The organism is Vibrio sp. DNB22_10_4, from assembly GCF_052879755.1.
Map to the genome: position 1 here is coordinate 57672 of NZ_JBNNXW010000011.1, position 56514 is coordinate 114185.

Sequence of the window (56514 nt, forward strand, 5' to 3'; positions counted from 1 at the left end):
ACGCACTGCAGTGGCGCAACCTGACTTTCTGACACATCCTTGATGCTGCTCGACATTGGCCCTAAAACACAGTAACAACCAAATACACCAGTAAAGGTTCCCACCAATGCCGCTGCAATGTTTTTACCGATTTCAGAAATCTCACCATCTAAGCCTTGCATGGTTAAAATGATCCCCATCACCGCCGCTAAGATGCCGAGCCCAGGCATTGCCTCAGCGGTAGCATGCAGCTTTTCAGACGGCTTGGTGTATTCGTCTTCAAGGTGCTCAATTTCTTCTTCTAAAAACGCTTCAAGTAGATGGTGTGACTGCTTACCGGTGATCACCTGCCTGAACGAATCGATAATAAAATTAGTGGTCAAGGTATCCTTAGTCACCATAGGATACTTAGCAAAAATCTTACTGGAGTCCGGATTCTCTACGTGGATATCAAGAGCCTTAATGTTTTGCACCCGCGCAATATTGATAAGCTCAAACATCAAAGAGAGTAGCTCTTGGTAGTAGTCTTTATTGTAAGGTGTGGCTCGGAAAGCCAACCCAAGTTGCTGCGTCATTAACTTGAGCGTGCCCGATGTTGTCGACATTAATAAGCTCGCAAAGGCAGCACCAAAAATAATAATGATTTCAGACCACTTAAAGATGAACTCAAATTTACCACCTAGGAAAATAAAGCCACCAAAAATGACGCTGAGTACGACGACAACACCTATCAACTTTTGCATGCGTCACTCTCCCTCATTCTGCTTTTCAGAATGTCCAACCCCCGATGCTTTAATCTATGCACCTTGGTTTCATTGACATCGAGTACCAATGCCACCTCTTTGGTGTTGAGACTTTTGACATACACCAGATACAGAATTCGTTTTTCCATTTCCGGCAAGGTCTCTAGCACCTCTCTGACTTCCTCAAACAGCAACTGTCGGTCTGTTTCCGGCACTGCCGTGACCACATTTTCCAGCTCAATATCATCAAATACATCCACCAGACTCATGGCCTTTTGAAAGTCACTGTCCTCGATACCGAGAAAGTGACAAACTTCAACGGTGGTAGGCTCTCGGTTAAGCTGCTGGACTAGCTTCTGCTGGGCAAACTTAATACGGTTGACGAGCTGACGCTTGTCACGCTCCATATAATCACGCCGCCGAAGTTCATCCACCAACTCACCTCGGATCCTCACTGCGACCGCGCGTCTAAAATCATCATTCGCAACGTGATCAAACTTTCTCAGCTCAATGACCAAGGTCATCATGGCGGTCTGGCGTAAGTCTTCAAACGTCCCTTCGTCGACGGCGTAACGGTATTGGTACAAGAGCCCATTAATAAGCTTTAAGTTTTTCTGCAACACCAACTTCTCAAGCTCTTGAATGCTTGATTCCTCTTCGGTTTGAGTGTGTTGATACTTAGGTTGCAGTAACATCATGCCACCTACTGAAACACAGCCTTAGTCACGAGCACATCGCCCACCTGCAAAGACGCTACCTCGGATAGGTCATCTTTGAGGTCGTCTTGTATCACATAGATAAACTCTTTATTGAAAAAGTACTCCCTGTCTTTAACGCTAAATTTCTTAATGATTCGATTTTTGATTCGACTGCGCTGCTCATTCAAGTAGATCTCATTGTTACTGGGCGTGAACAGTGACACATCCAGCAGCAATAAACTTTGGCGGTTACCCAGATTGATGGGTACCAGCACGTTATCCACCTGAACTTCAACCTGCTCTAAAGGTACATCCACCGGCTCCTCAGAGCCAAACCAACCGCTAATCACCTGCATTGAGAGCATGTTGCTTTGATAAAGTACAAAGCCAGCAAGGCATAGAGTGAGTGTGATTAGAAACGTCACGGCTATTTTTATCATCACTACACCCTCGCAATGTAGGCCGTGTACTCGGGCACATTGGGCGACTCTTCGCCAGAACCGTCCTCATAATCTTGCTCGGCAAAAGAAGGAAGGTATTGCTCGGGGCTTGCAGAGTGATGTTGCTGTGAGAGAGCCACTTCCACGTCAGATAGAGCACTATTTTGCGCTACCAACTCGTGACGAAGACGCTCTGAAGTCGCCATCAAAATTTCTCGTGTCGTAGCCGCTGACGCGCTCATTTGAACGGTCAACTTGTCACCTTCAATTCGGAGCACCATTTCCATACGACCAAGCTCTGGAGGATCAAAACGTATTCGTGCCACCTGAGTGTTCATATCAACCTGGAGCTGAACCTTATCCCTCACTGCTTGGTAGATTTGTCTTTGCGCTTCTATAGGCAGGCTTTTTTCAACCGCCAGATTGGTTGATGTGGCTCGGCTGCCCAGATTATCTATTGCTGAGGCGAAGCTCTCCGCTGATACACCTAAGGTGTTAGTCGATGAGTTAATAGCAGACTGATTATTCATTGGCTGCAACTGGCCAACCACGGCCTTCCAGCTTGCCTCATTAACCTTCAAACTGCTTGGTGTATGGCTTTGCATAGAGCTTGCGTACTGAGCCAGAACATTCACTTCTGCACGAAGCGAGTCAGTGGAAGGTGCGAACAAGGTTTCCCCTTGAAGTCGCTGAACTAACTTGGTTGCATTCGAGTTTGATGTTTGTTGACTCGATATCCCTTGGATCGGAAGAACTGTCTCACCACTGTTTTTCACAGCAGGAACATCAACTAAGCTACTGCTGTACGACAATGAACTGTCCAGCGCGAATGCCACATCCGAAGAAAGCTTAGTTCTTAATGGTGGGGATGTTTCACTCACCGCGGCTTTGTCGCCCTCATTAAGTACCTCGGAGGGGGCAGGTGCCCCGGTAAGCAATGCGCTCTCAATACCAATACTGGTGCCACTGTCATTACTCTCAATAAGGCCAGTAGTGCTCGGCATACTATCGGTTATATAAAAGGACGTCGCTGTCGCTTCACGAGCCAGATTCAAAGTCGTCACTTCAGGAGCGATGAGGTTAAGTTCTGGTAGTATATCGGGGTCGCTAGTGCCCAGTTCGTTACTCGAAGTTTCTTGTGTGATTAGAGATGACAGCTCAGCATCAGCCCCAGCATCGTCGAGAGAGTAAGAAAGTTGCTCTAACGTGTTATAGAGTGTCTGAAATGACTGTGCTAATGGCGTCATTTGCGTGCTACCGATCTCCTTCGCTGAGTGCCAATGATTGCTGTTCGCTAAGGAAGAATACATAAACGAAGAATCATGATAACCAGAGACGGATGTTTCAATGGCGCCAAGCACAGCAAAAAGAGTTCCTTGAGCGTGCGAATTAGTCTGTAATTGCATCATGACTCCCTAGCCCTAACTTGCGTTTGGGCATACGCTTTGTCGCGCGTTTTTAGACTGGCATTGTGTTCAATTTGTTGTTTTAGAGCACTTTGTTCTACATCTACCAACTGAGCACATTGCTGGTGGATTTGTTTCACTTTAACAACCGTCAGGTGATAGCGTTCGTCATGTTGGTCAATACTCGGTAGCACTCGCAGTAGAACTTGGTTCCACTTGGCGATCGACTCAAAGTCTTTTTGCTCCAACGCTTGTTGTAGCTTGCTCGCTAACCCTCGTAGTTGACTAGCTTTGAGCGTCATCGAGCCACTCCATGGCACCTTCCCACCCTTCTTTAAGGTCAGAAACAACCTTGATGAACTGATCAATAAGCTCTGGTTGCATCTCTTTTGAGGCTTCAAATACTGTGGCAATGCCGTGTTCGTAAAGTGCGTGAATGTTTTGAATGAGCGCCTCGCCACTAGTAAGGTCTAAGGATGCGTCCAGACCTACCAAAATATCGATGCACTTTTGCGAGGACTTGGCTTTGAGCTCCATGTCCTTGGTTTCAATCGCGTATTTCACACTCTCCAACTCTTGAATCAATCGCTCGTGAAGCATGCATATCAGCTCAAAACTGGATGACACCGACGCGTTGGCATTCACTTGAACATTGCTGTAGTTTTCTTGCTGTTGTTTGCCTAATAACATGAAGTGACTCCTTACACGGTAAATAATCCAGAGACGGACTGTAGCTCGCTGCTCAAGGCGTTGAGTTGAGTAAATTGAGAGAGATATCGGTTGTAATAAGTTTCGTACCTAGCATCGAGTGCAGAGAGTGCATCATTTATCCGGCTTTTTTCAGAGTTCAGTGTATCGATGCGGCGGCTTAAAGAGCCATTTGAAAAATCCAGGTAAGTTTCAAGCGTGGTATCAAACGCTTGAAATACACCATCATCTCCCGTAAACAGAGCTTCAAGATCTTGTGTTTTGGCCGCCTCTTCGAACTTGTCTCTATCGAGGCTAAGTTTGCCATCTCTATCCAGCTCTAAGCCCACTTCATATAGCCGAACGCCGCCATAATCCTCTCTGATCACCGAGGCCAATTGATTCTTGATGTTGCGAACGGTTGAATCAGAAGCCAGTACCCCTCTCGCATCACTCTCACCCCCAGATTGAGTCAAATTAGTAATTTCACTCACTGCACTGTTATAAGCATCAACAAACGATTGAAGCGAATCTAGCGTCGCCGAAAAGTCATCACTGACCTGAACGCTCGTAACGGTATCGCCAGATGCATTCGTTTTCTTTAAGGTGACATCAACGCCGGAAACCAAGTCTTCAAACGTATTGCTGGTATTGGTAAACAAGGCACCAGTTTCTCCACCAATGGAAATCTCGGCATCTTGCCCAGTTTGCACCACAGACGCAGCGGCTACATCCGTGGTTCCCCAACCACTCGTCGCATCAGTCGACAAAGTGAAATTATTTTCTTCACCATCAGAAGCAGCGCTAAACAGTACCTTCATCGCTCCTTGGGATTTAACGATAACGGCTTGCATTGAGTCTTCAAATTGGCCATTGAAGTAAGTCACAAATTCGGTATAGGTCACATCACCACTGGCATCACCGTCTGCATCCATAATATTGATAGATTGCGCGTCACCTGACTTGGTGTTAGTCACGGTAAAAGCGCCATCCGACGCCATCACATCAGAAGGATCGGTTGAGCTTACATCCACCATCATTTGATGGTTTTGAGCTAACTTGTGAACGAAGATATCGAGGTCTAGGTCTGTGACGCTCGAGTCGGTTGTCACTGACAAGTAATCTTCACTGCTGGTGGTGGTTGCCTTTTGCATCAAAGTGGCACCAAACTTAGTGAACTCGTAAGCTTGATCATCCAATTTTTGAAGCGCGGATTTGATTCGGTTGATGGCCGACGTTTGCGAGCTGATCGTCGACAATTTTTGGCTATATCTCAGCTCAAATGGCTGTACATCCAAAGTGGCGAAATTGGTCGCTAACTGCACGGCATCGACATTCATTGTCCCATCCTCAGTCACTCCGAAGGTACAGCTCTACCCTTCGGATCACTGTTTTAATTTACCCCAGCAAGCTCATGGCAAGCTGCGGCACCATTTTCGACGCACTCAACATAGAGGCGCCAGACTGCATTAACATCTGCTGTTTACTCATCATTCCAGACTCAGAGGCAAAGTCGGTATCCATAATTCGACCTTTCGCCGTTGAGACGTTTTCGGACATATTACCGAGGTTGGTGATGGTATGGTCTAGGCGATTGATATAAGCACCAAATTCAGAACGTGCGGTACCTAACGCTGATATCAACGATGTACTACCACTATTTAGCGCTGACATCGCTGTCGCAGCACTGGCATTCAATAACGCCCCCAACCCGGACACTTTAGTGTGCAGAGCTTCAACTTCCGATGCCACATCGACAGACAACTTCTCAGCGACCGTGGCACCAATCTGGAAGCTTATCGCAGCATCTTCAAAGCCAGAGCCGCTAGCGAGCAGCTTTTGACCACCAAAGTTGGTATTATCTAAGATATTGTTCATCTCCGATTTAAGTGCTTGAAACTCAGAGTTCAAGGCAGTGCGGTCTGCGGTTGTATTAGTCCCGTTAGCTGCCTGTGTGGCCAGGTCATTCATGCGATATGCGATGTTAGTCATCTCATCCATAGCGCCTTCTGCTGTCTGAAGCATTGAAATCGCATCTTGCGAGTTTCGCATCGCCACATTCATACCTCGGCTTTGCGTTTCAAGACGATTTGCGATCTGTAGACCTGCGGCATCATCTGCAGCTGAGTTGATTCTGAAACCTGTCGACAAGCGCTCTAGAGACTTAGTCAATGCGCTGTTCGTGGATTGCAACGTATTTTGGGTAACTAGACTGGCGTAGTTAGTATGAACTGAAATAGACATAGATTGCTCCTTAACCCAATAGACTCATTGCTAGTTGAGGTACCATTTTCGATGCACTCAGCATCGAAGCACCCGATTGCATCAACATTTGCTGCTTACTCATCATGCCCGACTCTGACGCAAAATCGGTGTCCATGATGCGGCCTTTAGCCGTAGAAACGTTTTCGGTCATATTGCCAAGGTTGGTAATCGTATGGTCTAAACGATTAATATAAGAACCAAACTCTGCTCTCGCTGAGCCTAAGGCATCGATTAACCCACCACTACTAAGTGCCGAGACAGCCGCCGTTGCAGCTGCAGCTGTGCCGACCGTACCCAAGCTTGTAATCGCACTATTAACTGCGGAGACCTTGGCACTCATATTGGCACTGAGTTTTTCAGAAACTGTAGAGCCTATCTGGAAGCGAATACCAGTAGCTGCTTCAAAAGCGCCACCACCGCTAGACAACAACTTTTGTCCACCGAAGTTGGTGTTGTTAACAATATTGCTCAGCTCTGATTTCAACGCCGAGAACTCTGCGCTGATGGCCGTTCTGTCGGCCGCTGTATTGGTGCCGTTGGCGGATTGAAGCGCCAAATCATTCATACGGTAGGCAATGTTGGTCATCTCATCCATTGCACCTTCCGCTGTTTGTAGCATCGAAATAGCATCCTGAGAGTTTCTCATCGCCACGTTCATGCCTCGACTCTGAGTTTCTAGGCGGTTGGCTATTTGCAGCCCTGCCGCATCATCTGATGCCGAGTTGATCCGAAACCCCGTAGATAGGCGCTCTAGAGATTTGGTTAACGCACTGTTCGTTGACTGCAGCGTATTCTGCGTCACTAAACTTGCGTAGTTAGTGTGTACTGAAATAGCCATTTTGGTTTCCCCATCCTGTTAGCCGTTCACCTCTCCATAACGACAGACCAAAATTTCCATTTCAGATTTTTCCAAAAAAATTTCATAACCAAGAATTTTTCAAGTATCAATTTTGAGAAATGATTGAAATTTATCCTAGTATCTATTTCACTGATAACCACAAAACCTTGACTATGGGTAACTTAATAAGAACATTATCCACACGACTCACGATCCCTATCGTGCTACTGATGATCTTGGCAATGGTTATTCTTCCTTTGCCTCCATTGCTTCTTGACGCGTTTTTTACGTTCAATATCATGCTGGCCATTGTGGTGCTGTTGGTAAGCAGTACCGTATCAAGGGTACTAGACTTCTCAGTTTTTCCCTCCCTGTTACTCATCGCTACGCTGCTAAGACTTACGCTCAATGTGGCGTCTACTCGAATCGTACTATTGGAAGGTCACAATGGTGGAGACGCAGCGGGGAAAGTCATTCAGTCTTTTGGTGAAGTGGTCATTGGTGGCAGCTATGTTGTAGGTATCGTGGTGTTTATCATCCTAATGATCATCAACTTTGTCGTTATCACTAAAGGTGGAGAACGTATTTCTGAGGTCTCTGCTCGCTTTACTCTCGATGCCCTACCTGGCAAACAAATGGCCATCGATGCCGATCTTAATGCGGGAGCATTGGATCAAGAATCTGCCAAACAACGTCGAAAAGAAGTGGGTGAAGAAGCTGAATTCTATGGCTCAATGGATGGTGCTAGTAAGTTTGTAAGAGGCGATGCCATCGCAGGATTGCTCATTCTGTTTATCAACTTAATAGGCGGTGTTCTCATTGGGATATTTGAACATGGGCTCAATGCGGAGCAAGCCTTCAAGACCTATGCCTTATTGACGATTGGTGACGGATTGGTCGCGCAAATTCCATCCCTACTACTTGCCACCTCTGCCGCTATCATTGTCACTCGCATCAATGATGCGGACAACGACATGGCCGAAACGGCTAAACGTCAACTGCTTGCCACGCCACAAAACCTCTATATGGCTGGTGGCGTCATGTTTGTTATCGGTAGCGTACCTAACATGCCTCACCTCGCGTTCTATACCTTTTCTGTATTACTCATTTTTGTTGGTTGGCGACAGTCGGTATTTCAGCCTAAAGAGCAACACCCGCAAGACAGTGATGTAGCCACACTACCGAGCCCTGGGCAAGAGCAAGTCATTGATTGGGGAATCATTCCGACCATTGATGTCATTGCGCTTAAGCTCGGGTTTAAACTGGTTCCTCTGGCCACCGCTAAAAAAGGAGGAAACTTACTAAAGAGTATTCGCGGCAGCCGAAAAACACTGAGTGAGCAAATAGGGTTTGTCATTCCAGAAGTCGTGATTAGTGACGATCTGTCTTTAAAGCCGTCTGAATACACCATTAGTATTGATGGCGACGAGATTGAACGCGGAGAGATCTACGCCGATAAAGTGATGGCCGTCGGCGGGCGAATCAACCACCCTGACATTGAAGGCATTGTTGGTGTCGATCCGGCCTATCAGTTGCCTGCGCTCTGGATTTCAACGACGGATAAAACCAAGGCGATTCATCTCGGGTTTCAAGTTATAGAAGTACACGATGTTATTGCGACCCATGTAAGTAAAGTATGCAGTGAACATCTTGATGCCATTTTTAATTACGACGACGTCAAAGCACTCAACCTGCGCCTCGCGTCTCATCATCCCGATCTCGCCGAAAACTTATCGAGTGTGATCTCCCCAAATTTACAGATGCAGGTCATTCGGCAGTTGCTGGCGCAGCAAGTACCCATTATTAACGTTCGTACTATCGCCAACACCATCATTGAGAGTATTGATACTATCAAAGACCCTATCTTACTCTCGTCAAACATCCGAGTGGCACTCAAACGCAGTATCATGAACTTAGTGGCACCCAACCAGAAAGCCATTAGTGCATTCATTATTGCTCCCGCCCTAGAAGCGGATATTAAAGGGGCTATTTCTTTGTCTCAACAAAACGACCCCGCTATTCCCCTCGACTCCATTCCGCTTGAGCCAGGAATATTGCAGAAATTTCAGAATCGAATGCCAACCATTGTTCAAACAATGCAAAGCCAAAATGTTCCTCCAGTGGTTGTCGTGCCTCCTACCACGCGACCAATGGTAGCTAAGCTTGCGAAAGCATTTGCCAAAGAGCTCATCGTTCTCAGCTACAACGAAATACCGAATGATTACGGCTTAAATATCTTGGGTGAAATCGAATAAAGGAAACGTTATGAATGACATGTACCAACACAACATCACATTGATTCGACATCGCTGGCCCGAGGTTGCAGAGCGAATTGAACAAGCCGATATCAGTGAGATGTCATTTGAAGTTGTCGAGGACAAAGCGGCAAGTTTAATCATTGATGGCATTCAATTATCGAGCACCATTGACCCAATTGAAGAAGCCTTTTTATTTCGGCAGCTTGTGGAAGGCAATCACTACATTATCTGGGGATTAGCGCTTGGTCACTTACCCGAACTGCTCACACAAGATGAAAGTGCGCAGACCATTGGTATCGTTTTGTTTAATTTTGAAGTGACCAAACTCGTATTACATCTAGTGCCCTTTCACTGGCTTAACGATCCTAGAGTTCAGCTTATCGCTATCTACGAAAGCGCACCTAACCTTAATCAAATGCTCGGTAATATCGCATTTCAAAATTCCGTCATCATTACAAGTGAAAGAATACTCGCCCAAAAAGACAAACCCTGGTTATCACGACGCATGGACGACCGCTTGTATACGATCCACTGCCGACTGTCTCACCACGAAAGAGACTCTGAGTATCAAGAGATTGAAAACCAGAACATAAAGTTACTGCGAAAACTGCGCCCGATTGAAGAGTATCTCGTCAAGCCTCTAAAAACCGCCATCATAGTTGGAGCTGGCCCATCGCTAGAGCATCACATTGAAGAGCTTAAATGGGCATACCAACAGCAGGAACGGCCAGAAATTATTGCCGCAGCTACGGCATGCACCTGTCTAAAACAACACGGCATCAAGCCAGACGCAGTGTTTGCCATCGATATTGATATTCCAGAGTCTTACATCAACTTTGATTTGGCCAAAGATACCCCACTCCTGTTCGCCTCTCGAATGCGGCCAGAAATTTTCACAAAATGGAAAGGCCCCAAGTACTTTTTCCACCTAAGTGACCCAACCTATGACCGGTTCGCCGAGGCCATTCCTTCATTTAGATTGTACGTATATGGGTCTGTTATTCATCCAACCATCTACTCGGCACTGGCTCGAGGCGCCAATAAGATCTTACTTCTTGGCTGCGATTTTGGTTTTCCAAACGAAATCATCCACTCAGGACTCAGCAACGATACTGACCCTGATAGAAAAATGGATATGTGGATAGAAAATGGGTTAGGTGATGAGATTCGAACTGAAAGTTCATATCGCATGTTTCTAACGGGTGTTGAAAGTCTAATTCAACAAAACCCTGAGATTGATTTTGTCAATTGGAGCAAAATTGGCGCCAAAATCATCGGTACTCGATATCTAGATTACGGGAATATTGAACATGAAATTAGACCATAACAAAACCTTTAGCAAAGCCAGCGAATGTTACTACTACGGCGACTGTTTGAGCGGTGACAGAATGCTCAGCCTCTGTCTTCTTGCTCTCAGCAATCTTGCAGAAGAGTCCCCAGAGGATGAAAGCGCTATTGTAGAGTTCATCAAAACCATACGAACTCAACGAAATAGTGAAAACTATGTTGGACTCGCTGATTCATTGACTCGAGTGCGCCATCAGTTCTTCAACATTTAAAAAGAGTAACGACCATTTTATTTTGGCACCGCAAAGATCACCGTTTCGCAATAGCCACAGGTGTAATGCCTCATGAAGATATCGTAGTCAGCCAACTGAGATAGATAATGATAGATTTGAACAAAGTCATCGGCTCGATGATAGGCGCTAATCGCCAAATTCGGTCTGTGCTTGTTAATGGTATTTACAGCGCCGTTTAGCACTTCCATCTCAAATCCCTCAACATCAAGCTTAATGTAGCTTGGAATAACGTCTGGGTTTTCGTGACAAAATATATCGAGTGTCGTCAGCTGGACTGTAGGTGCATCTTCTGGCGCATCTATCAAACTGGAGGACGAACCGTCAAACTCCATGTTTGCCCAACCAGGCTTGCTGCCTAAGGCGGCATTGATACATAGGTATCGATGATCTTGGTGAAAACCGGCTTGCAGCGATTGAAACTGCTCAGGGACAGGTTCAAACAGCACCGTTTTAGATTTGGGATAACGCTGTATGTACGCTTGGGAATTTTGTCCGTCAAACGCCCCCACATCAATAAAGTAGCGCTCCCCAGGCTGATTCAAAAAAGGTTCAAAGTACATTTCACTCGGCGGTGTAAACGTAAAATCAGCAATATGTCGACTGTCATAAGAGAGCTTAAACGCGATTAACTTATCAAACACCTGCTTTGATAATTCATCCGATAGACGCTCTCTTAACGCATCAAACGTCGCTTGGTGTTGACGATAGATCTCCGGAAACCCTTGCCAATATAGAATGCCAGACATGGGAATATCGGAGTGCTTCATAATGGCAAACACATCAAGTTGCTGTGCTGATTTCTGTTCTAAAATACGTTTAATTGTAATGGTATTGGCACAAGTGACCGCATTAATGACCATCGCTTGCTCTGGTAGTGCGTCACTTCTCAACACGGGCAGACCATGAAAGTGGGGGCTTGCATAAAAACCATCAACAACACCATCAATCGAAACTTGGTGGGCTTGATAATAGTCAATAAGCTCTTTCGCTTCTGGCGTAGTGCCATAAATAAACCGCGGGCTTTCTCCTTTTTCAAAGCGGTAAAGAAAATCGGTCGTGCTATTTATTTCGGACATGATGCTCCCTCATTTGAGTAACTTAAATGATGCAATCTCGAACCCACTTGTTCTGTGTCTTGATTCATCGCTTGTCTCAAACACGGCTTATCTATTTTACCGCTCGCCGTTTTAGGTAATTCGGTGACAAACCGATAGTGAAGTGGACGTTGGAAAGAAGCGAGACCATCACAAGCCAACTTTCTCAACTGTTGTTCCAACAATTTACTAGGATGCTCTGTCGCACAAACCGCCAGAACGGTTTCACCCAAGGTGCTATCTGGTAAGCCAATGACCGCTACCTCATTGATAGAATCATGTTGATTCAATACCTCCTCTATATCTTTAGGGTAAACATTACTTCCCCCGACTATGATCACATCCTTGATCCGCCCTACATAGGTGACAAAGCCTTGCTGATCCATCCACCCCAAATCACCGGTAAGAAAATAACCACCACTCCATGCGCTGCATGTTTGATCTAAAGCTCGGTAATACTCCACAAAAGCTAGTGGTGATTTCACGGCAATCTGACCAAGCTCTCCGCTAGGTACTGGACGCAAATTGTCGTCCAAAATATTCAGTTCCACATTTGAGCAAGCCGCCCCCACCGTAGCCATCTTTGATTCACTGGCTTGCAACGATAAATGCGTAGCAATCGCGACTTCTGTCGCCCCATAGATTTCACTGATTTCACAACCCAGCGACTGGTATATTTGGTGCTTGAAATGGGTATCCACCGGAGCAGATGAACACACCAAATGACGTAAACTGCTCAATTTGTTTAGAGCTGCTATCAAGTGATGTTTTAATACATAAAGATGAGAAGCAACGCTGATGACAAACGTCACCCGAAACTCGGATACCAATTCAATCCATTGTTTAGGGTTGAATCGACGCTGACAAACCAGCGTAGCTCCAAGAGTCAAAGCCACAAAACACAAACGTTGCCCCAAAGAATGGAAAAATGGCGATGCACACAATACAACATCAGACTCCGACAGCTGGTACAACGCTTGTGTCTGGTGAGCGCGAGCAAGTTTACAAGCCTGCGTAACCGCTATAGGCTTTGGCGCGCCAGTAGAGCCAGACGAAAGTGTGATTAGATATGGCGAAGACGGCGGTGATTTTGGCTGACATTTCGCTGCAGATAGCAAAGACAATTCTACAGGTACAGCGGAGCTCAACTGCCATACTTCACCGCTAAATGAAGCACTGTGGTCAAAACATGCATCATCAACAATCACCATCGAGACATCACAGTGAGTCATCATTTTTTCCAGCTGATGCAGCTTCAATTGAGGGTTACACGGAATGAACGTTCGGTTGCTGCGAGCACAAGCAACGGCAACAACAATATTACTTATCGGGCAATCACTAACGAGTGCCACATGACCCTTGATCGTATGTTTATCGAGTACTTGGGAAACGGCAGCAACTTGCTTCATTAACGCTGAATAGGTAAATGACAGCCCATCACTCACCACTGCCGTCTTATTCGGAAATCGCTGGCTTACGTGCTGTATCGCATCAAATAACGGCGTATCGCTGTTCATTTTTGTGTTCACTCCCCATTGGGTCGATGGCTTGAAAGCTCTGCGACTAAACCGGCTAAATTTGAAACCACTCGATACTCTTCTCGGGAGAATTTTGCTGCAGGAATGGAGCAATCAAACTCCAGCTCAATATCCATGATGAACTGCAGTGCCGAAAAAGAATCCAACTCTAAATCGCGAACAAAGTCTGAACTCGGTAAGATCTCTGAGCTAGCGGTGTAATCTTTAAGCCTGTCTACCATAAAATCCACTATCGGCGATGTCATTCCAGTACCTCCCAAGAAAGCCTATCCCCCAGCTCCAAGTCTACTTTTGCGCGGCGACCTATCACCTTCGGTTTATCACTGACAGGTAAGCCAAAACATGGCCGAACTGAACGAATATGTTGTTCTGTGATGACCTCTCCAGCCTTGATATCTCGGCTGATGTACAAGGAGCGTCGTCCATTGGCATTTTTCGCAGCACTAGGGCTAAGATCGTAAGTCACAATACCAAGGGCTAGCTGAGCCTTTTTAACCTCGTCAACTAACATGGAAAATTCGCTCACTGTAAGAGAGAAAAAGCTATCCACCGAATCAGTATCATCGTCGAGCTTAATGTGTTTTTCGAGCATCGAGGCATTGAGAGTAGCCGCCGCGATAGGAACACCTATACCTGTTGTGTGATCAGAGAGTCCGACTGGAACAGAGAATGTCTGTGCCATGTTTTGCATGGTTCTAAGATTGACTTCATTAGCAGGTGTTGGGTAAGCGGTTGTGCATTTAAGAAGTCCAATATCGTGACAACCGTATCGTTCTAACGTCGCAATCGCACGGCTAATGTCGGTTAAATTCGCTAATCCCGTTGATAAAATTACGGGTTTACCTGTTTTAGCTACGCGCTCCAAAATCTCTACATCAACAATTTCTGGCGCTGCGATTTTGTAAACCTTAACTGGGTATTTCTCAAGTTCATCAATGGATGTGGTATCAAAAACACTGCCAAACACTTCAATCCCAAGCTGCGCCGCATATTGAAAAATGTCATCGAGCCACTCCCACGGTGTATGTGCATGTTGATAAAGCTCATAGAGCGTTTTATGCTGTGCCCAAGCATTATCCTCGGCTATGACAAAATCCGGCTTATCGGACTTAAGCGTAATGGTATCTGGGGTGTACACTTGAATTTTCACCGCATCAGCACCTGCTTTCGCTGCGGCTTCGAGCATTTGTAACGCTCGCTCTAAGCTGCCTCCGTGATTACCAGACAACTCAGCAATAACAAAGCAAGGTTCTGATTCACCGATACGCCTGCTGCCAATATGAAATGTTTTATTTGCCATCTACACGCTCTCCACAAATGACTCGAGCATCTTGGCGTACCGCCTTCGCCGCGAACTCTAGCAGTTGAAGCCCTTCTCTCGCGCTATAAGCATCAAACACATAAGGACTTGAGGTGATTTGCCCGCTCTGCTTAAACTCTAAAGCGATATCAGCTAAATCACTGTAGAGATTGGCAAAGGCTTCAATAAAGCCACCGGGATGCCCTGGTTTAAAGCGCTCACGATTTTCACTGCCTCCCAGGTTGCCACGGTTATAGATGGAACAGACTGATTTCACATCAAAAACTTGTAGCGTTTCTGGCTGCTCTTGTACCCAACTTAACCGTCCCTTCGAGCCATAAATATCAACTTTCAGACCATTCTTGTGCCCTAATGCTGACTTGCTCATCCAGAACTTAGCTTTGAACCCTAAATCATAATCAACCCAAAGGTGCGCATCATCGACAATGCCTTCAAACTTGGAAAAGTTAGAGAAGTCGGCCTTCACACTGGTCGCACTGCCACCTGTGATAAAACGACAAAGGTGCTCAACATGCACGCCTAGATCAAGAAGCAATGTTGGTATGTCACCATCAATCAACCGCCAGCGCTGCGGCGATACATCACCATGATTCTGGATAAAAGCATCCGAGGGCATTTCTATGTTGACTTGCAGCACCTGACCGATTTGCCCGTCAAGTACTAAACGACGCATCTCACGAACCATGGGATAACCGGTGTAATTGAAGGTAACGTATAAAGCACCGCGACTATTCTCAAGGGTTTCGACTACCTGATCACAATCCACGACATTGGCACACATCGCCTTTTCACAAATGACAAACGCATCTCTTGCTAACAGGTAGTTGACCACATCCACATGGTCAGGCGTTGGCGTTAATACTACAAATGCATCAACGGTATCTATTTCTGCTTCAACCAAGCTATGCCAGTTTGGGTAGCAGCGCTGCTCGGATATATCCCAAGCTTGAGCCGTTTCGTGATTCAGCGATTCATTTCTTGAAAAACAACCAGCAGTGACTTTCCAGCGGTTATCTAGCTGGGAAGCCACCCAATGAGCATAACCCACCGCAGAGTTTATCCCTCCACCAATCAATGCCAGTTGCATTGGTGTATTCTGTTTTCGATTGAACACTAGACACCCTCCCTGTAGACAAAATTAAACTGCGCTTCCTCTGCCCCCGAAAAAGCGGTTTTTATGGCTTGGTAGTGATGTTTCTCTGGCTCGGCGAGGGCAAAACCAACATAACGATTGAGTAAATTGACGAAGTCGTTGTCCTTTTGAATGACAGCAATCCAAGGCACATTGGGAAACTCGCGGTCGCATGTCTTCAACTGCCACTGCAATGCCACAATTGAGTCTTGAAACTGAAGCTCGCCCCCACAGACAAACCAACCACCAATCAAATAGTCTTTTTCAGAAATCGACACCTTTTGATGCCAGATATACAAAAGCTTGCAACTATTTTTCTCTAGCAAGAATGAATGACGCTCACTGCCTAACCACCAGGCGGTATGAGCAAGTAAGTCGATGCGATGCTTACTGAGCATATTATTTTGGTTCTGCGCCAAGTTTCGACTGTCTAGGTAATGACGAATATCGCTGTCCTTCACAGCTCGCAGTCGATAACCATCTCCAAGGGAATGCCAGTTTTCCTCTTTGTTTGCTGACTTTGGGCTTGCAGACATAGGTATAGCAACCCCTTCTCCCAACATTACCTCGCTTATCCTTTTAGCACCGCGAAAGTCTATCTGGACGGGCGCGTTTTCAATACTCGAGACTAAACGGTGATAGTGTTTCCTAGCTGCCGCGATAAATAGCGGCAGAAACGCCACATCAACATCATCGCCTTGATTAAAATGAAGCGGATGCCCTAACTGCGTTAAATGTTCAAGGTTATTGTCTTGGTTACTCGCAATAGAAAAAGTTAGACTTGGAATTCGATGAGCCAGCATTTGTAATAGTGTTCCCCCGGCAGCACCGATATAGAAGTCGATGTTGGCAAGGTAAGACGTCAAGTCTACAGCGCCCTGTATGAACTCGATGTTCGGAGAACTGATATATCTCGCCATTAGCATCTCTGCATTGGTGGCAAAGGGACCGATAACCACTTGGAACTCAATATCAACGCTGTTGCTGTCCTCCAACAAAACATCCAAATACGGTTTCAGCAATAACAAATCGCCACCGCCGCCAAGGCTCATCATCACTTTAAAGCTAGGGTTTCCCTTCCTGTCAGGATCTACTTGTGGGCTCTGAGCAATACAAGCGTAAGTCGGCCCAAGTAGTTTTTGAGCGATTTCGCTAGAGTCGTAGTTGTCATAGGTAGTCTCTCCACACCATCGACTATCTATCAGCACATCACAGCGATGCTGACGAAGAATGTCATCAAAGACGGCAAGCTTGGCGCCAAGTTCAGTTATCGCTTGTTCTAGGTCTAGGTCAAACTCATAGTCATCCAACACTACCCAATCGATTGGACTTTGCTGGGTGTATTCAAAAAGGGCATCAATTAGCTGCTCGTTTGCGGATCGAGCTTTGTGCTGACAACAAACAAAACTAAAGGGCTCAACGAAAGGGCGATGCTTAGTCGACAACTCATCAAACAAAAATTCAACCGTGCAACCTTCCTCCTGAAGAGCCTGAGCAAGCAGTCGGCAACGCATAATATGACCTAATCCTTTGTAAGGCTTACCGCTGAGCACAAATACGATACGCATCAAGCAAACTCCTGCTGTTGTTGTAGCATGGCGTAAAGAAGCTCAGCTTGCTGCCAGTCTTCAAGCGTATCAATATCCTGCACCCTGACTCTCGGCAAGATGACGAGCCGGGAGTGGGCAGAAAACATGTTTTTCCCATCAAGGAACGCCTGACTCCGGCCCCAATAGAACTGTCCTGCATCATGCAGAGCTTCGGTTAGATCTTGAGAGCGGCTATCAAAACACTCTGGTTGAAACATTTGCACGCCCTGTTGCTCATCAACAAAAAAGCCCCGCTGGATCGGGTAGGCAAAGCGAGTTGCTGCGAACACATATTCGCATTCGCCACTTTTGAGCTTTTCATAACCATCGGCAATATCTTGAGAATGAATTAGCGGCGCTGTGGCATAAATACAGCACACCTCGGTTGGCATGGTTCCCTGCTCTGCCAAAAAGCAGATAGCATGCTGGATGACATCAAGCGTTGGAGTATAGTCACCACTCAAGTGTTCTGGGCGGATAAATGGCACCTCTGCACCACACTTAATGGCGATAGTTGCAATTTCCTCATCATCGGTGGAGACAATGATGCGATCAAAACAGCCGGACTGCTGAGCAGCTTTTATCGAATAGGCAATTAAGGGTTCGCCATGAAACAATCGAATATTTTTGCGGGGAATACGTTTACTTCCACCCCTAGCAGGAATAATTGCTAGCCTCATCCTTAACGCTCTCCTTTACTCTCAAATCCCTAAAAGCGACGTAGCAAAGCCAATGACCACCGGTGTGCTAAGCGCGATAAACAAACTCTGTTGGTGAAATACGTTGAAACGGACTGCGTTCAAATAGGCGCTGGGAAGCCTGATTGTCTAAATGAACCTCTGCCAGCATGGTTTTGTCTCCGTGCCGCGCGACTAAATGTTGCAAAGCAAGAGAGGCAATATGCATCCCCCAGTATGCTTGCCCAACAAAAATCGAAACAACATAGACCTCCTCGTTTCGAATGTGGGTGACGGTATCGAGTTCCAAGCGGACGACCCCCACCAATTGATGGAGCAACTTACTTTCAATCATCATCACATAGTGAGAATTACTGACTAACTGTTTACGCATCCAAACGCTGTGCTCAATAAAACTAGGGGCTCGTGTAGAGTGCGCATATCTTCGAGTCTCAGGTTGCAACTGCCACTGATACACCAATGTGATGTCACCTCTCGTCGCCCGCCTTAGATCGATATCACGAAAGTGGTGTTGGATATTCGCTGCTTTCTGGGTCTTCGCCAGCACCGTTCCCATCAGCAAGCCAAACCTGTTTTTAATGCCGTCACAACGTCGTCAATTTCGCGTTGCGTCATTGATGGAAACAAGGGCAAGCTCAGCGCTTCCTGGTAATACTGCTCTGCCTCAGGACAGTCCCCCGCCCTAAAGCCAAGTTTTTGATAGTAAGGCTGAAGATGAATTGGGATGTAATGAACTTGCACGCCAATGCCTGCACTGTGCAAATGCTCATACAGCGCTCTACGTGATACCGTTTTGCTCTTTACTCGAATGATATAGAGGTGCCATGAAGACTGACTCTCCTTGCTGTATTGTGGGAGCTGCAGCGGCAACCCCGACAACGCTTCGCGGTATTCGTTAGCGATAGCAATGCGCCTATCAATAAAAGCATCCAGCTTTGTAAGTTGCGATAACCCCAAAGCAGCATGGATATCTGACATTCGATAGTTCATGCCAAGCTCTAGCTGCTCGTAATACCAATCACCTTCTGTTTGGCAATGCAGTAGAGATGGGTCTTTGGTCACACCATGGCATCGTAGTCGACCAATGCGTGAGGCGATCTCATCGTCATTCGTCGTCAATACCCCGCCCTCGGCCGTCGTGATAATTTTTACTGGATGAAAGCTAAACACCGTAATGTCACTGTAACGACAGTTACCCACATTCCCACCCTCATAGGTTGCCCCAATCGCATGAGATGCATCTTCAACTAACTTAAATCTGTACTGTTTTGACAGCGCCCAAATCGCCTTCATATCACAGCTAGCACCGGCCATGTGAACGACTATCACGACCTTTGGAAGCCGTCCGCTTAGCTGTGCTTGCTTTAGTTTGGCTTGCAGTTTCTGTGGGCAAATATTGTAGGTTGCTGGATCAATATCAACGAAGTCGACGTTAGCACCGCAAAAACGGGCACAGTTAGCAGAGGCGACAAAGGAGATTGGCGTTGTCCACAACCAATCTCCTTTCGCTAAGTCTAAAGATAAGCAAGCAAGGTGAAGTGCAGACGTAGCGCTGTTAACGGCCACCGAATACTTCACCTTACAGTAATGACTTATCGCCGTTTCAAACATAGGGACTTGGCGCCCTTGAGTAATAGCCTCTGAGCGCAACACATCAATGACACTCTCTATATCCTGAGAGTCAATCGCATGCTTCCCATAAGGAATCATATATTGGCCTCGACTTGGAAATCACTGTCGACATGCTCCTGGATAAGCTGCCTCAAAGCCTCGACGCTTAACCACTGTTCGTTGGTGCCTGAGCTATAACGGAAGCCCTCTGGGGCATGTTTTGCATCATGATGTAATCGATACTGCTCTTCACTGTAACTAAACGAGACCGATGGCAAGATGGCATAGTACTGACCCAAGTCGATAGTGTGGTAAGAGTCAGTATCGGTAATCATCTCCTCATGCATTTTTTCACCCGGCCTAACGCCAATAAACTCCAATTCGCACTCAGGCGCGACGGCTTTAGCTACATCCAGAATTCGATAAGATGGGATCTTAGGTACAAATATTTCACCACCTAAATGATGCTCAAGTGCATACAGCACCATGTCAGCACCTTGTTGGAGAGTGATATTAAAGCGGGTCATTTCTTGATGAGTGATGGGAATAACGCCCTGATGTCGTTTCTCTAAGAAAAAAGGAATCACGCTGCCGTTCGACCCCATAACGTTGCCGTAGCGTACAACACTGAAGCGAATATCCTTGGAGCCTTTAATATTGTTTGCCGCAGTAAACAATTTGTCAGAAGCCAGTTTGGTTGCGCCATATAGGTTAATGGGTGCGCAGGCTTTGTCAGTTGAAAGTGCAACAACATCTCTGATACCTGTCGTCAGAGCGGCTTGAATGACGTTCTCAGCACCTTCTATATTGGTCTTTATACATTCCGTTGGATTGTACTCTGCTGTATCTACCTGTTTGATAGCCGCAGCATGAATCAATACATCGACGTCCTCACAGGCTTGTATCAATCTCGCTCGATCTCTTATATCGCCAATAAAAAAGCGCAACTGCGGATAATCCTGACTTGGATAGCTTTGTCTGAGATGAAATTGCTTTAGTTCATCGCGAGAATAAATGATGATCTTTTTAACCAGGCGATAGCGCTCAAGCAGGGTTTTAATAAGCTGCTTTCCTAAAGAACCTGTACCGCCTGTAATTAGGACTGTTTTGTTATTAAACATCGCGGATCCTCAGTCGTACTAAACTAAAGTTTTAGATAAGTTAGAAAATGACCCGGTCATTTCCACTCTATTTGGCTCATAGCGTCCAGAACGCGTTAAAACACTCGAACCAAGTTCTTCTCAACAATGACACCTTTCAGGGTTTTCCCCGACTGGGCATTGCGTATTGCAATAGTGTCACCCACCAAGCCATCTTCTAGTGCCACGCCATCAGTTTCTAAACTGAATGTGTTCGAATGGTAAATCAGGTTAACTGGCAGGCCTTTTTCAACATCATAATCAAGATAAAAGCGCTTCGCGGTGAGGACATCTCCTACCCGCACCGTGCGCCGAAGCTTACTGCCTATTAGATGTGTGGCGTCGAAAAATACGCTCTCCGCTTTCTTCAATGTCACCTTGGCAAAACGAATATCTTCTGGTTGCAAACGATATCCTTTTTTCATCGCTCTGCCTGCCGTGGCAACATGGATTGTTAAAGAAGAGGTTGATGTTGCAGAAAGCTTCCACCCGAGGGTTGGGCAGCGCACAAACCACTTTACGGTACCTAAGGTGATCTGCTTGTTTACTGAAATACGAGGCTCTATCGGGCAAGGTGCGACGTGTTTTAACGCTTTGGAAAACCGCATTTTTACCTCGAGTTCATGAGGGTGCGGATAGCGGCTATCCATCACTGTAGCGATCTTAGCGGTGATTCTTTGGGTCAGCTCTTGCTCTGTTGTCTCTGCATGGGCTGAGCCCAGGGATAAAACAGCCAACACACTTAACACCATTAAAAGCATACTTAGTCGATAGTTAGACATTGATCTTCAACTGCTGAGCCCCCATCGCCTCTTCCATGGCTTGATGTTGCATCACCATTAGGCTGCCTTGCCTGGCAAGCTTGTGCTTGCACATATGTACACGTCTTTCGATTTGACTATCCAAGTCCGCAACTCGGCGCTGCAAATCGCCTTTGAGACGCTGTTGAACCGCTTTAGCATATTGGCGATTAGTGCAACCTAAACGCTTAGCAAGAGAGAAGCGTTTGGTGTCGGCTTCGGCCATCTGGTAGGACAGTGACAGTATGGTGTCGTTAAGCGCTTCGAGGGAGTGATATTCCCCTTTTAGTATCGCCAGCCTCACCTCATCAAGACGCTCTGATAACTGCTTGGACAGGCGCAAAATCGCTTGGCCGTAGTGTAGGTAGCCAACAATAATTTTCTTATTTTCCATGGTCTAACCTCGCGATCACTTTGGCTAACTCATCCATATCAAATACCAATTCTCCAGAGACAATTTGCGCTTTGATTTGCTCTACTTTCGCCGCGTCAATATCCTCCATCCCCTCAAACAGTGTCTTACCACTTTCTAGCAATGCCACCTCATGCTGTGACAAATTAACTTGCTTAACTCGAGTCTTATGGTCTTGCTCCGTTTTCTTCTGCTGCACCGCATCGATTTGAGTGTTCGGCACGATGTACTTAATATTGTCGACCTTGATGTTGCTCATAACCCATACCCATCTCTGTTGGCCTCTACTAGGCTATAACGGCAACAAATCAGACCCATTTCAGTTTTTTCTCAATAGCTTGATGACATTGTCACGGCTTGGTCCTTGAAAACTATCGTGAATAGAGCGCAGTGACTTTTGAGGACTTTCTGCCACCTGCTGTTTGAAACTGCCAATGTCTCTTAACTCCGGATGAGAGCAAAACGCAATCAATTGATTGGCTCTCTCTTTCTTGAACTTAAGCACTTTTGAAAGCGCCAAATACATTTTGTTTACCCGCTCCAACACTCGCTCGATTTGCGCCAACGCACCGGACTCATTGACCATCAATTGGGTGATGTTCTCTACGACAGGTTGCAGCGTATTCACTGCAACAGCGATCGGTGCACCTTCGGCATAACGCCCGCCCTGACCGGAGACAAAAACCTGGCCATCCCACTTGCGCCAATCGCTGTCAGTCATGCCAATCACTAGCTCTTGGTTTTGATTCAATCGCAGTTGCAGCTTGGCAAACGCAAACATCATTTTGAACTGCTCTAGGAGTACCTCGCGATCTTCGGTACGTTCGAAGGCCAGCGCGACCAAACGATGGTTGATGTAGAGTGATACCACTTCATCTCGATAGCGCTCTCTATCCATATCAAGACCTGGCACAGTAAACTCAATCAGTGGCGCATCAACCTGCACTGGCGCAAACGTCGAATCCAACACATGGCGGCCAAACAACTGCTTGTTATTCCACGACATGACGTTTTTTTTAATCACATCAATTTGGTTGGCCTGCGAGGGTGTATATTGCGGCAGCTCAGCTAAACGCTTGAGTTTGAGTAGCTCACTAGCCGACTTTCGAAGTGCCTCTCCTGCCAGGATTAGCTGGCTATAGCCTTTGTGCGACTCCGACACTTCGGCAATCAGCTTTGGGCGCTCATGTAGGTTGAGGTGAACCATTTGCTGACCAAGCACCACCGAGCGATTTGGTCGATTTTCTAGTTTTTCTGGTCGACGAATACGCCCTGCCGTTGCTGAGCTTACCTCTGATTTGCGCAATCCTATGCCGGTTAACTTCATAGCCTTTCCTTAGCTTTGTCTTAGATTTTTCTCAAAAACCATTAGATAAAAGCCCACTAAGTGAGCCTTGGTTCATTCGCAAAGTTGAGTTTGATTTCCCCTTCAGCCTGCAGCTCTTTGACAATATCAATGATGGCTTTACGAGCTTGCTCAACCTGACTCACAGGCACCGCACCGATACGCACTAGGTTCTCTTTTAGCTCGGTGGAGACTCGCTGTGGCATGGAGTTAATGATGTAAAGACGACATTCCTTGTTAGTGCCTTTCAAGGCAAAAGCCCACTGCTCTAAACTCACTCTCTCGTTTATGACGTTGATGGTTTCAAGATCTTGGTTAAACAGGGTAAAGAAATCGAACATGGCTTCTTCCACCAGCTCGGCGGTCTGCTTGTCTTTATCGTGAAGATACTCAAACAGCTCATTTTTATTGCCTGAATAACGGTTAATGAGATTGGCGACGACTTTCGAGCCTTGAAGGCTGGATGACCCACCGCTGTGATAGTTAATTTTGCAACGGTCGATTAAGTCTTTAAGGGTTTCCATCAGTCCAGAGGTCAACACCTGTGTTTTGGATATCTGCAAGATCAATTCATGGCACTCTTTCTCAGCGTATTCGTCCATCACTCGGCCGCTGTACTCTAGCGGCAAGTGGGCAATCAAAAGCGCTTGTAAATTGATGTGCTCTTTTCGTAGGTCGTTGACGAGTAGCTCCGGTGGTATCCAAGCCAGTTTCTCTGCATGTGAGCGAATTTCATCACCGTAGATTTCAGAGACCAAATCACGCGCCAAATTCCCATTGAGGGTTTTCTCAAGCACATTGGTGATGTAGTTTCGTGTCCCGCCTAAAATGCCAGAGTGCTTACGAAAATCATCAAAGAAGCCATTCAAAGAGACCATGGCATCGGCCGCTTTGATGTCTTGCATTTTACTCATGGAATGGGTGATCTGTTTGATCTCCTCGTGAGTGAATCCCTTGAGCACTTCGGCGCCAATATCTTCGCCCATGCTCAGCACGAGCATCGCGACGCCATCCACTGATTGATAGGTTTGCTTGTCATCCATGTTGGCTCACCTTATTCATTAAACGTTTAATAGAAGATTGTCCTAGGCTTGGATCCAGGTGCGTAAAATTTCCGCCACTCGGTTTGGATCCTCTTTGGCAATTAACTTCAAATGTTGGATTTGTACTTCTAAAGGACTGTCGGCAGAAGGCAGATTGTCATCCAGCGCCCTTATCCCTGTGGCATCAATACCGAGCGCTTCCAATTTGGACTGCATCGCCGCTTCTGCATCACGCTCTTCTTTGGTAATGAGGGTGTCGTAGTCCATGCTTTCCGCGTCTTGCTCTTCACGTTCAGCCGACTTGGTGAGGTATTGCGCCAGAGGTTTCAGTACCACCATGATCATCAAGCCGCTGAGCATCACGCCCAGCAAATATTTAAGGGGCTGCATGATGTTCATATTCTCAAACCAGGGCACTTGCGCTTGCTCTGGTATAGCGGCAACCACAAAAGGAAAATGAGTGATATGAATGTTATCGCCCCGCTGGGCATCAAAGCCGATGGCTGAGCGCACGACGTTCTCAATATTTCCGAGCTCTTCCGGTGTCCAAGTTTGGCTTGGGTTAGCCATATCATTGACCACCACCGACACAGAAAGCTTATTGAGTACCCCTTGTTGGTGCTGGACATGGCGAATCTTGCCGCTCACAGCGTAGTCGCGGGAGGTTTCACTTCGATTGACCGTTGAATTAGGGTCAGGTTGTTCTTCCGCGTCAGTAACCGGCGGGGTATTACTTAACGCGCCCGGAATCCCCAGCGCCATAGAGGACTCGTTGACGTCATTAAGTAAGGTTTCTTTGCGCACAACTGGGTCGGCATAGATTTCTTCGGTTTCTTCTATTTTGGAAAAGTCGATGTCGCTGGCAATCTGTACCCGGAAGTTGCTAACGCCAAGAATAGGGGTGAGCATATCGGTCGCTTGAGCGACTAAGGTGCGCTCGACATTACGTTTATAGTCGGTTTGTTTACCCGATGTGACAGTAATATCGCCAACGGTGGCATCGTTGGAGAGTAAACGGCCGTGTTGATCAACCACTCGTACGTGTTCAGATTTAAGACCAATCACCGCGCCAGACACCAAATTGATGACGGACTCCACTTGTGTCGGCTTCAAGTCCATCCCATTGATGATATGCACAATGACCGAAGCTCTGGGCTGCTCTGCTTCTTCACGCATAAACAAGCTTTCTTTGGGGATTGCCAAATGTACTCGAGCCAAACTTACCGCGCTCATGGTGGTAATACTGCGCGCTAACTCCCCTTCAAGGGCATGTCGATAACGAGCATTTTCCATGAACTGGCTTTCGCCAAGCCCCTTGCTGCTATCTAAAGAATCAAAGCCACTTGGCAGTTGCTCCTTCAAGCCTTTCGATGCCAACACCATACGAATTTTAGCGACATCACGCTCTGGTACCAGGATTTGCCCATCATCTTGACTTAGTTGATAACGTATCGCTTCTTCATCCAGCATTTGTAAGATTTGGCTAGAGTCATAGTTGGATGACTTGCTGTAGAGCGGGCGAAACCGCTCAGTTGACGTCCACAGCATAATAACGATGATGGCGGCAGTAATTGTCGCAAAAATAGTGATGATGATGACGTTACGCTGCGAGCTCTGCCAAAAGCTCGATAGCCAGCCCGATGCTTTGCCAAGGCGCTCTTTCGCTGCCCCTAAATTGTTAGCAAGCGCGGGCTTGTTCTCCACCTCTGTTGCCATATGCAGTCCCTAGCCTAAATGGGCATTTTGATGATGCTTTCGAAATTCGACACCATCTTGTTGCGCACCTGCATCAGTGCATTAAATGACAAGCCCGCTTTTTGCGACGCAATGGTCGCACCCAATAAGTCATCGCTGTGTCCAAGCTCTACGGCGGTCACTCGCTCTGATGCGTGTTGCTGGTAGGTGTTCACGGTATCCAGTACCCCTTTCAGCGCTTTACCAAAATGCAGGCTATTGTCTATCGCCGAGCTCTCTGTAACCTTTGCCACCGACGTCGAGCTTGGGACATTGACGTTAGGCGTAGAGAGCGGATTGGCTGCAATCGTTGAATGCTGAGCCATCTTTTCCAGCATCTCTTGCTGAAACGCTATCACATTGATTTTGTCCATCTAGTCTCCAACTTCCTTGTGAGGCAACGGTATCAAACTGTCGCGTGTCTATTTTCGTACCAAGCGAATTTCCACTCGGCGATTTTTATCACGCCCCTCTGGGGTCGCATTATCGTATTTAGGGTAGCGATCGCCGTGACCACGGATCTCTATCATCGATTTGGAAACGCCATTTTCAACGAACCACTCAGCAACATCTGACCCCCTCTGTTTTGAGATCTGTAAATTGGCCACTGAGTCCCCTGAGTTGTCGGTGTAACCATCAATAAGTACTCTGACGATTTTGTTATCACGCTTAATGAGAGCGCTGATGTCATTGATGATCTGCTTTTGGGTCGCGGTAAGCTGAGTCGAACCACGAGCAAACAACAACTCAACTTGGCGAGCGTGCTGAAAATTCACTGGCGGCAAGGCAAAACGACACTGATTAAACTCACTCAATGCTCGATTAAAATGTGTGGTCGGGAAATAGACATCAAAGTCCATCGCATTAACGTTAAACCATGCACCGCCAGCCATGTCGGCCAGAAGCAAGTCAGCACCATCTCGCGTCACCAGCCGTGTTCCACGCTGACGTACATTCTCTATGGTGGTGGTCGAATAAGATTTGGCGATCCCCCACACAGGTTCCGTGGTGTTAAAAGACGTCGATTTCGGCAGAGCACGCACGCCGCGTTTCTCAACTCCGACTTCCAACGGCTGGGATGCGACCAAAGAAAACTGCACTCGAAATCCCGTATGGGGATCGCTTGCCGCCAGTATGCAACGGTCAACACCGGACTCGAACTGCCACTGCACCGCATCAAAAGGCACAATGTACTTTTGAGCAAGACCCATACTTGGCCAAATCAACAGGCCAATCATGGTGAGGTGAGTAAACAAAGCCAGACGTTTCATCGCTTCCCCTAAGTCAAATCAAATGCTAAATCAGATCAAACAGTGAGATACCTGAGACTCGCGCAAAGGTTTTTTGCGTTGCTTCAAGAGCAATCATGCCTTGATTCAACTCTGTCGATGCTCCGGCATAGTCCAGCTCTTCCAAACTGGTGGTCACCGTTTCAGCAAAAAACACCATATCGATGCTGGTCTCTTTCTGCCTATCTAATGAATTGTACTGACTACCAATATCCGTCAAAGATTGCAGCAAGGTCTGGTGCACCTGTTGATTACTGTTCAACGCCGTATCGAGCGCAGTTTCAAATCCAGCGGTGGCTGAATCAAGCTCAGCAATCGCCGCATCGAGATCAGTAAAAATGGCATTGCTTCCTATCACATCGGCAATAGTAAAGTTGCTGTTCACATATAGATCATCACCCACTTTGGTTTGGCGATAATCTCCGTTGGCGTTGAAGACATAGCTGACCGTATCAATCGCCGGGTTGAAAATGTCGGTACCAGAGAACAAATAACTGCCATCGTTCTTTTGATTGAGCGTGGTTAGCATCTCCGCCTTAAGAGAATTCAGCTCCAATACAATCCCCGCTCGACTCTCCGTATCTAACGTGCCGTTTTTACCCTGCAACAATAGCTCGTTAACTTGCTGAGACAGCTCTTCAAGCGTGTTGATGTTGGTTTCATAACGGGTCAACTGCGACTGAACATTCTCAATGTTGCGTTGATACTGCTGGTTATCAGAGATGTTCTTTTTCAATCCCTCAAGGCGCACTGCAGCAATGGGATCATCAGAAAGGTGATTAAGCTTTTTGCCAGTAGACATCTGCTCAAACACTCGATTGAGGCGAATATTATTATCCATTAATGCGCGCTGCATGATGGAGTTAAACTGTGAGTCGGTCACACGCATAAACGCTCTCCCTAGAAGGCTTGCAATAAGGTTTGAAACATTTGATTCGCCGTACTTATCACCTTCATATTGGCTTCGTACGCATTGAGATAGAGCAGCATGTTGGCGGCCTCTTCATCGGAGTTAACCGCACTAACGCTGTCTCTTATCACTTGGGCATCATCTAAACTGATTTGCGCGGCCGCCGATTCACTTTCAGCTTGGCGGGTAAATATACCAATGTCGCCCAAAAGCCCTGAGTACGCGCTATACAGTGTTTTCCCTGTGACAGAGCCAATGCTTAGACTCTTTTGCGACAACATGGAAAGCTCGGTAAGCTTGCTGCCATCTCCGGGCGCATTTGGGTTTGCGGCAAAGGCAAGCTTCTCCGGTGTCAGGTTGGGATTGATAGCAATTGAGGATGCTTCACTACCTGGGGTGACAATAAATAGATCGCTATCAGGGCTATTGAGCTGAGTTCCATCGAGTACATAACCACCATCAAGCACGGTGTTGACCTCTGTGCTTAGCGCACTCGCCATATCGTCCAATAGCGCTTTTATGGGTTCATATTGTTCGGTTTTTAGTGCGGCAATCGCGCCCATCTCGCCGCCTAAAGAGGCATCGACCGGGGTAAGCATCGACTGAAATTGAATATTAAGATCGGTGCTGTAGGGATCGCCGCTACTCAAATCACGTTCCAGCGTCGCAGAGTAACCGTTAATGACCATTGGCTGTCCATTGGGTGTAGACACCTCAACGCCACCAGACTCTAAATAGATAACCTGAATGTCCACCGACTTAGCTAACTCATTAAGATGTTTATCCATCGAATCTTGAAGCCCTGACACACTCTTTCCGAGCAGCGCATCTTCTTGCAGCTGGGTATTGAGTTTGGCGATGCTTTCTAGTTGACTGTTCACATTGGTGACCAAGGCACCATAGCGCTCACTTTGTGCCGCTTGCTGCTGATTTAACTGTGTAGAGACAGCGTTAAACTGCTGCGCCAGCGCACTGGCGTTCGTCAATACTTGCTGGCGAAACGCCAAACTCTCCGGGGACACGCTGGCTTCATCAATGGCGGCGAAAAAGTTGTTTAGCCCAGAGGTCAAACTTAAGCCTTCGGCGCCAAGCATGTTTTCCAGGTTCGATAAACCCTCAAAGTAGGTTTGACTGTACTGGGCAAGCTCATTCGATTCGCGCAGGCGATTAATACTCGACTGCTCAGCAATTCGAATCACACTGCCCACTTCAACCCCGCCACCAAGGTTAATACCATTGACGAAGTTTCCAGACGACGTGGCATTAAAACTAACGATCTGCCGACTATAACCAGGCGTGTTCACGTTCGCGGTATTCTGTGCCGTGGTGTTGAGTGCGACTCGATTGGCAAGCACACCCGAAAGTCCAATGTTGACCATGCCCATTAGCGCAGTCCTCCAAGATTAGTGACCGTATGTAGCGCAGCGCTATGATGTGCATCTGCTCGCGCTTGTTCGTTGCTTGTATTCAAGAGGGAGCGCGCTTGATTGGCGCCATCAGTGGGCACTCGTGATGCCAGCTGCTGATAAATCATTTCCGCGAGACCAAATTGAGACTGGCGACTGATAGTTTGTGCAAGCTGCGCATCTAGCATGCCTTGAAACAGGTTTGACGATTTGGTGGAAAGTGGGTTGTCTTCATTACTCAAGGCTTCACTGGCAGCACGCATGCGCTTAAGCATAGACTGGATAAACAGCGCTTCGAACTGCTGCGCCGCTGCCATCAAACCCTGTTGACTGTTGTCGTATTTAAGTGAGGTCAGAGATTGCTGATCGAGATAAAACGATTTATCCGACACCGAAGAACTAGGCTCTTGAGAGGTGCCAGTTATTGCCTGGTTGGTTTTTTCTGCTGGCTTGGCTTCAATCTGCTTGACGATGTCGACAAACGCCTCGTTGTTATTTTTAAGCAGTTCGATGGGTTGCAACAAAGGTCGCGCCGCATTGGAAGACACCTTCACATCATGATTTGCAAAAGCATCCAGCACCGAGCTTTTATGGATAATCGCGAGGGCATTAGAATCAATCATATCACCACCAATTCCCCGTTAATCGCACCAACTTCGTCCAGCGCCTGTAAGATCTGCATTAACGCTTCTGGCGTCGCGCCAATGTTGTTAATCGCATCGACGATCTCTTGCAAATTGGTGCCTGGTGGCCAAACCATGGTGGTGCCATCATCTTCATCTACGGCAATTTGAGTGTTTTGCACAATAGCGGTTTCGCCTGCGGTATTAAACGCCCCACCAGGTTGCGAGACTGACTCAGATTCCAAAACCGTTACGGTAATACCGCCTTGGCTTACTGCCGCTTCACTGACCGTAACACGCTGGCTTATCACCACAGTACCGGTGCGTGAGTTGAACACCACTTTCGGTGACTTACGACCTTCTTCTATTTCCAGCTCTTGGATCATGGCAACAAACATCACCCTATCTTCACTGTCGATGGGCGCGGATATTTCCACCTGGCCTTTATTGAGCGCTTTAGCCACCTGACCACCAAAGGTTTGGTTAATGGCCTTAGAGATGTTCAGCGCAGTCTCATAATTTGGGTGTCTCAGTTGCAAACGAATCGTTGGGTCACGATCGACTCCCGTAGAAATAGCGCGCTCCAACGTCGCACCATTGGGTATACGTCCAACTGTTGGCGTATTGCGAGTCACGCTGGTGCCATTTTCGCCCGTCGCATTGAAGCCACCAACGACCAGACTGCCCTGAGCCACGGCATAAACCTCCCCATCAATACCTCGAAGGGGAGTCAAAAGCAGTGTTCCGCCGCGTAGACTTTTGGCATCACCTAATGAAGATACGGTCACAGAGACCAACTGACCCGGCCCCATATGCGGCTCAATAACAGCAGTAACGCTCACTGCCGCGACGTTTTTCAGTTTCGGGTTGGTTGAATCATCGAGCTGTACCCCGAATTGCTTGATCATATTCACCACTGATTGCTGGGTGAATTTAACTTGAGATTTGTCCCCAGAGCCATCCAGCCCTACAACTAAGCCATAGCCAATGAGCTGGTTTTGTCTGTCTCCATACACATCAGCCACTTCTGAAATCGGGCGCGCAGCGAGCGTTTCCATGGTCATCAGAAGCAGTGCTAGTATTCCCAACCAGCGGACGACTCTCGCCAAAAGGCAAGACATGGAACGTGAAGATAGCCTATCTGTCATATTCATTAGAATGGCATCCATGGTGAGGTAAAGAACTGAGTCAACCAACCTGCGGTATTACTGTCGGCAAACGCACCGCGCCCAGCATAAGTAATACGAGCATCGGCAATGCGCTGTGACGACAAGGTATTGTCTGCTTGGATATCATCCACTCGAACGTTACCTGTCAGTCGGATGTATTCATCCCCTTGATTGAGCTTGAGCCACTTTTCACCGCGCACTCTCAGCACCCCATTTGGCAGCACATCGTACACTGTTACTGTAATAGAACCGGTCAGGCGGTTACCTTGAGTCGATGCGGCTGCGCCATCAAAGTCACGGGAAGCTTCCAGTGATGCTGCGCCTTCAGCGTAAGTCGTTGAGCCTAAGGTTGGAGCGGCAACAGCAACATTGGACTCTTTGCCAAACTGAGTGGAGGCACTTTTATCCGACTCGGTCTTCTCGTCTAACACCACTGTCAAAATGTCTCCAATTCGGTAAGCTCTACGATCTTGAAACAGCGTCATCGCGGTTTTTCCCGTATATAAACTGCCTTTACTGACACGGGTCACCTGATAATCCAGATCTGGCGGAGCGTAAGCCTCATCATCAGGAGATGGAGGGATAAACTCTTGCTGACGACCCGCGCAGCCTGATAGGTTGATCACCAACAGCGCCACCACCGCCAGAAAATAAATGGCGCCGATTGCATGTCGCTTCTCTATCACGCCGGATGTCTTGGGCGCTTGCTCGTCTTGCTTAGCCATACATCCCCCTACCTCGATACTGCCGCTCTGCTCAATGCTGCTGGTCTATGTGTTAAGACTGCTGTGCGATGTATTGCAGCATTTCATCTGCCGCACTGACCATCTTGGCGCTCATTTCGTAAGCACGCTGTGTTGCAATCATGTCGACCATCTCCTCGACAACTTGCACATTGGATCCCTCTAACGCCCCCTGCTTGAGCTGACCTGAGCCCTCTGTCCCCGCCACCAGTTCTACTGCTTCGCCAGAGCCCTCAGTTTCAGCAAACAAATTACCGCCCTGCGCAGCAAGACCGGCGGGATTCATAAACTTCACTATGGTAATTTGCCCAAGTGCTTCTGGATTTACCTGACCCGGAATGGTTGCTGTCGCCACGCCATCAGCGGTAATGCTGACTAAGGTCGCTTCTGGCGGCACGACAATTTCTGGGATTAACGGGTAGCCTTGAGTGTTGACTAGCTGGCCGTCTGAGTTAGTGTGAAATTGACCATTTCGGGTATAGAGCAGCTCACCATCTGAGTTTTCAATTTGGAAGAAACCATCACCCAAAATAGCGATATCGAATTGTTGGTTGGTGTTTTGAACATTGCCTTGGGTAAAGACTTTTTCAGTACCGACCACACGAACACCATTACCCAGTTGTATCCCTGTTGGGTGTTCATTGAGCTCAGTGGTTTCAGTGCCCGCTTGTTTGTCGACGCTATAAAACAAGTCTTCAAACACCACGCGGTCACGTTTAAACCCTACCGTGTTGATGTTGGCAAGGTTGTTGGAAATCGCGGTCATCTTGGCATCTTGTGCCGCCATCCCAGTTTTTGATATCCATAATGCGCTGTGCATAACAGCCTTCCTTAAGCTTTAAGTAGCTTGTTTCCAATTTGAGCAATTTCGTCCGCCGACGCCATCACTTCAATTTGCATCTCATACTGGCGAGTGAGTGACATAATGCTCACCAACTCTTCCAAGCTGGAGACGTTACTGGCCTCCAAATATCCCGATCGAACCTGAACGGTAAAATCCTCACCGAGCTCGTCACCGCTTTTTGCCACAAAGTGGCCACTGGCGTGCATGGTCATTTGCTCATATTCTGGCTTCACCAATTTCAATGCGCCCACTTCCAGCGATGCTTCACCGCCAATTGGCGTAACAGAGACCAATCCGTTGCTGCTGATAGACACAAATTCAAAATCTGGCAGCACCATAGGCCCTTCGGTTGACATCACACGTCGCCCTCCGAGATAAAGCTGCCCTTGACCATCGAGGCGAAAGTTCCCCGCCCTGCTATAGAGCTCCGCCGGTTCATTCTCCAAACCTTCAAGGGTAAAAAAGCCGTCACCATTTATAGACACATCAAGCGGCCTGTCAGTGCGAATATCTTCCCCTTGGCTAAAGTTGTTCACGGCAGAATTGGTGCGTGAGGTTACCGAGGTTAAAAAGCCAGAACCATCAAGACGCATAGGTGTAGAGTGCTCCATCAAAGCTTTAAAGCCTATGGTGTCGGCGTGAGAAAGATTATTGGCACGCACGTGCTGAGCGAGCATAGTTCGCTCAGCACCTTTCGCGGCGCTAAACAGTATGGGGTTCATAATTTTACACCACGTTGAATAGTGCTTGAGTCAACTGATCTGACGTCGAGATAGACTTGGTGTTGGCTTGATAGTTGCGCTGGGCTGTCATCAATGCCACCAGCTCAGAGGTGAGATCCACATTTGACCCCTCCAGTGCCCCTGAGGTTAAATCGCCAAATACGCCACTACCGGCCGTACCGAGAACCGGAGTTCCGGAACTAAAGCTTTGCAGCCAAGCGGTATCACTGGTTTTAATCAAGTTTTGAGGCGAGGCAAAGTTCGCTAGCACAACCTGACCCTGAAGCTGAGATTGACCATTGGTGTAAGTCGCATAAATCTTGCCATCGTTTTCCATACGAACGCTGGCATAGTCGCCAGAGGTATAGCCATTCGGGCTGTTCTTAGATACCACAAAGTCACTGCCGTATTGGGTGATATTGGCAAGACTGACGTTGATATTGAGGTTGTTAGCAACAGGGGCAAGAGTGACCGGAATGTTATATCCACCGTCGGCAGTCAGTGTATTACTACCGGCGGCTAAATCTAACGTGCCATCACTACCAAAAACCACGGTTTCAACGTCTGCTGCATCTGCTACGCCACTACCATCGAGATCGGCTTGCACCCCGTCGACATAAACATAGAGATTCCATTCATTAGTATTGGCCGTTTTGACAAAATACTGGCTCACTGTGTGAGGGTTACCTAATGAATCAAATACAGGAGTTGTGTAAGAATGGTTGTAGCTATTGGAATCGGTTGGGTCAAACGTACCGCTGGTAGGCACACTCTCTCTTGCATCGAGATTAGCCACAAAATCAATGCTATCTGTCGCTTTAGCTTGCAATGACGCGGTACTAATTTGCACCGTGCCGACAGAGCCCAACATTAAATTGTTGTTAGCATCGACCGAATACCCTTTGAGCGCAGCACCATTGTTGGCCATGATCTGCCCATCCGCATTCATGTTAAAAATCCCTGAACGGGTATAAAGGGTTTGTCCTTTGTTGTCTTCGAGCACAAAAAAGCCATTGCCGCTTAAAGCCATATCTAAGGAACGACCTGTCCCCGTTACTGTGCCACTTTTCTCGAAGTTTTGTGAAACACCCACCACTTCAACACCGCCCGCTTCGCTACCACTGTACACAGAGGCAAACTCGGTGCGTGACTCTTTAAAGCCTGTGGTTGATACATTAGCAATGTTGTTTGAGATGGTATTGAGCTCTGAGTTAGAAGCGTTTAACCCACTCAATGCAATACTAAAACTCATAATGTCATCCTCTTCATTCCATAAAGAGGCTATCTCCTGGCTCTAAGTCCATAGGAGTACGACAGCCGTCATCTTACCTAATCGAGCGCGAAAAAAAGGTGCGCAAAAACGTTAACTAAACAGCGAAAATTACCAGTAGCCGCGCGGCAGTTCATCAATTCTGCGCAAACGCCGCTACTTCATAAAAGGCTACTTTGCCGATACCTTGCACCTGCAACTGACTGGCGCCATCAAGTGCCGGCGTGGTCACTTGTTCTACCACACCGTGCTGGAAAATCGTTGGTGAATAATTTTGACCGCTGTCTACACTCACTCGCATTTGATAGCGGCCATTAAGCTGATGCTGGTCGGCATCGATGGTAAAGCCCACCTTACCCGCCGACTTTGAACCAAGCGGTATCACGGTCACATTGCCAGTACTATCTAACAGCTCAATCGTCACAGTGTTCGACGGTGCTAACAGCTCAATGTAACCTTGATTGCTGCTGCCAGGGCTCATCTCTAGCTGATCACTGCGCACAGTGACATTTTTATCCACCAAGTTTGCTGTGCTGAGCACCTGTAAGTTGTCCAACATCGCCGTGTTGGACTGCATCAATTGCACCAAATTCTCGGTGCTCTCAACCTGTGAGAACTGCGCCAACTGAGCAACATACTCAGTCCCATCCGTTGGGTTGAGGGGATCTTGATTCTCAATTTGCGCCACCATTAAGGTGATGAACTCGTTTTTTAACGCCTCACCACTGTTTGGATTAACTTGCGGTGCGGCGCTTGATGCGGACACAACGCTGTTGACCTGAGCTGCCCCTGATATCGTAGCCATGTTTTGCCTACCTACTTAATTTGCTGGTTGCTATTAGAACAGCGATCAGTTACGCCACAATCCAAGCAAGGATTGCTGCATCGACTTGGCATTGCCTAGCACTTCCACGCTCGCCTCAAAGCTACGCGTTGCGGACATCATATCTGCCATTTCATTGACCACATTAATCCCTGAGTAATACACATACCCTTGGTCATTCGACAGAGGATTGTCTGGCTCGAATCGCTCCTCGGTGACCGAGGGTACTTCAATCACATCAGCGACCCGAATTGGCACAATACCTTGGTGACTGCCCTGAAGGCGCCCCTGATGAAGCGACTGAGTCGCATCAAATTGGTTGTAGATGGATGAGAAGATAGGCTTTAGCGGTTTGTAGACCTTAGCGGGATCGCCCGACACCGAGTCTGCATTCGCCAAGTTACTGGAGATGGTATTAAGCCGAACGGTCTGAGCCGTCATTGCTGACCCAGCCGTCTCATATATTCCGAAAAAAGACATAGTATCCCTACTCTAGTTAGCCAATTTCACTCATTGTTGACGTTGTTATGTATTTTTCTCTGGCTGTAGGTGCAAAACATGACACCCACTTGGATTATTTCCACACTCTTTGGTGTTTCGCAAATTGTTGTTTTGTAAATTGGTGCTTTATAAATTAGTTCCTAATGAAACATCCCGCCGTGTAATTCTGTCGATTTGAATGACAGCCCAATCGCTACTGGCCTTTAATCGCGGTCTTCAAACCATTAATTTTCGATTGTAAAAACGCGAGGCTCTGATGATAGTCCATTACGTTTTTCGCAAACCGTGCTTGCTCTGCCTCTAACTCGACAGTGTTACCATCACGAGTCCGTTGAACCGGTATTCGATACAGCATTTGGCTATCAATTTGCCAGGTTTTTCCAGTACCTATGCCAGACATGATGGCATCAAACGAGACATCAACGGCCTTATAATTTGGGGTATCAACGTTGGCGATGTTCGAGCTCAGTACAGAGGCTCTGTCTAACCTAAACTGCACCATTTGGGGATGTATCCCCAGCGCCTGATCCAAATCAATCATGTTCATTCCTCACAGTACCAATGCCCCTTGATGTCTCCACTTTAAGCCTCGCTGCCGTCAGATAAATCGCTAGAGCAATCACTCCGAACTTAAATTATATAAATTTGAAATGGAAACCCTTTAACCTATAGTTAATGTTAATTGTCGTGTCAAACTTGAGAACCAACCCAAAAACATAAAAGGAAAACTTGACATGGATAGAATTTTATATACCGAATTTGGAAATCCAAACGTCAAAATGCGCAAGTTTTTACTCAAACATACCAACCATTTTTCTAATGAAGTGATTGACTTATTCAAGTTCAACTTCGCTGGAAAAAACACCAAAGTGACGTTTGCTGAAGCAAGCCATTATCCTGAAGAATCGGTGAAGGCGGTGCTCAACATCGAAGAGTTTGGCAATATTTTTTTCTATATCGAGCCGCAAAACTTAGACCTGTTACTGCACAAGCACCTCAATAGCGATGAACAAACAAAAATAACCGCCCAATCTATTGCGGACTTAACACAGACTCACAATCGCTTGTTCCAAAAGTTTTCCATGGCACTTGCCAACATCATGACGGCTGACGCCAAACACTACCTACTCGACAACACTGAACACGAGCCGTCCAACGTTGGGGTCAACATTGTTTTTCGTGTCGATCATCAAGAGATAGCGATCACCATCATGATCGACGATCGCTATGTGAAGAAGCTACGGGAAATGCTCGGCAACAATGAAACCTTCGATAGAGACGAGATCCTCAACACCCTACGCTACCAACCTGTTGAGCTAGGTTGTGTGCTGTTAACGGGTCAGTGCACCTTGCACGAGCTGTCAAAATTGGCACCGGGTGATGTACTGCCTTTAACGCTATGTAAAAACCTCACCATCAAGGTCAACGGACATCCGACCTTTTTTGGCAAACTGCAAACCATAGACTCAGAGCTGGGAGTGAAGATCGATGGCTGAAAACAAACCAACGCGAGACCTCGACGTCTCCATCGAAGACATGAACCTACAAGATGAACTGCCTGATCTCGACGATTTAGATTTGGATCTTGACGATCTCGAAGACGAAGAACTGCATACCAGCGAGAGTTCGCCGGCAAGCAGTGTGAACCTGCTAAAAAGTATTCCGGTCGATATCACCGTTGAGGTTGCTCGTAAGACTCTGATCTTGGATGAGCTGCTCAACCTCAAATCAGGCAGTGTTGTTATGCTAGAGAAACACGAAGGCGATCCTGTGGATATTAAAATTAACGGCACCTCTTTTGGCACCGGTGAGATCGTGTCTAAAAATGGCCAGTATGGTGTCAGGCTGCTTAGCATTATTAAAAAGCCAAGTCAGTAGGTAAGCGCTCATGACACGATCAATGCGAATCGCACTAAGGTTGGTTGGTTGTTCAATGCTTCTAATGCCCTACCTCGCGAACGCCGAAGGGCTGACCATTTTAACCGAGACTCAAGGTGACGATGGCACAGAATACAGCGTGAAACTGCAAATTCTGATCCTGATGACTCTGCTAAGTTTCGTGCCTGCGTTTGTCATCATGTGTACCAGCTTCACTCGCATCGTGATTGTGCTTGCCATTCTTCGTCAAGCTCTGGGCTTGCAGCAAACCCCGCCCAATCAAGTGCTGGTCGGCATTGCGCTCATTTTTACCCTGCTCATCATGCGCCCGGTATGGACAAAAATCTACGACGACGCCTACGTGCCCTATAGCAATGGCGAAGCTACCTTGATTCAAGCACTCAAAACCGCCGAGAAGCCGCTGCGGCGCTATATGCTCGACCAAACTCAGCGCAAAGCGCTAGAGCAAGTCACCAAGATCGCTGGTGAAACCAAAATCGCTGACGAGGAAGCCATCCCTTTTCTTATTCTTTTGCCTGCCTATTTGCTCAGCGAACTCAAAGTGGCCTTTCAGATAGGCTTTATGTTGTTTTTGCCATTTCTAGTCATCGACCTTGTCGTTGCTTCGGTATTGATGTCGATGGGGATGATGATGCTATCGCCGTTAATCGTCTCACTGCCCTTCAAGCTGCTGGTATTTGTGATTGTAGATGGCTGGGGATTGCTCATGGGAAGCCTTGCAAACAGCTTTTGGGTGAGCACATGAGTCCGGAGCAAGCCGTTACTTTAGTCGGTCACGCCATTAGTGTTATTTTGCTTATGGTATCGGTGTTAATTTTACCCAGCCTCGTGGTCGGTCTCGTAGTGGCTATCTTTCAAGCTGTTACTCAAGTCAACGAGCAAACCCTAAGCTTTTTACCCCGTTTGCTGGTTACCTTATTGACCATTATTTTGGCTGGGCATTGGTTGGTACAGGAGATCACCGACTTATTTATGTTCATCTTTACTGCCATTCCTACTGAGGTAGGGTGATGCCATGGTCATCACGTTTACCGAAATCACGCAATGGCTTGGGTTGATTTGGTGGCCATTTGTGCGCTTAACGGGTCTGTTTGTGATTGCACCCTTTTTCGGCGACAAAGCGATACCGATGCGAGTGAAAATTTTGTTCGCATTTGTATTCTCATTGCTACTCGCTCCCATGATCGACACGGTTCCCCCTTTCAACCCATTCTCCATTGACGCGATTATCTTCACGCTTTACCAATTGATCTTTGGGTTTCTCATCGGCTTTGCGGTGATGATTTTCTTCACCATCTTCTCAATAGCTGGGCAAGCGATATCCATGCAAATGGGGCTGGCAATGGCGATTATGAACGACCCAGCCAATGGGGTAAGCATCGCGATTATCGGTCGAATTATGTTTATCACTGCGATGCTGCTATTTCTATCCATCGATGGTCATCTTATTGTGTTGCTGCAACTTAAAAACAGCTTCACCCACTGGCCACTCGACTCTCTGTTTCCCTTTACCAGCATCGACTATGTTCTCAAAATGGTGTCGTGGATGTTCGCAACCGGGCTGCTAGTGGCCGCCCCAGCGATTGTTGTCATGCTACTCAGTAACATCACCTTTGGATTAATGAATAAGGCAGCACCAGCGCTTAACGTCTTCGCCCTTGGCTTTCCGATGACTATGTTACTGGGGCTCTTTGCCATGATGGCGTCGCTGACTGGGATTGGTGATCATTACTTTGAATTGGCACTGGAGCTTAATCGACACCTCAATTACATCTTGAGGCTTCCGAATGGCTGATAATCAGGACAGCGGTGACAAAAGTGAACTGCCCAGCCAGCACAAGTTGGCTAAGGCACGTCGGGAAGGTCAGATCCCCAGAGCTAAAGACTTTGTCTCCTCACTCACGCTAGTTGTCGTTGTCGCCTATTACGTATTGAACATAGATAGACTTGGGCAAACTTTGATTGAGCTGTTTTTGATTTGCTATGAATTCGATATCAGTATCATTGGCCAGTTTCATCTGCTTATTGAGCTAGTCGGCAAAGCACTGTTTGCGATGATCATGCTGTTCTTTCCTCTGTTGATCTACCAGCTCATTAGCGCAATTTTAGGCTCAACACTATTGGGAGGCTGGGTGTACAGTCCGACTCTGCTGGCACCGAAGCTTGAGCGCATCAGCCCGCTCAAAGGACTGAAACGCATCTTCTCGACCCAGTCTGTGGTCGAGCTGATAAAAAATACGGTAAAGGTGTCGCTGTTTTTCGCCATCCTCTATTGGGTCATCAATCAGTACATGGCTGTGATTACCGGCCTTGTTAGCGCGCCGTTTGATAATGTGCTCGCGACTGTAAGCTCAATTACTGTCGAGTATTTGGGCTATTTACTGCTACTGATTTTACTGTTTGGACTGATTGATTTTCCCTATCAACGCCATGAGTTCACCAAGCAAATGAAAATGACTAAGCAAGAGGTAAAAGATGAGCACAAAGAGCAAGAAGGGCGACCCGAGGTAAAAGCGCGTATTCGGCAGATCCAAACACAGAATGCCAAACGAGGTGCCAACGAGCGAGTGCCGAACGCCAGTGTCGTACTGACTAACCCAACCCACTATAGCGTGGCACTTGTCTACGACCTCTCCCAAGCCGAAGCACCCTTTGTCGTTGCGAAAGGAAAAAACGATGTAGCAGTATACATACGTGAACTCGCGGCAAAGCATCAAGTTGAAGTCGTGCAAAGCCCAGAACTGACCCGAGCTATCTATCACACCACGCAAATCGATCAAATGGTGCCCAATCAACTGTTCGTTGCCGTGGCGCACATTCTTACCTACGTCAATCAGCTAAAAGCATGGCGCCAAGGGCAAAGAAGCAAGCCCAATGGCTTGCCTCCTTTCGATATCCCAAAAACTTGGAGTGATACTACATCGCCGCCTGAGTGACCCGCTCCAATCTGACTGCCGATACCTTAAACTCGGGTATTTTGGCGTGAGGATCGGTTGCCGTATTAGTGAGTTTATTAGCCGCCGATTCAGCAAAATGGAAGGGAACAAACACCACGCCTTGTTGCATACGTTTGGTCACAAACGCTGGTGCAGAGATCTCCCCACGGCGCGATACTAGCTTAACTGGCTCACCATTCGCGACACCCATCTCTTCTGCATCTTCAACGCTAATCATGATGCGGGGCCCGGCAAGGTTATCCAACCCTTTGGTTTTTCGCGTCATGGTTCCGGTATGGAACTGTTCAAGTAAGCGACCTGTAGTAAGTATCATTGGAAACTCTTTGTCCGGCAGTTCAGCCGCATATTCAAATGGGATTGCCGCCATAGCACCTTTACCACGAATAAACTGGTCTTGGTGCATAATGCGAGTACCAAATGGCTTAACGTTATTACACGGCCACTGCAATCCATTTTTACCCACCGACTGCCAGCGAATACCGTGGTATTGCGGCGTCACATCAGCGATCTCTTCAGTGATGTCCTGAACCGACTCATATTGCCAATCGCTACCCATCGCATTAGCGATAGATTGGATAATTTGCCAATCTTCACGCGCCTCGCCCGGGGCTTGTACAGCCGGTACCAAACGTTGTACTCGTCGTTCGGTATTGGTGAAGTGCCCCGCTTTTTCGGCAAAGGAATAGGAAGGCAATACGACATCGGCTAGCTGCGCGGTCTCGGTGAGGAAGATATCTTGCACTATCAAGAAGTCCAAAGATTTTAAACCATGCACCGCGTGTGCTTGATCTGGGTCGCTCAGTACTGGGTTCTCACCCATCACGTACAAGGCTTTGATGTCGCCATCACAGGCTCCATCGATGATCTCTGTCAGCGTCTTACCGCGCTCGGTTGGCAGGTTGTCACTGTTCCATACTTTGGCAAACTTCGCTTGCACCTCTGGATCGGTGACTTTTTGATAGCCTGGGAAATCGGTTGGCAGCGCCCCCATATCACAAGAGCCTTGTACGTTTGATTGACCACGAAGCGGGTTAATACCGCCCCCTTCAACGCCAACATTGCCACAGAGCATTTGCAAGTTAGCAATGGAACGTACATTGTCATGACCCGTTGTGTGCTGAGTGATGCCCATCGAATAAAACACAGATGTTACTTTAGCAGTACCGATAAGTTCGGCAACACGCTCAATATCAAACGCGGCCACACCGGTAATGAGCGCCGCATTTTCTGGGCTGTAGTCTGGTTTTCGGATTTCAGTGACAAACGATTCATACCCCTCGGTGCGTTCATCGATAAACGCTTGATCGTGCCAGCCATTTTTGTCGATAACATGCATGATGGCATTGAGTAGCATCACATCTGTTCCGGGGCGATGGCGTACATAGAGCTCTGCGTGGTCAGCCATATCAATGCGTTTCGGATCCGCGACAAGAAGGCGAGCACCACCAGCAATCGCCTGTTTGATGTGTGACGCAATGATTGGGTGCGCTGCACTGGTATCAGAGCCGATGATAAAAATGACGTCAGAGTGCGCAATACTTGGAATATCATTGGTCATTGCACCACTACCAAATGAGGCTTCAAGGCCGGTCACCGTCGATGAGTGACAAAGCCTTGCACAGTGGTCAATGTTGTTGGTACCCAGCTCTCGTCTAAACAGTTTTTGAAACGCGTAGTTATCTTCGTTGGTGGTTTTAGCTGATGAGAACCCGGCTAGACTGTCACTGCCATACATCGACTTAATCTTGGTCAGTTTGTCCGCCACGTAACTAATGGTTTCATCCCAAGACGCTGGCACAAGCTCACCAGCTTTTCTGATCAGAGGCGTGGTTAATCTTTCATCGCTATGAATGAAATCAAAACCAAATCGACCTTTCACGCATAGCATACCTTGATTGACCGGCGACGTAGGGTCACCTTTCACATAGCGAATTTTGTTGTTAGCCGCATCAACATACATTTCAACGCGGCAACCCACGCCGCAATAGGTACAGATGGTTTTGACTGGCGTCAGCATTTCTACACGGCTGTGAGATTTGTCTCGTTTATCCACCAGCGCCCCTGTTGGACATACCTGAACACAAGCACCGCATTGAACGCAGTTGCTGTCCCCCATTGTGGCGCCATCTGGGAAGGCGGGTCTATGTGCGGATTCAGAGAAGTTTAAAATGCCATGTACTGATTCAGTCTGACAAGCATGCACACACGAACCACAACTAATACAGCGGTTAGCATCGAACACAATAAACTCACTGGATTTGTCCACCGGGAACATCTTGCGATCTTCGGTATCAATTTCTCGATAATCCACCTGATATTCACTGGCATAATCGCGTAAATCACATTGAGTGTTCGCCTGACAGCCACATTCTAAGCAGCGAGCAGCTTCTGCGATTGCGTCCGCATCGGTCATTCCCAGTTCCACTTCTTGATAACTGGTTTGGCACAGTTCAACATCGAGGTGAGTCGCTTTGGCTCTCGACTTGGCGCGCTCTTGCAAATACTCCGCTTGGCGAACTTCGGTTAATCGCTCAGCTTTTCGGCTATTAAACGGCGCAGGTTCCGGTTTAAAATGCCCTTCGAGAATGTAGCGCTCAATGGCGTCGGCGGCTTTTTTACCATCGGCAATGGCTTCAATGGCCGTCGCAGGGCCGCGCCTAAAATCACCGATGCTATAGACGTTGTAGCCATGGTGCATGGAATCACCATCGGCGGATGCCGTTCCCCAATCGGTCAACGGGAGAGATTGGCGGGCAGTTTTTAGGAACTCCACATCCGGCTTTTGTGATAAAGCAGAAATAACGGTATCAAACTCAAGAGTCTGGGTTTCACCAGTAGACACTGGGCGACGGCGCCCTGAACTATCAGGTTCGCCCAACGCCATAACTTCCAGCTCAATGGCCTTAACTCTACCCTTTTCATCAGCCACGTTGCTCTTGGGGTTGGTTAGGAACTTGAACTTCACGCCTTCAAGTTCAGCCGCTTCAATTTCATGCAGCTCGGCAGGCATTTCATTGCGAGTACGACGATAAATAATCGTGGTGTCTGCCCCCTCACGGATAGCGGTACGCGCACAGTCTATCGCAGTATTGCCGCCACCAATCACCGCCACTTTACGACCCATGGTAAAGTGCTTGTCGGTCATATGATCTTTAAGATAATCAACACCAAGAATACAGCCATCCAAATCTGAGCCTGGATAAGGCATGTTCACCGCTTTGGTTGCGCCAACAGCAAGGCAAACCGCTTCATAATTGGCGGTCAGATCATCAAGAGTGACGTCTTTGCCAAGCACAGTGTTGGTTCGAATTTGCATCCCACCTCGACACATCAGCTCAATTTCTTTGTCTAGGATATCTTTAGGCAGACGGTATTCTGGGATCCCGTAACGCAGCCAACCGCCCGCTTGCGGCATAGATTCAAACACATCGACAGCGAAACCTTGGTAACTGAGATAGTAACCACAAGCTAGACCACCAGGGCCAGCACCAACGATGGCGACTCGATGGCCGTTGTAAGGCAGCTTTGGTGGCTCGAACTGTTCCGCAAGGGATAAGTCAATATCGGCAGCGTGGCGCTTAAGCTGACGAATGGCCAGCGGCTCATCGACTAAGCTTCGGCGACATTCGTGCTCACAAAACGCAGGGCAAACTCGACCTATGGAGATGGGCATAGGCAGTGTGTCTTTGATGACTTTCACTGCTTGATGATGATCGGCCTCGGCGATGTGATAGAGGTAAGTTTGAATATCAACATTCGCAGGACAAGCGACTTTGCATGGCGCTTCACAATCGGCATTGTGGTCCGCGAATATTTTATTGAGCGCTTGACGGCGCAATGTGTTGAGTTGGGTGGATTCGGTAACGATGGTCATCCCATCTTGCACTTGGGTTTCACAAGCTTTGACCACCCCTTGGCCGACAACTTCGACCACACACATGTCGCACGATTGTTTCTCTGCATGCTTGCTGATTGAGCACAGTGACGGAACATCCACTTTGATATCTTTGGCCACATCAAGAATGCTCTTGCTGTCACGCAGTAGGTAAGACTGACCATTGATAATTACATTCATAGAGCTATCTCTTTTTAGACAGATGGTTATTAGCCCACTGTGAATGCCGAGTGGCATCAAGACGGATCGCACCCAAAATCAACACCAATAAGTTTGCCACTATCCATCTAGTGGGCAAATCGATAAAGATGTGGCAGGTACAGCAAATCGTCAGCAACCAAGCTGATTGTGATCGTCGTCACAGTGGTAGAACAAATCTAAAATGAGAATTTTTTTCGCTCTCAGGGGGTCCACCGCAAAGGGGGATTTACAAATAGGAGCATAACTGCCTTTAGTATAACCACACACTTTTAAAGGTCAAAATAAACCCAACAAATGTGTGACAATAACACTTAATCAGCATCCGCTGATGGCGTAAAATGGTAAAAGTAGTCCTCCTGTAATTGGTACTTTAAGCACGTCAGCAAGAACTACTCCAAGAGGAATCAATCAATGAAAATGCTTAAAGATATCGCCATCAGCTCTGTTATCACCACTATCGTTATGTTGGTCTTAAACGCATCTTGGGACTGGGTATTTATTGCTAGCCTAGAAGTAGCGGTACTGGCTTCGGTCATACTGGCGGGAATGCTAAAAGGAGCGATTTCTTTGGAGAAAGTGATGGCGGCCTATTTCCTGACGCACAAAACGATGCCAAAGCTCAAACGCGGCGTGTCTTCATACATTATTTTGGTTGGCTCTAAGTTTGTGGCCATGGGCGTGATTGCGATGCTATTTGGTCAGCATGTTGCATTTACTGGTGCGTTGGGTGGAATTGTGGCGTTTTTTGCGATTATTTTTGCTGTGTTGGGTGTTGAAGGGGTTATTGGTAAGGTAATAGCGCGCCGTGAAGTTGTTGCGGTTTAAAGTAGACGATCTTTTGCTCCTCCCCTTAATAAGGGGAGGCTGGGAGGGGTGCTCTTATATCTTTAACACTCTAAAATTAAAGATAAAAAACCAAGAGCCCCCCCCTCTAACTCCCCCGGCTACGCGCCCCGTTATTAAGGGGGAGAACTACTGGCTCGTTCCTAACGTCACATCGCCTGCTTTTGAGAAGCGATGCACAGCGAGCCTGTTGCTCCTCCCCTTGATAAGGGGAGGCTGGGAGGGGGGCTTTTATCTTTAAATCTCTAAAATTAAAGAAAAAACAAGAGCACCCCCTCTAACTCCCCCTTATCAAGGGGGAGAACCAAGACTAGCTCCTACGTCGCATCGCCTGCTCACTGCGATCTTGTACAAACCGGGCACATCGTTTACAAAATTGCTTTCGCCAAAACGCAAAAAGCCTCGCTAAATAGCGAGGCTTTTCTAAAAATGGTCGGTGAAGAGGGATTTGATGCGACTGGGCTTCCAGCCCCCGACCCGCATGCGCATTCCTAACATCTCGTCTTTCTAGAGTACAGAATGCAAAAAACCCCGCTTATTAGCGGGGCTTTTTAAAAGTGGTCGGTGAAGAGGGATTCGAACCCCCGACCCTCTGGTCCCAAACCAGATGCGCTACCAAGCTGCGCTATTCACCGAGATTGCTGAGTGGCTTATTGCCTGTCAACGGATGCGTATATTACTGATAATTCTGAGGCGTGCAAGGCTTTTATGGCATCTTTTTACTAAAACCGAGTTGTTTGGTCAGCAACTAGCCAGAAGCACGAAAAATGTGACCAAATACACACACTAACATACAGGTCATTAACAGTCTGGGTACAATTGATCCAGATCAGTGTTCATTTTTGCACCAAACGTTAACGTAACTCTGTCTTCACTACTTTTTGGAGGAAACATGGACTTTTGGCTTGATCTCCTATTTGGTAATGCAGTGGGCTTGTCTTCGATGATTGTCATCTTTGGGGCGTTTGGTCTGATGCTGTTTTACGGTGCTTTCTTCATATATAAAGTAATGAATGACAAATCTCCTCACTAGAATCGCTTAGCGTCTATGTAAATAGATAACTGCTATGCACCGGAGTGGATCGCCTGTTCACTCCGGTTTTTTATGCTCTCACTTTTGTGCTGACTTCGTATATACTGCCATTAAATTGGCTTATTTCGAGATGCAGTTATGTCTCAAGACGATGACCTAGACCTATTTCAACAAATGATGGGCGATGTAAAGCCTATCCAGCACGACACCGTCGAACTGAAAAAGTCCCACCAGGTTTCTGACGCGCAAATAGCAAAGCGCCAAGCCGCACTTTGGCTATCTGAGCAAGACCCTGAATATCTCTCCATCGACTATGCACCTATGGTCAAGCCTGACGACATTATCGAGTTCAAGCGTGATGGTGTGCAGGAGGGGGTGTATCGCAAGCTCAGACTAGGCAAGTACCCACTTCAAGCTAAACTCGACTTACACAGGCGAACACTGAAAGAAGCTCGTGATGAGGTGATTAAGTTCTTGCAGCAATGTATGCGCATGGATATTCGCACCGTGATTATTGTCCATGGCCGCGGGGAGCGTTCAAACCCGCCCGCTCTTATGAAAAGCTACTTGGCAAATTGGTTAACGCAAATCAAAGATGTCCAGTGTGTTCATAGCGCCCAACGCTTTCATGGTGGTAGTGGTGCAGTGTATGTCATGCTTCGAAAGAGCCAAGAAAAGAAGCTTGAGAATCGCGAACGCCATCAAAAACGCACGAGTTAAGTGACTTAACGCTGGGTTGGGTATAAAATACGCGACCTTTAAAACAGACCAACATAGAGTGATAGCCTCACATGTCGAACCCTGCTGACGGAAAACGTCTCAACAAATACATCAGTGAAACGGGCTTTTGCTCGCGTCGTGAAGCGGATAGGCTCATTGAGCAGCAACGTGTAACGATCAATGGCAAGGTGCCGGAAATGGGCACAAAAGTGCTACCTGGCGATAATGTTGAGATTGATGGTAAACCTGTTCGTAGCAAGGAAAAGCCAATCTACATCGCGCTAAACAAGCCGACGGGTATCACCTGTACTACCGAGCGTGATGTACCTGGAAACATTGTCGACTTTGTTGGTCACCATAAACGTATCTTCCCTATTGGTCGTTTGGATAAACCTTCCGATGGTCTTATCTTCTTAACCAATGACGGCGACATCGTGAATAAGATCCTTCGTGCTGGCAACAACCACGAAAAAGAATACGTCGTTCGCGTCGATAAGCCGATCACCAAAGACTTCATCAAAAAGATGGGCGCAGGTGTGGCAATCCTTGATACCGTCACTTTGCCGTGTAAAGTTGAGCAAGAGACTAAGTTTGCGTTTCGTATTACCCTGACACAAGGCCTCAACCGTCAGATCCGTCGTATGTGTGAAGCGCTAGGTTATGACGTTCTAAAGCTGCGCCGCGTGCGCATTATGAATATCTCTATTGATGGTATTCCTAACGGCAAATGGCGTTACCTAAGCGATGAAGAAGTGGCAGAAATTCTGCGCATGTGTGAAGGCTCTGTAACTACAGAGGAAGCTTCACGCAAAGATGCTAAGGGGCGTCGTATCACTAAGGCTACCGATGCTAAGTTGCACGACGCACGTCGAGAAGCTGAATTTGAGAAGAACCAGCGTGACGGCAGAAACCCGCGCTCGGCTAGTCGTAATAACCGTGACAACATGAAAACGTATTCTGGTCACGGTGCCGATGAATACCGCCGCGGCCCAAGCAAGCGTCGTCACTCTGATTCCGATAACCAACGCAATGAAGGTGGCCGCGGTGACAAACCTAGCCAGCGCAAACCGAGTCATTCTGGTAATAAATCTCGCCCAGCCAAACCTGCAGCTAAAAGGCCAGTTAACCCGAAATCCGGTCAGTCCGATTCGGGTCAAAGAAAGCCTCGTGTCGGTGGGACTTTGTCGCTGAAGAAGTGATACTGCAGTTTGGCAACAAACTATGCCTCACATAAATTCACAAATTTCGCTCGAGTTAGTGCCGCCAAGTCGGTGGGTGCTAACTCAATTTCTAACCCGCGTTTTCCTGCACTTACACACATCACTTCTAGGCTCTCTGCGGAGCTGTGAATAAACGTCGGCAATGCTTTCTTTTGGCCTAAAGGGCTAATACCACCAAGTACATAACCTGTTGTTTTCTGTGCAATGTCTTTATCTGCCATGTCGGCCTTTTTACCACCAGCGGCTTTCGCTGCCAACTTCAAATTGAGCTTTTCTGCCACAGGAATAACGGCAACGGCTAAATTCTTCGGTTCACCGTTGATAGCAAACAGTAAGGTTTTAAATACAGTGGCGGGATCTTGCCCTAGTGCTTCTACCGCTTCCAAACCATAACTCTCATGGCGAGGATCGTGATCGTATTGATGAACGGTGTGAGTGATTTTCTTCTTTTTTGCTAGGTTGATTGCCGGGGTCATTGCTTACTCCAAAACTCGCAGACCAAAAAAACGGCGCCTTTCGGCACCGTTCTATTTATTGAATAAAAACCAGTTAAAGTCTAGTTTTTATAAACAATTTCGCCTTTTGGCTGATACTTGTTCACATCAATTGGGCTGTTCGCTTCTAGGTACTCTTTTAGTACTTCTGCATCAACAAAGCCTGTGTTGACGTGACCTGCGTGACCTGTCAGTTTTGGATAGCCATCGCCACCTGCCGCGTTAAAGCTTGGTACGGTAAAGCGGTAAGTCGCTTTAGGATCCAGCGCTTTGCCATTAATAACAACGTTAGAAACCGACTCTTTACCCACTGTCATTTCAATGCCAGCAAACTGAGCGTAAGCACCTGAGTCGACTGGTTTTGTCGCAACAACATTTAGGTAATCAAGAACTTCTGCACCTGACATATCTGTATAAGTGATGATGTTGCCAAATGGCTGAACGATCAGTACATCTTTATAAGTGACATCGCCTTCAGCGATAGAATCACGAACACCACCAGAGTTCATCACAGCAAAATCCGCTTTTGCGCGTTCCATGTGTGCAGTACCAATCAAACGACCTAGGTTAGTTTGGCTAAAGCGAACGACATTACGGTCACCTTCAAGCTTGCCGTTTGTGTCAGCAATTTTAGCCCCTAGCTGCTCTTGGCCTTTTTCTTGGAATGGTGATAGGAAAGCGAGTAGCTCTGCATCTTGCTTGATTTCATCTTCAACCAATACGCGCTGCTTCTTACCATCAACTTTGACTTTTTTCTTCAAGTTCACAGGAATAAGATCGTAGCTCACCATGTTCAGCTCGCCGTTTTTGAACTCATAGTCCGCACGGCCGACGTATTTACCCCACTCGTACGCTTGAACAATCCAAGTACCGTTTTGAATATCAGGCTTACATTCATCGCTCGGCTTGAAGTTCTTCTTAACGACATTTGGCCCTTCCATACATACAGGCTCTTGTGAGTGACCACCCACAATCATGTCTAATTCGCCTTCATTCAAGTAACGTGCTAGTGCTACGTCACCTGGTGCGTTAACACCGCGTTGACCATTTTCATAGTGACCCATGTGAGTAACGGCGAAAATAAGATCAGGTTTTTCTGTCTCTTTTAGTTCAGCGATAAGCTTTTTCGCTTCTACTTTTGGATCGCGGAATTCAATGCCACCGATGTACTCAGGGTTACCAATTTTTGCCGTATCTTCTGTCGTTAGACCGATAACCGCGATCTTGATGCCTTGCTTATCAAACATGTGGTAAGCATCAAACAGGCGCTCGCCGGTTTCTTTGTCGTAGATGTTGGCAGACAACATTGGGAAGTTTGCCCACTCTTTCTGTTTAAACAGAACCTCAAGTGGGTTATCAAATTCGTGGTTACCTAGCGCCATCGCATCGTAACCAATCATGCTCATGCCTTTGAAGTCTGGCTCAGCGTCTTGAAGATCAGACTCTGGTACACCTGTGTTGATGTCACCACCAGAAAGTAGCAATACGCTACCGCCCTCTGCTTCCACGTCTGAACGAATTTGGTCGATCAGCGTCTTACGCGCTGCCATGCCATATTCGCCATATTTGTTTTGCCAGAAGCGACCGTGATGGTCATTGGTATGCAGGATGGTTAGCTTATACGTTTCATCAGCATTCCATTCTTGCTCGGGTTGAGTTGCGCATCCTGCTAGTGACGCGATGATAGCCGCACTGAGTACGGACTTAAACATAAGGCTTTTTTTCATTGTCATACCTTTTGAACTTTGGGGATCCACTGCCTAGAGCATATTGAAATAGCTCACTTTTCGCCGATAAGCATTTTAAAATGCCAAGAAAAACATCGACAAAATTTGCGTTAGTTTAAAGTAAGCTATCAAACATAACATTCTGATTTCACTTTTATGTAATCTATATCACAAGTTGATATAAACTCGTTGGCATAATAGTCAGTAATATATGTTGCTGCTCGGAAACTGTACTGGATAGAGACGCTACAGAGCGAGCTATTCAACCAGTTAAGATCAATTTTTCTGCGAAGAAACGATTGCCCAACAGGATTAGTTAACATGAAAAAGCCAGCTTGATAACAAGCTGGCTTTCTGTTTTCTATTGAATCGCTAGCGACTATTTGATGTCGATATGTTCGAATCCTTTAATCAAATCATCCAGCGCTTTCATTTGAGCTAAGAACGGCTCTAGTTTGTCGAGTGGCAAAGCCGATGGGCCGTCACAACGTGCTTTGTCTGGGTCTGGATGCGCCTCGATAAATAGACCAGCAATGCCCGTCGCAAGGCCTGCTTTCGCAAGTTCAACCGTCTGCTCACGTCGACCGCCAGAAGCCGCGCCAGATGGATCACGCATTTGCAGTGAGTGCGTCACATCAAAAATGATTGGACTACCATTTGAGGCTTTTTTCATTACACCAAAACCAAGCATATCAACCACCAGGTTGTCGTAACCGTGGCAAGAGCCGCGCTCACAAAGGATGATATTTTCATTACCACACTCAGCAAACTTATCCACGATGTTACCAACTTGACCTGGGCTCATGAACTGAGGTTTCTTCACGTTGATCACAGCACCTGTCTTAGCCATCGCTTCCACAAGATCCGTTTGACGAGCTAGGAATGCTGGTAACTGAATCACATCCACTACGTCTGCGACAGGTTGAGCTTGCGCTTCTGTATGAACGTCAGTGATGATTTTCACGCCAAAGGTGTCTTTCAGCTCTTGGAAGATTTTCATTCCTTCTTCAAGACCTGGACCACGATAAGAGTGCACAGAGCTGCGGTTTGCTTTATCAAATGAAGCTTTGAATACGTAAGGAATACCCAGCTTCTCTGTTACCTTCACATAGTACTCACAGATCTGCATCGCAAGATCACGTGATTCCAATACGTTCATACCCGCGAATAGCGTGAAAGGCTTGTCATTCGCAACTGGGATATCGCCTACGTGTACGGTTTTCATTTCCATGTTGTTATTCTCTGAGTTTAGTGAAGGGTCACAGGGGTGCGGCTAATCGCAGTCACCTGTGTTTTCAGTAATTCGATTGCAGGGTCATCTGGGCATTGGTCAATAAAGTATTGAAAGTCACTTGCCGCAATTTGATGACAATCTAGCTGTTGATAAATATAGCCGCGATCGCGAATTTCGTATGGATCGTCCGGTACAAACGTCAGAGCCAAATCGGTACATTGTAGAGCTAATGTGTATTTCTCTTCACGTAGCAGCGCACTTTTCAGTAGTGCTAACCAGCGACCAATCACGGTTGGATTATCAACTGTGTCAAGGTGCTTAGCTTCGAGCTTGGCAAGTGGTCCTTCATGACCGATAAGCCATGCCTGTAAACGTTTTTTGCTAACGTACTCACCATCGTAGGGGTTGATGTAAACTGGCGCTTCATTCGGCCAACACACTTTCACCAAAAACTGAGTCGGGAAAGTGACCGCTTCCATGGGTAAGCCAAGCTTACTGCCAAGGTAGAGCAAAATAGAACCAAGGCTCACTGGCACACCTTTACGGCGCTCTAATACCTTGTCTATGAAGGCATTGTCCGATGAGAAATACTCATCGTCATCACCTTTAAATTGCCATTCAGCATAAAACAGGCGAAGCAGCGCATCTAAACGCTGCTTATCATCAACTTCGTGAAACAGTTGCTGCTCAGCCTCTTTGGCTAAGCGCGCGAGTTCAAGTTCAGCCCAATGCTGCTGCGTCTCAGGATCCACTGCTTTGTTTAAGATCAGTGCACCTTCTGCTAACTCTATCGCATCAAAATCTTCGTCAAACAGTTCAATCATGGTTTACCCCATTAGGAATGGCGTTTTTAACATGGCAATCTTCGCTGCCATCAATAGCCACCCTAGCGCACCAAAAAAGGCGCATGTTCTTAATAAATTGTTCTTTGCCAGCTTTAACGTGAAAAAGGCCAATGCAAAATAGGCCATAATGCAGGTCACTTTCTCTGTCATCCACGGCGCTGCATCAGTAAAAGGGACAAAGCCGGTGTAAGCAATAAGGCCAAAACCAGAAAGCAATAAAAGAGAGTCGTTGATGTGTGGGAAGCGTTTTAGGAACGGTAAATTCACTTTTGGAGAATTCATCATCATCAGTCCGTATCGAACCGACAATAAGGCCACTGAAATCGCAATCGTCAACAAGTGAAAATGCTTTAATCCTTCATACATATGAGCGTCTCTCTTACTTTCTTTTGGTTGTTATGGGTGCCACTTTCCGAGTGTCACTCTATCATTGTTGGCGTAGTCTTTCTCTGTAGTAACTTCGGTAAAACCATGGAGCTCCATGATGCGTCTTACCGCGTCTCCCTGCTCAAAGCCGTGTTCGAACAGAAGCCAGCCACCATCAAGCAAATAACTTGGCGCAGCCGCTGTAATCGTTTCTATATCGGCCAGACCGTTGTTTTCTGCAACTAATGCCGACGATGGTTCAAAACGCACATCCCCTTGAGAAAGGTGGGGGTCGTTTTCATCGATATAAGGTGGGTTGGAGACAATAATCGCAAACTTGTGACCCTGGTCAATCGGAGCAAACCAACTGCCTTGAGCAAAGCGAACATTACCAATATTCAGTTTGTCGGCGTTACTTTTGGCAAGCTCAACCGCCTCATGCTGAAAATCTACCCCCTGAAGCTGACGTTTTGGAAGCTCCGATGCCAAAGCAAGCGCAATTGCGCCAGTGCCCGTGCCCAAATCAAGCAAATCACCATCGATAAGCATCGCTTTATCTAGGGCAAGCTCAACCAAACGCTCGGTATCGGGTCTTGGAATCAGCGTGCTAGGTGCAACATTGAGTGGCAATGACCAAAACTCTCGCTCGCCAAGAATATACGCGACTGGCTCACCTGCGGTGCGTCTTGCCATTAGCGCATCTAACTGAGTCGCCTGCTCTGGGGTTAGCTCTTTTTCTGGCCAAGTAAGCAAGTAGCTTCGCGGCTTTTCAAGGGCGTGACAGAGCAATACTGCCGCATCTAGACTTGGCGAGTCGCTACCTGACTCAGAAAGAACAAGCGATGCTCGTTTGAGCACCGCTTCTATAGACATATCTAGCGACATGAATTAGTGGTTCTCTGCAAGCGCAGCCAGCTGATCCGCTTGGTGTTCTTGAAGTACTGGATCGATAAGGCTTGCCATATCACCTTCCATTACTTCATTCAAACGGTACAGTGTTAGGTTGATGCGGTGATCAGACACACGGCCTTGTGGGTAGTTGTAAGTACGGATACGGTCACTACGGTCACCCGAACCTAGTAGGTTACGACGAGCATCAGAAACCTCTGCCGCACGGCGAGCTTCTTCAGCTTGAACGATACGTGCTGCTAGTACAGCCATCGCTTTCGCTTTGTTCTTATGCTGTGAACGCTCATCCTGACACTCTACCACTGTACCTGTTGGTAAGTGGGTAATACGAATAGCAGAGTCAGTGGTGTTAACGTGCTGACCACCAGCGCCCGATGCACGGAAGGTATCAATCTTAAGATCCGCTGCTTTGATTTCTGGCAGATCCGCTTCTGGGATCTCAGGCATTACCGCAACAGTACATGCTGACGTGTGAACACGACCTTGCGATTCTGTTTCTGGAACACGCTGTACACGGTGACCACCAGATTCAAACTTCATTGTGCCGTAAACAGCGTCACCAGACACTTTAGCGATCATCTCTTTATAACCGCCCTGCTCTGACTCATTGCAGCTCATCACCTCAATACGCCAACCTTTTTTCTCTGCAAACTTAGAGTACATACGGAATAGGTTGCCCGCGAAGATACCCGCTTCATCACCACCCGCGCCAGCACGGATTTCTAGGAAACAGTTGCGTTCATCGTTTGGATCTTTTGGAAGAAGAAGAATTTGCAGCTCGTCCGCTAGCGTTTCGATCGATGCTTTTGCTTCTTTGATCTCTTCTTGAGCCATTTCACGCATTTCTGCATCGTCTTCTTTTGCCATCTCTTCAGCCGCTTCAAGATCGTCTTGCGCTTGCTGGTAGGCTTGGAAACACTTGGTCACTTCTTCAAGCTGAGAGTACTCTTTCGATAGAGCACGGAACTTGTCTTGATCACCGATAACACCAGGGTCACCAAGTAAATGTTGAACTTCTTCATAGCGTTCAACCAGAGTTTCCAATTTTACTAGAATGGAGGCTTTCATAATTGCGTCTTTTCTCGGGGTGAGGCTTATTTCGTTTGGTCTAAACCCAAACTCTGTCGGATAACTGCCAGTTTTGCAGGTTCACCCTGCTCAGCAGCATCTTGCAGCGCTTTGGTCGGCGCGTGAATAAGCTTGTTTGTTAATTTATTACTGAGCTCTAACAGCACTTTTTCTGGGTCTCCCCCTGCTGCTAATGCTTGTAAGCTTTTTGAAAGTATATCTTGTCTAGTGTCATTCGCTTGTTTGCGATACTGCCTAATACTATCCACTGCCTGCAATGAGCGCATCCAAGACATAAACTGCGCGCTCTCTTCGCTGACAATCGCTTCAGCTTGAATGGCTTCTACCTTACGCTGCTCGATATTGTTATCGACAATAGACTGTAGGTCATCAACGGTGTAAAGGTAAGCATCATTTAGCTCGCCGACTTGTGACTCAATGTCACGCGGTACA

At 47.2% G+C, this 56514-nt stretch carries 60 protein-coding genes and 1 tRNA gene (2 of these 61 running past the window's edge); 13 read left to right on the forward strand and 48 right to left on the reverse strand.

The window, feature by feature from the left end:
* The 9 genes in view from motA to lafA (ACVA6Q_RS19580) are tightly spaced (at most 58 nt apart) and all read right to left on the reverse strand, a layout consistent with a single transcriptional unit that may run on beyond the window.
* Nucleotides 1–722 carry the 5' portion of a flagellar motor stator protein MotA gene (gene motA / locus ACVA6Q_RS19540; RefSeq protein ID WP_446648625.1) on the reverse strand. Its footprint begins 145 nt before the window's first position, so 722 of the gene's 867 nt are visible here — the first part of the coding sequence; its start codon is at nucleotides 720–722; its stop codon lies off the left edge, out of view.
* Nucleotides 710–1420: a sigma-70 family RNA polymerase sigma factor gene (locus tag ACVA6Q_RS19545; protein ID WP_446648626.1), complete on the reverse strand. Its 711-nt coding sequence runs from the start codon at nucleotides 1418–1420 to the stop codon at nucleotides 710–712. Before ACVA6Q_RS19545 ends, motA begins: the two co-directional genes overlap by 13 nt.
* A gap of 5 nt (nucleotides 1421–1425) precedes the next feature.
* A complete protein-coding gene (locus tag ACVA6Q_RS19550) occupies nucleotides 1426–1860 on the reverse strand; it encodes a flagellar biosynthesis sigma factor (protein ID WP_446648627.1) in 435 nt (144 codons plus the stop codon).
* Nucleotides 1861–1862: 2 nt separating this feature from the next.
* Nucleotides 1863–3266: a flagellar hook-length control protein FliK gene (locus ACVA6Q_RS19555; protein WP_446648628.1), complete on the reverse strand. Its 1404-nt coding sequence runs from the start codon at nucleotides 3264–3266 to the stop codon at nucleotides 1863–1865.
* Nucleotides 3266–3568 (reverse strand): hypothetical protein, encoded by a 303-nt coding sequence (locus ACVA6Q_RS19560; protein ID WP_446648629.1) that lies wholly within the window; start codon nucleotides 3566–3568, stop codon nucleotides 3266–3268. Before ACVA6Q_RS19560 ends, ACVA6Q_RS19555 begins: the two co-directional genes overlap by 1 nt.
* A complete protein-coding gene (locus ACVA6Q_RS19565; RefSeq protein ID WP_446648630.1) occupies nucleotides 3552–3956 on the reverse strand; it encodes a flagellar export chaperone FliS in 405 nt (134 codons plus the stop codon). The genes ACVA6Q_RS19560 and ACVA6Q_RS19565 overlap by 17 nt, the downstream gene beginning before the upstream one ends.
* An 11-nt stretch (nucleotides 3957–3967) precedes the next feature.
* Nucleotides 3968–5293: a flagellar filament capping protein FliD gene (gene fliD / locus ACVA6Q_RS19570; protein WP_446648631.1), complete on the reverse strand. Its 1326-nt coding sequence runs from the start codon at nucleotides 5291–5293 to the stop codon at nucleotides 3968–3970.
* A 58-nt stretch (nucleotides 5294–5351) separates the two neighbouring features.
* On the reverse strand, nucleotides 5352–6197 hold the full coding sequence (gene lafA / locus ACVA6Q_RS19575; protein WP_112462293.1) for a lateral flagellin LafA: 846 nt from the start codon (nucleotides 6195–6197) through the stop codon (nucleotides 5352–5354).
* A 10-nt stretch (nucleotides 6198–6207) separates the two neighbouring features.
* Nucleotides 6208–7056, reverse strand: coding sequence for a lateral flagellin LafA (lafA, locus tag ACVA6Q_RS19580; RefSeq protein WP_446648632.1), 849 nt, complete (start codon nucleotides 7054–7056; stop codon nucleotides 6208–6210).
* Nucleotides 7057–7229: 173 nt separating this feature from the next.
* Here lafA (ACVA6Q_RS19580) and ACVA6Q_RS19585 point away from each other — a divergent pair, with 173 nt between their 5' ends.
* Genes ACVA6Q_RS19585 through ACVA6Q_RS19595 form a run of 3 tightly spaced genes read left to right on the forward strand, consistent with a single transcriptional unit; the run spans nucleotide 7230 to nucleotide 10873 of the window.
* Complete coding sequence (locus tag ACVA6Q_RS19585; protein WP_446648671.1) at nucleotides 7230–9311, forward strand: flagellar biosynthesis protein FlhA; 2082 nt, start codon at nucleotides 7230–7232, stop codon at nucleotides 9309–9311.
* Between the two features lie 10 nt (nucleotides 9312–9321).
* Entirely contained in the window at nucleotides 9322–10641 is a 1320-nt protein-coding gene (locus ACVA6Q_RS19590; RefSeq protein ID WP_446648633.1) for a motility associated factor glycosyltransferase family protein, read from the forward strand.
* Nucleotides 10625–10873, forward strand: a complete 249-nt coding sequence (locus tag ACVA6Q_RS19595; RefSeq protein ID WP_446648634.1) for a hypothetical protein — start codon at nucleotides 10625–10627, stop codon at nucleotides 10871–10873. Before ACVA6Q_RS19590 ends, ACVA6Q_RS19595 begins: the two co-directional genes overlap by 17 nt.
* Before the next feature lie 17 nt (nucleotides 10874–10890).
* Here the strand turns inward: ACVA6Q_RS19595 and ACVA6Q_RS19600 are convergent, their stop codons facing one another.
* The 29 genes from ACVA6Q_RS19600 to ACVA6Q_RS19740 form a co-directional block, all read right to left on the reverse strand.
* Nucleotides 10891–11970 carry an FkbM family methyltransferase gene (locus ACVA6Q_RS19600; protein WP_446648635.1) on the reverse strand — a complete coding sequence of 360 codons (1080 nt, stop codon included), beginning with the start codon at nucleotides 11968–11970 and terminating at the stop codon, nucleotides 10891–10893.
* On the reverse strand, nucleotides 11958–13505 hold the full coding sequence (locus ACVA6Q_RS19605; protein ID WP_446648636.1) for a class I adenylate-forming enzyme family protein: 1548 nt from the start codon (nucleotides 13503–13505) through the stop codon (nucleotides 11958–11960). Before ACVA6Q_RS19605 ends, ACVA6Q_RS19600 begins: the two co-directional genes overlap by 13 nt.
* Before the next feature lie 8 nt (nucleotides 13506–13513).
* On the reverse strand, nucleotides 13514–13771 hold the full coding sequence (locus ACVA6Q_RS19610; protein WP_446648637.1) for an acyl carrier protein: 258 nt from the start codon (nucleotides 13769–13771) through the stop codon (nucleotides 13514–13516).
* Nucleotides 13768–14826, reverse strand: a complete 1059-nt coding sequence (pseI, locus tag ACVA6Q_RS19615) for a pseudaminic acid synthase (protein WP_446648638.1) — start codon at nucleotides 14824–14826, stop codon at nucleotides 13768–13770. Before pseI ends, ACVA6Q_RS19610 begins: the two co-directional genes overlap by 4 nt.
* On the reverse strand, nucleotides 14816–15961 hold the full coding sequence (locus ACVA6Q_RS19620) for a Gfo/Idh/MocA family protein (protein ID WP_446648639.1): 1146 nt from the start codon (nucleotides 15959–15961) through the stop codon (nucleotides 14816–14818). Before ACVA6Q_RS19620 ends, pseI begins: the two co-directional genes overlap by 11 nt.
* Nucleotides 15961–17547, reverse strand: a complete 1587-nt coding sequence (locus ACVA6Q_RS19625) for a hypothetical protein (RefSeq protein WP_446648640.1) — start codon at nucleotides 17545–17547, stop codon at nucleotides 15961–15963. The genes ACVA6Q_RS19620 and ACVA6Q_RS19625 overlap by 1 nt, the downstream gene beginning before the upstream one ends.
* Complete coding sequence (gene pseF, locus ACVA6Q_RS19630) at nucleotides 17547–18248, reverse strand: pseudaminic acid cytidylyltransferase (protein WP_446648641.1); 702 nt, start codon at nucleotides 18246–18248, stop codon at nucleotides 17547–17549. The genes ACVA6Q_RS19625 and pseF overlap by 1 nt, the downstream gene beginning before the upstream one ends.
* A 67-nt stretch (nucleotides 18249–18315) precedes the next feature.
* On the reverse strand, nucleotides 18316–18822 hold the full coding sequence (locus ACVA6Q_RS19635; RefSeq protein WP_446648642.1) for a GNAT family N-acetyltransferase: 507 nt from the start codon (nucleotides 18820–18822) through the stop codon (nucleotides 18316–18318).
* Nucleotides 18822–19976: a UDP-4-amino-4,6-dideoxy-N-acetyl-beta-L-altrosamine transaminase gene (pseC, locus tag ACVA6Q_RS19640; RefSeq protein WP_446648643.1), complete on the reverse strand. Its 1155-nt coding sequence runs from the start codon at nucleotides 19974–19976 to the stop codon at nucleotides 18822–18824. The genes ACVA6Q_RS19635 and pseC overlap by 1 nt, the downstream gene beginning before the upstream one ends.
* Entirely contained in the window at nucleotides 19973–20998 is a 1026-nt protein-coding gene (gene pseB / locus ACVA6Q_RS19645) for a UDP-N-acetylglucosamine 4,6-dehydratase (inverting) (RefSeq protein ID WP_446648644.1), read from the reverse strand. The genes pseC and pseB overlap by 4 nt, the downstream gene beginning before the upstream one ends.
* Before the next feature lie 95 nt (nucleotides 20999–21093).
* Nucleotides 21094–21798, reverse strand: a complete 705-nt coding sequence (gene flgA, locus ACVA6Q_RS19650) for a flagellar basal body P-ring formation chaperone FlgA (RefSeq protein WP_446648645.1) — start codon at nucleotides 21796–21798, stop codon at nucleotides 21094–21096.
* Nucleotides 21791–22210, reverse strand: a complete 420-nt coding sequence (locus tag ACVA6Q_RS19655; protein WP_446648646.1) for a hypothetical protein — start codon at nucleotides 22208–22210, stop codon at nucleotides 21791–21793. The genes flgA and ACVA6Q_RS19655 overlap by 8 nt, the downstream gene beginning before the upstream one ends.
* Nucleotides 22200–22487, reverse strand: a complete 288-nt coding sequence (locus ACVA6Q_RS19660; protein WP_446648647.1) for a flagellar biosynthesis anti-sigma factor FlgM — start codon at nucleotides 22485–22487, stop codon at nucleotides 22200–22202. Before ACVA6Q_RS19660 ends, ACVA6Q_RS19655 begins: the two co-directional genes overlap by 11 nt.
* 60 nt (nucleotides 22488–22547) lie before the next feature.
* A complete protein-coding gene (locus tag ACVA6Q_RS19665) occupies nucleotides 22548–23555 on the reverse strand; it encodes a hypothetical protein (RefSeq protein WP_446648648.1) in 1008 nt (335 codons plus the stop codon).
* Nucleotides 23556–23611: 56 nt separating this feature from the next.
* Nucleotides 23612–24616: a FliG C-terminal domain-containing protein gene (locus tag ACVA6Q_RS19670; protein WP_446648649.1), complete on the reverse strand. Its 1005-nt coding sequence runs from the start codon at nucleotides 24614–24616 to the stop codon at nucleotides 23612–23614.
* A gap of 42 nt (nucleotides 24617–24658) precedes the next feature.
* A complete protein-coding gene (gene fliF, locus ACVA6Q_RS19675) occupies nucleotides 24659–26332 on the reverse strand; it encodes a flagellar basal-body MS-ring/collar protein FliF (protein WP_446648650.1) in 1674 nt (557 codons plus the stop codon).
* A 14-nt stretch (nucleotides 26333–26346) separates the two neighbouring features.
* Nucleotides 26347–26724, reverse strand: a complete 378-nt coding sequence (locus ACVA6Q_RS19680) for a flagellar hook-basal body complex protein FliE (RefSeq protein WP_446648651.1) — start codon at nucleotides 26722–26724, stop codon at nucleotides 26347–26349.
* Between the two features lie 48 nt (nucleotides 26725–26772).
* A complete protein-coding gene (locus tag ACVA6Q_RS19685; RefSeq protein ID WP_446648652.1) occupies nucleotides 26773–27621 on the reverse strand; it encodes an OmpA family protein in 849 nt (282 codons plus the stop codon).
* Nucleotides 27622–27646: 25 nt separating this feature from the next.
* Nucleotides 27647–28528 carry a flagellar hook-associated protein FlgL gene (gene flgL / locus ACVA6Q_RS19690; RefSeq protein WP_446648653.1) on the reverse strand — a complete coding sequence of 294 codons (882 nt, stop codon included), beginning with the start codon at nucleotides 28526–28528 and terminating at the stop codon, nucleotides 27647–27649.
* Between the two features lie 11 nt (nucleotides 28529–28539).
* Complete coding sequence (flgK, locus tag ACVA6Q_RS19695; RefSeq protein WP_446648654.1) at nucleotides 28540–29934, reverse strand: flagellar hook-associated protein FlgK; 1395 nt, start codon at nucleotides 29932–29934, stop codon at nucleotides 28540–28542.
* Nucleotides 29934–30578, reverse strand: coding sequence for a rod-binding protein (locus tag ACVA6Q_RS19700; protein WP_446648655.1), 645 nt, complete (start codon nucleotides 30576–30578; stop codon nucleotides 29934–29936). Before ACVA6Q_RS19700 ends, flgK begins: the two co-directional genes overlap by 1 nt.
* Nucleotides 30575–31642, reverse strand: a complete 1068-nt coding sequence (locus tag ACVA6Q_RS19705) for a flagellar basal body P-ring protein FlgI (RefSeq protein ID WP_446648672.1) — start codon at nucleotides 31640–31642, stop codon at nucleotides 30575–30577. The genes ACVA6Q_RS19700 and ACVA6Q_RS19705 overlap by 4 nt, the downstream gene beginning before the upstream one ends.
* 89 nt (nucleotides 31643–31731) lie before the next feature.
* A complete protein-coding gene (gene flgH / locus ACVA6Q_RS19710) occupies nucleotides 31732–32472 on the reverse strand; it encodes a flagellar basal body L-ring protein FlgH (RefSeq protein ID WP_112462312.1) in 741 nt (246 codons plus the stop codon).
* A gap of 52 nt (nucleotides 32473–32524) precedes the next feature.
* Nucleotides 32525–33310 carry a flagellar basal-body rod protein FlgG gene (gene flgG / locus ACVA6Q_RS19715; RefSeq protein ID WP_338163767.1) on the reverse strand — a complete coding sequence of 262 codons (786 nt, stop codon included), beginning with the start codon at nucleotides 33308–33310 and terminating at the stop codon, nucleotides 32525–32527.
* Nucleotides 33311–33321: 11 nt separating this feature from the next.
* Complete coding sequence (locus ACVA6Q_RS19720; protein WP_446648656.1) at nucleotides 33322–34056, reverse strand: flagellar hook-basal body complex protein; 735 nt, start codon at nucleotides 34054–34056, stop codon at nucleotides 33322–33324.
* 4 nt (nucleotides 34057–34060) lie between these two features.
* Nucleotides 34061–35308, reverse strand: coding sequence for a flagellar hook protein FlgE (gene flgE, locus ACVA6Q_RS19725; protein WP_446648657.1), 1248 nt, complete (start codon nucleotides 35306–35308; stop codon nucleotides 34061–34063).
* A 154-nt stretch (nucleotides 35309–35462) separates the two neighbouring features.
* Nucleotides 35463–36131 (reverse strand): flagellar hook capping FlgD N-terminal domain-containing protein, encoded by a 669-nt coding sequence (locus ACVA6Q_RS19730; protein ID WP_446648658.1) that lies wholly within the window; start codon nucleotides 36129–36131, stop codon nucleotides 35463–35465.
* Nucleotides 36132–36176: 45 nt separating this feature from the next.
* Nucleotides 36177–36629, reverse strand: a complete 453-nt coding sequence (gene flgC, locus ACVA6Q_RS19735) for a flagellar basal body rod protein FlgC (RefSeq protein WP_446648659.1) — start codon at nucleotides 36627–36629, stop codon at nucleotides 36177–36179.
* 214 nt (nucleotides 36630–36843) lie between these two features.
* The gene (locus ACVA6Q_RS19740; RefSeq protein ID WP_112462335.1) at nucleotides 36844–37191 is read right to left on the reverse strand and encodes a flagellar basal body protein; all 348 of its coding nucleotides are present in this window, start codon (nucleotides 37189–37191) and stop codon (nucleotides 36844–36846) included.
* A 193-nt stretch (nucleotides 37192–37384) separates the two neighbouring features.
* On the opposite strand from ACVA6Q_RS19740, the gene ACVA6Q_RS19745 reads away from it, so the two are divergent.
* From ACVA6Q_RS19745 to flhB, 6 genes are read left to right on the forward strand one after another with little or no spacing between them, the layout of a single operon-like run.
* Nucleotides 37385–38146, forward strand: a complete 762-nt coding sequence (locus tag ACVA6Q_RS19745; protein ID WP_446648660.1) for a FliM/FliN family flagellar motor C-terminal domain-containing protein — start codon at nucleotides 37385–37387, stop codon at nucleotides 38144–38146.
* Nucleotides 38139–38528 (forward strand): FliM/FliN family flagellar motor switch protein, encoded by a 390-nt coding sequence (locus ACVA6Q_RS19750; RefSeq protein WP_353498098.1) that lies wholly within the window; start codon nucleotides 38139–38141, stop codon nucleotides 38526–38528. Before ACVA6Q_RS19745 ends, ACVA6Q_RS19750 begins: the two co-directional genes overlap by 8 nt.
* 22 nt (nucleotides 38529–38550) lie before the next feature.
* Nucleotides 38551–39294, forward strand: a complete 744-nt coding sequence (gene fliP, locus ACVA6Q_RS19755; RefSeq protein ID WP_446648673.1) for a flagellar type III secretion system pore protein FliP — start codon at nucleotides 38551–38553, stop codon at nucleotides 39292–39294.
* Nucleotides 39291–39560, forward strand: a complete 270-nt coding sequence (fliQ, locus tag ACVA6Q_RS19760) for a flagellar biosynthesis protein FliQ (RefSeq protein ID WP_042498934.1) — start codon at nucleotides 39291–39293, stop codon at nucleotides 39558–39560. The genes fliP and fliQ overlap by 4 nt, the downstream gene beginning before the upstream one ends.
* 4 nt (nucleotides 39561–39564) lie before the next feature.
* On the forward strand, nucleotides 39565–40344 hold the full coding sequence (fliR, locus tag ACVA6Q_RS19765) for a flagellar biosynthetic protein FliR (protein WP_446648661.1): 780 nt from the start codon (nucleotides 39565–39567) through the stop codon (nucleotides 40342–40344).
* A complete protein-coding gene (flhB, locus tag ACVA6Q_RS19770; protein ID WP_446648662.1) occupies nucleotides 40337–41485 on the forward strand; it encodes a flagellar biosynthesis protein FlhB in 1149 nt (382 codons plus the stop codon). The genes fliR and flhB overlap by 8 nt, the downstream gene beginning before the upstream one ends.
* Here flhB and fdhF read toward each other — a convergent pair.
* Nucleotides 41466–45581, reverse strand: a complete 4116-nt coding sequence (gene fdhF, locus ACVA6Q_RS19775; protein ID WP_446648663.1) for a formate dehydrogenase subunit alpha — start codon at nucleotides 45579–45581, stop codon at nucleotides 41466–41468. The two genes, flhB and fdhF, sit on opposite strands and share 20 nt — an antisense overlap.
* 432 nt (nucleotides 45582–46013) lie before the next feature.
* Between fdhF and ACVA6Q_RS19780 the strand changes: the two genes are divergently transcribed.
* Complete coding sequence (locus ACVA6Q_RS19780; protein WP_446648664.1) at nucleotides 46014–46427, forward strand: hypothetical protein; 414 nt, start codon at nucleotides 46014–46016, stop codon at nucleotides 46425–46427.
* A 576-nt stretch (nucleotides 46428–47003) separates the two neighbouring features.
* Here the strand turns inward: ACVA6Q_RS19780 and ACVA6Q_RS19785 are convergent.
* Nucleotides 47004–47080: transfer RNA gene (locus ACVA6Q_RS19785), tRNA-Pro, on the reverse strand.
* A 257-nt stretch (nucleotides 47081–47337) separates the two neighbouring features.
* On the opposite strand from ACVA6Q_RS19785, the gene ACVA6Q_RS19790 reads away from it, so the two are divergent.
* From ACVA6Q_RS19790 to rluF, 3 genes are all read left to right on the forward strand, one after another.
* Nucleotides 47338–47478: a DUF3149 domain-containing protein gene (locus ACVA6Q_RS19790; RefSeq protein ID WP_042473952.1), complete on the forward strand. Its 141-nt coding sequence runs from the start codon at nucleotides 47338–47340 to the stop codon at nucleotides 47476–47478.
* Between the two features lie 138 nt (nucleotides 47479–47616).
* Nucleotides 47617–48198: a DNA endonuclease SmrA gene (gene smrA / locus ACVA6Q_RS19795; RefSeq protein ID WP_353498093.1), complete on the forward strand. Its 582-nt coding sequence runs from the start codon at nucleotides 47617–47619 to the stop codon at nucleotides 48196–48198.
* Nucleotides 48199–48269: 71 nt separating this feature from the next.
* The gene (gene rluF / locus ACVA6Q_RS19800) at nucleotides 48270–49397 is read left to right on the forward strand and encodes a 23S rRNA pseudouridine(2604) synthase RluF (protein WP_446648665.1); all 1128 of its coding nucleotides are present in this window, start codon (nucleotides 48270–48272) and stop codon (nucleotides 49395–49397) included.
* Nucleotides 49398–49417: 20 nt separating this feature from the next.
* Here the strand turns inward: rluF and ybaK are convergent, their stop codons facing one another.
* The 8 genes from ybaK to hemA form a co-directional block, all read right to left on the reverse strand.
* Nucleotides 49418–49894 (reverse strand): Cys-tRNA(Pro) deacylase, encoded by a 477-nt coding sequence (ybaK, locus tag ACVA6Q_RS19805; protein ID WP_446648666.1) that lies wholly within the window; start codon nucleotides 49892–49894, stop codon nucleotides 49418–49420.
* A gap of 80 nt (nucleotides 49895–49974) precedes the next feature.
* Complete coding sequence (gene ushA / locus ACVA6Q_RS19810) at nucleotides 49975–51639, reverse strand: bifunctional UDP-sugar hydrolase/5'-nucleotidase UshA (RefSeq protein WP_446648667.1); 1665 nt, start codon at nucleotides 51637–51639, stop codon at nucleotides 49975–49977.
* Between the two features lie 379 nt (nucleotides 51640–52018).
* Nucleotides 52019–52870, reverse strand: coding sequence for a 3-deoxy-8-phosphooctulonate synthase (gene kdsA, locus ACVA6Q_RS19815; RefSeq protein WP_446648668.1), 852 nt, complete (start codon nucleotides 52868–52870; stop codon nucleotides 52019–52021).
* 17 nt (nucleotides 52871–52887) lie between these two features.
* Nucleotides 52888–53697 (reverse strand): SirB1 family protein, encoded by an 810-nt coding sequence (locus ACVA6Q_RS19820; RefSeq protein WP_418641667.1) that lies wholly within the window; start codon nucleotides 53695–53697, stop codon nucleotides 52888–52890.
* A 3-nt stretch (nucleotides 53698–53700) separates the two neighbouring features.
* Nucleotides 53701–54084 carry a SirB2 family protein gene (locus ACVA6Q_RS19825; RefSeq protein WP_112462325.1) on the reverse strand — a complete coding sequence of 128 codons (384 nt, stop codon included), beginning with the start codon at nucleotides 54082–54084 and terminating at the stop codon, nucleotides 53701–53703.
* A gap of 30 nt (nucleotides 54085–54114) precedes the next feature.
* Nucleotides 54115–54969 (reverse strand): peptide chain release factor N(5)-glutamine methyltransferase, encoded by an 855-nt coding sequence (prmC, locus tag ACVA6Q_RS19830; RefSeq protein ID WP_353498085.1) that lies wholly within the window; start codon nucleotides 54967–54969, stop codon nucleotides 54115–54117.
* A gap of 3 nt (nucleotides 54970–54972) precedes the next feature.
* On the reverse strand, nucleotides 54973–56061 hold the full coding sequence (gene prfA, locus ACVA6Q_RS19835) for a peptide chain release factor 1 (protein WP_429761162.1): 1089 nt from the start codon (nucleotides 56059–56061) through the stop codon (nucleotides 54973–54975).
* 26 nt (nucleotides 56062–56087) lie between these two features.
* Nucleotides 56088–56514 carry the final stretch of a glutamyl-tRNA reductase gene (hemA, locus tag ACVA6Q_RS19840; RefSeq protein WP_446648669.1) on the reverse strand. It continues 833 nt past the right edge of the window, so 427 of the gene's 1260 nt are visible here — the last part of the coding sequence; its start codon lies beyond the right edge, outside the window; its stop codon occupies nucleotides 56088–56090.

Excerpts from the sequence above, each read along its gene's own strand:
- flgA (WP_446648645.1), bottom strand. The coding sequence starts at position 21,798 with ATGTCTAACTATCGACTAAGTATGCTTTTAATGGTGTTAAGTGTGTTG.
- ACVA6Q_RS19780 (WP_446648664.1), top strand. The coding sequence starts at position 46,014 with ATGAAAATGCTTAAAGATATCGCCATCAGCTCTGTTATCACCACTATC.
- ACVA6Q_RS19565 (WP_446648630.1), bottom strand. The coding sequence starts at position 3,956 with ATGTTATTAGGCAAACAACAGCAAGAAAACTACAGCAATGTTCAAGTG.
- ACVA6Q_RS19700 (WP_446648655.1), bottom strand. The coding sequence starts at position 30,578 with ATGATTGATTCTAATGCCCTCGCGATTATCCATAAAAGCTCGGTGCTG.
- ACVA6Q_RS19550 (WP_446648627.1), bottom strand. The coding sequence starts at position 1,860 with ATGATAAAAATAGCCGTGACGTTTCTAATCACACTCACTCTATGCCTT.
- ACVA6Q_RS19705 (WP_446648672.1), bottom strand. The coding sequence starts at position 31,642 with ATGACCATGGAAACGCTCGCTGCGCGCCCGATTTCAGAAGTGGCTGAT.
- flgK (WP_446648654.1), bottom strand. The coding sequence starts at position 29,934 with ATGGGCATGGTCAACATTGGACTTTCGGGTGTGCTTGCCAATCGAGTC.
- fliP (WP_446648673.1), top strand. The coding sequence starts at position 38,551 with ATGCGAATCGCACTAAGGTTGGTTGGTTGTTCAATGCTTCTAATGCCC.
- flgG (WP_338163767.1), bottom strand. The coding sequence starts at position 33,310 with ATGCACAGCGCATTATGGATATCAAAAACTGGGATGGCGGCACAAGAT.
- ACVA6Q_RS19585 (WP_446648671.1), top strand. The coding sequence starts at position 7,230 with ATGGGTAACTTAATAAGAACATTATCCACACGACTCACGATCCCTATC.
- flgC (WP_446648659.1), bottom strand. The coding sequence starts at position 36,629 with ATGTCTTTTTTCGGAATATATGAGACGGCTGGGTCAGCAATGACGGCT.
- flgE (WP_446648657.1), bottom strand. The coding sequence starts at position 35,308 with ATGAGTTTTAGTATTGCATTGAGTGGGTTAAACGCTTCTAACTCAGAG.
- flgL (WP_446648653.1), bottom strand. The coding sequence starts at position 28,528 with ATGCGTGTGACCGACTCACAGTTTAACTCCATCATGCAGCGCGCATTA.
- pseB (WP_446648644.1), bottom strand. The coding sequence starts at position 20,998 with ATGTTTAATAACAAAACAGTCCTAATTACAGGCGGTACAGGTTCTTTA.
- ACVA6Q_RS19670 (WP_446648649.1), bottom strand. The coding sequence starts at position 24,616 with ATGGATGACAAGCAAACCTATCAATCAGTGGATGGCGTCGCGATGCTC.
- ACVA6Q_RS19685 (WP_446648652.1), bottom strand. The coding sequence starts at position 27,621 with ATGAAACGTCTGGCTTTGTTTACTCACCTCACCATGATTGGCCTGTTG.
- ACVA6Q_RS19545 (WP_446648626.1), bottom strand. The coding sequence starts at position 1,420 with ATGATGTTACTGCAACCTAAGTATCAACACACTCAAACCGAAGAGGAA.
- fliQ (WP_042498934.1), top strand. The coding sequence starts at position 39,291 with ATGAGTCCGGAGCAAGCCGTTACTTTAGTCGGTCACGCCATTAGTGTT.
- lafA (WP_112462293.1), bottom strand. The coding sequence starts at position 6,197 with ATGTCTATTTCAGTTCATACTAACTACGCCAGTCTAGTTACCCAAAAT.
- ACVA6Q_RS19665 (WP_446648648.1), bottom strand. The coding sequence starts at position 23,555 with ATGAAGTTAACCGGCATAGGATTGCGCAAATCAGAGGTAAGCTCAGCA.
- ACVA6Q_RS19680 (WP_446648651.1), bottom strand. The coding sequence starts at position 26,724 with ATGGACAAAATCAATGTGATAGCGTTTCAGCAAGAGATGCTGGAAAAG.
- smrA (WP_353498093.1), top strand. The coding sequence starts at position 47,617 with ATGTCTCAAGACGATGACCTAGACCTATTTCAACAAATGATGGGCGAT.
- ACVA6Q_RS19660 (WP_446648647.1), bottom strand. The coding sequence starts at position 22,487 with ATGAGCAACATCAAGGTCGACAATATTAAGTACATCGTGCCGAACACT.
- ACVA6Q_RS19655 (WP_446648646.1), bottom strand. The coding sequence starts at position 22,210 with ATGGAAAATAAGAAAATTATTGTTGGCTACCTACACTACGGCCAAGCG.
- prfA (WP_429761162.1), bottom strand. The coding sequence starts at position 56,061 with ATGAAAGCCTCCATTCTAGTAAAATTGGAAACTCTGGTTGAACGCTAT.
- rluF (WP_446648665.1), top strand. The coding sequence starts at position 48,270 with ATGTCGAACCCTGCTGACGGAAAACGTCTCAACAAATACATCAGTGAA.
- ACVA6Q_RS19790 (WP_042473952.1), top strand. The coding sequence starts at position 47,338 with ATGGACTTTTGGCTTGATCTCCTATTTGGTAATGCAGTGGGCTTGTCT.
- ACVA6Q_RS19825 (WP_112462325.1), bottom strand. The coding sequence starts at position 54,084 with ATGTATGAAGGATTAAAGCATTTTCACTTGTTGACGATTGCGATTTCA.
- flhB (WP_446648662.1), top strand. The coding sequence starts at position 40,337 with ATGGCTGATAATCAGGACAGCGGTGACAAAAGTGAACTGCCCAGCCAG.
- pseF (WP_446648641.1), bottom strand. The coding sequence starts at position 18,248 with ATGAGGCTAGCAATTATTCCTGCTAGGGGTGGAAGTAAACGTATTCCC.
- ACVA6Q_RS19605 (WP_446648636.1), bottom strand. The coding sequence starts at position 13,505 with ATGAACAGCGATACGCCGTTATTTGATGCGATACAGCACGTAAGCCAG.
- lafA (WP_446648632.1), bottom strand. The coding sequence starts at position 7,056 with ATGGCTATTTCAGTACACACTAACTACGCAAGTTTAGTGACGCAGAAT.
- ACVA6Q_RS19560 (WP_446648629.1), bottom strand. The coding sequence starts at position 3,568 with ATGACGCTCAAAGCTAGTCAACTACGAGGGTTAGCGAGCAAGCTACAA.
- ACVA6Q_RS19610 (WP_446648637.1), bottom strand. The coding sequence starts at position 13,771 with ATGACATCGCCGATAGTGGATTTTATGGTAGACAGGCTTAAAGATTAC.
- ybaK (WP_446648666.1), bottom strand. The coding sequence starts at position 49,894 with ATGACCCCGGCAATCAACCTAGCAAAAAAGAAGAAAATCACTCACACC.
- ACVA6Q_RS19750 (WP_353498098.1), top strand. The coding sequence starts at position 38,139 with ATGGCTGAAAACAAACCAACGCGAGACCTCGACGTCTCCATCGAAGAC.
- ACVA6Q_RS19820 (WP_418641667.1), bottom strand. The coding sequence starts at position 53,697 with ATGATTGAACTGTTTGACGAAGATTTTGATGCGATAGAGTTAGCAGAA.
- ACVA6Q_RS19745 (WP_446648660.1), top strand. The coding sequence starts at position 37,385 with ATGGATAGAATTTTATATACCGAATTTGGAAATCCAAACGTCAAAATG.
- ushA (WP_446648667.1), bottom strand. The coding sequence starts at position 51,639 with ATGAAAAAAAGCCTTATGTTTAAGTCCGTACTCAGTGCGGCTATCATC.
- ACVA6Q_RS19590 (WP_446648633.1), top strand. The coding sequence starts at position 9,322 with ATGAATGACATGTACCAACACAACATCACATTGATTCGACATCGCTGG.
- pseC (WP_446648643.1), bottom strand. The coding sequence starts at position 19,976 with ATGATTCCTTATGGGAAGCATGCGATTGACTCTCAGGATATAGAGAGT.
- flgH (WP_112462312.1), bottom strand. The coding sequence starts at position 32,472 with ATGGCTAAGCAAGACGAGCAAGCGCCCAAGACATCCGGCGTGATAGAG.
- kdsA (WP_446648668.1), bottom strand. The coding sequence starts at position 52,870 with ATGGAAATGAAAACCGTACACGTAGGCGATATCCCAGTTGCGAATGAC.
- ACVA6Q_RS19720 (WP_446648656.1), bottom strand. The coding sequence starts at position 34,056 with ATGAACCCCATACTGTTTAGCGCCGCGAAAGGTGCTGAGCGAACTATG.
- ACVA6Q_RS19600 (WP_446648635.1), bottom strand. The coding sequence starts at position 11,970 with ATGTCCGAAATAAATAGCACGACCGATTTTCTTTACCGCTTTGAAAAA.
- prmC (WP_353498085.1), bottom strand. The coding sequence starts at position 54,969 with ATGTCGCTAGATATGTCTATAGAAGCGGTGCTCAAACGAGCATCGCTT.
- fliR (WP_446648661.1), top strand. The coding sequence starts at position 39,565 with ATGGTCATCACGTTTACCGAAATCACGCAATGGCTTGGGTTGATTTGG.
- ACVA6Q_RS19625 (WP_446648640.1), bottom strand. The coding sequence starts at position 17,547 with ATGCGTATCGTATTTGTGCTCAGCGGTAAGCCTTACAAAGGATTAGGT.
- ACVA6Q_RS19740 (WP_112462335.1), bottom strand. The coding sequence starts at position 37,191 with ATGATTGATTTGGATCAGGCGCTGGGGATACATCCCCAAATGGTGCAG.
- fliF (WP_446648650.1), bottom strand. The coding sequence starts at position 26,332 with ATGGCAACAGAGGTGGAGAACAAGCCCGCGCTTGCTAACAATTTAGGG.
- fliD (WP_446648631.1), bottom strand. The coding sequence starts at position 5,293 with ATGAATGTCGATGCCGTGCAGTTAGCGACCAATTTCGCCACTTTGGAT.
- ACVA6Q_RS19555 (WP_446648628.1), bottom strand. The coding sequence starts at position 3,266 with ATGCAATTACAGACTAATTCGCACGCTCAAGGAACTCTTTTTGCTGTG.
- ACVA6Q_RS19595 (WP_446648634.1), top strand. The coding sequence starts at position 10,625 with ATGAAATTAGACCATAACAAAACCTTTAGCAAAGCCAGCGAATGTTAC.
- ACVA6Q_RS19635 (WP_446648642.1), bottom strand. The coding sequence starts at position 18,822 with ATGGGAACGGTGCTGGCGAAGACCCAGAAAGCAGCGAATATCCAACAC.
- pseI (WP_446648638.1), bottom strand. The coding sequence starts at position 14,826 with ATGGCAAATAAAACATTTCATATTGGCAGCAGGCGTATCGGTGAATCA.
- fdhF (WP_446648663.1), bottom strand. The coding sequence starts at position 45,581 with ATGAATGTAATTATCAATGGTCAGTCTTACCTACTGCGTGACAGCAAG.
- ACVA6Q_RS19730 (WP_446648658.1), bottom strand. The coding sequence starts at position 36,131 with ATGGCTACGATATCAGGGGCAGCTCAGGTCAACAGCGTTGTGTCCGCA.